At 52.8% G+C, this 55,821-nt stretch carries 46 protein-coding genes (1 of these 46 only partly in view); 18 read left to right on the top strand and 28 right to left on the bottom strand.

Annotated elements, in window-relative coordinates; genetic code table 11:
• Nucleotides 1-127 precede the first annotated feature (127 nt).
• The 7 genes from E0765_RS10950 to mqnE all read right to left on the bottom strand — a co-directional run bounded on the left by E0765_RS10950 (nt 128) and on the right by mqnE (nt 10,707).
• Complete coding sequence (locus E0765_RS10950) at nt 128-754, bottom strand: Tfp pilus assembly protein FimT/FimU (protein WP_132813254.1); 627 nt, start codon at nt 752-754, stop codon at nt 128-130.
• A gap of 109 nt (nt 755-863) precedes the next feature.
• A complete protein-coding gene (locus tag E0765_RS10945) occupies nt 864-2,681 on the bottom strand; it encodes a citrate/2-methylcitrate synthase (protein WP_132813253.1) in 1,818 nt (605 codons plus the stop codon).
• Nucleotides 2,682-2,691: 10 nt separating this feature from the next.
• Nucleotides 2,692-4,008: an ATP citrate lyase citrate-binding domain-containing protein gene (locus E0765_RS10940; RefSeq protein WP_132813252.1), complete on the bottom strand. Its 1,317-nt coding sequence runs from the start codon at nt 4,006-4,008 to the stop codon at nt 2,692-2,694.
• Between the two features lie 89 nt (nt 4,009-4,097).
• Nucleotides 4,098-5,285, bottom strand: coding sequence for a glycosyltransferase family 39 protein (locus E0765_RS10935; RefSeq protein ID WP_132813251.1), 1,188 nt, complete (start codon nt 5,283-5,285; stop codon nt 4,098-4,100).
• Nucleotides 5,282-5,851: an aminodeoxychorismate/anthranilate synthase component II gene (locus E0765_RS10930; RefSeq protein ID WP_132813250.1), complete on the bottom strand. Its 570-nt coding sequence runs from the start codon at nt 5,849-5,851 to the stop codon at nt 5,282-5,284. The genes E0765_RS10935 and E0765_RS10930 overlap by 4 nt, the downstream gene beginning before the upstream one ends.
• Nucleotides 5,852-5,901: 50 nt before the next feature.
• Nucleotides 5,902-9,579: an ATP-binding protein gene (locus tag E0765_RS10925; protein ID WP_132813249.1), complete on the bottom strand. Its 3,678-nt coding sequence runs from the start codon at nt 9,577-9,579 to the stop codon at nt 5,902-5,904.
• 66 nt (nt 9,580-9,645) lie between these two features.
• Nucleotides 9,646-10,707: an aminofutalosine synthase MqnE gene (mqnE, locus tag E0765_RS10920; protein WP_132813271.1), complete on the bottom strand. Its 1,062-nt coding sequence runs from the start codon at nt 10,705-10,707 to the stop codon at nt 9,646-9,648.
• Nucleotides 10,708-10,805: 98 nt separating this feature from the next.
• Here mqnE and E0765_RS10915 point away from each other — a divergent pair, with 98 nt between their 5' ends.
• The 3 genes from E0765_RS10915 to E0765_RS10905 all read left to right on the top strand — a co-directional run bounded on the left by E0765_RS10915 (nt 10,806) and on the right by E0765_RS10905 (nt 17,083).
• Nucleotides 10,806-13,313: an HD domain-containing protein gene (locus tag E0765_RS10915; protein ID WP_132813248.1), complete on the top strand. Its 2,508-nt coding sequence runs from the start codon at nt 10,806-10,808 to the stop codon at nt 13,311-13,313.
• A gap of 3 nt (nt 13,314-13,316) precedes the next feature.
• Nucleotides 13,317-15,131 (top strand): glutamine--fructose-6-phosphate transaminase (isomerizing), encoded by a 1,815-nt coding sequence (gene glmS, locus E0765_RS10910; RefSeq protein ID WP_132813247.1) that lies wholly within the window; start codon nt 13,317-13,319, stop codon nt 15,129-15,131.
• 113 nt (nt 15,132-15,244) lie between these two features.
• Entirely contained in the window at nt 15,245-17,083 is a 1,839-nt protein-coding gene (locus E0765_RS10905) for a GGDEF domain-containing protein (RefSeq protein WP_132813246.1), read from the top strand.
• Between the two features lie 176 nt (nt 17,084-17,259).
• Here the strand turns inward: E0765_RS10905 and E0765_RS10900 are convergent, their stop codons facing one another.
• The 3 genes from E0765_RS10900 to thiC form a co-directional block, all read right to left on the bottom strand.
• Nucleotides 17,260-19,056 (bottom strand): GGDEF domain-containing protein, encoded by a 1,797-nt coding sequence (locus E0765_RS10900; RefSeq protein WP_132813245.1) that lies wholly within the window; start codon nt 19,054-19,056, stop codon nt 17,260-17,262.
• Nucleotides 19,057-19,219: 163 nt separating this feature from the next.
• Nucleotides 19,220-20,383, bottom strand: coding sequence for an Mrp/NBP35 family ATP-binding protein (locus E0765_RS10895; RefSeq protein ID WP_132813244.1), 1,164 nt, complete (start codon nt 20,381-20,383; stop codon nt 19,220-19,222).
• A 27-nt stretch (nt 20,384-20,410) separates the two neighbouring features.
• Entirely contained in the window at nt 20,411-21,784 is a 1,374-nt protein-coding gene (gene thiC, locus E0765_RS10890) for a phosphomethylpyrimidine synthase ThiC (RefSeq protein WP_132813243.1), read from the bottom strand.
• A 216-nt stretch (nt 21,785-22,000) separates the two neighbouring features.
• Between thiC and E0765_RS10885 the strand changes: the two genes are divergently transcribed.
• From E0765_RS10885 to E0765_RS10870, 4 genes are read left to right on the top strand one after another with little or no spacing between them, the layout of a single operon-like run.
• Complete coding sequence (locus E0765_RS10885) at nt 22,001-23,122, top strand: bifunctional 2-C-methyl-D-erythritol 4-phosphate cytidylyltransferase/2-C-methyl-D-erythritol 2,4-cyclodiphosphate synthase (protein ID WP_132813242.1); 1,122 nt, start codon at nt 22,001-22,003, stop codon at nt 23,120-23,122.
• Nucleotides 23,119-24,006, top strand: coding sequence for a response regulator (locus E0765_RS10880; RefSeq protein WP_132813241.1), 888 nt, complete (start codon nt 23,119-23,121; stop codon nt 24,004-24,006). The genes E0765_RS10885 and E0765_RS10880 overlap by 4 nt, the downstream gene beginning before the upstream one ends.
• Entirely contained in the window at nt 23,984-25,174 is a 1,191-nt protein-coding gene (locus E0765_RS10875; protein WP_132813240.1) for a sulfate adenylyltransferase, read from the top strand. Before E0765_RS10880 ends, E0765_RS10875 begins: the two co-directional genes overlap by 23 nt.
• A 10-nt stretch (nt 25,175-25,184) precedes the next feature.
• Nucleotides 25,185-25,697: a phosphatidylglycerophosphatase A gene (locus tag E0765_RS10870; RefSeq protein ID WP_132813239.1), complete on the top strand. Its 513-nt coding sequence runs from the start codon at nt 25,185-25,187 to the stop codon at nt 25,695-25,697.
• Here the strand turns inward: E0765_RS10870 and E0765_RS10865 are convergent.
• From E0765_RS10865 to E0765_RS10815, 11 genes are all read right to left on the bottom strand, one after another.
• Nucleotides 25,690-27,498 carry a diguanylate cyclase gene (locus tag E0765_RS10865; protein ID WP_132813238.1) on the bottom strand — a complete coding sequence of 603 codons (1,809 nt, stop codon included), beginning with the start codon at nt 27,496-27,498 and terminating at the stop codon, nt 25,690-25,692. The two genes, E0765_RS10870 and E0765_RS10865, sit on opposite strands and share 8 nt — an antisense overlap.
• Before the next feature lie 28 nt (nt 27,499-27,526).
• The gene (locus tag E0765_RS10860; protein WP_132813237.1) at nt 27,527-28,018 is read right to left on the bottom strand and encodes a hypothetical protein; all 492 of its coding nucleotides are present in this window, start codon (nt 28,016-28,018) and stop codon (nt 27,527-27,529) included.
• Nucleotides 28,015-28,455 (bottom strand): hypothetical protein, encoded by a 441-nt coding sequence (locus E0765_RS10855; RefSeq protein WP_165921744.1) that lies wholly within the window; start codon nt 28,453-28,455, stop codon nt 28,015-28,017. The genes E0765_RS10860 and E0765_RS10855 overlap by 4 nt, the downstream gene beginning before the upstream one ends.
• Complete coding sequence (locus E0765_RS10850; RefSeq protein WP_132813235.1) at nt 28,452-29,555, bottom strand: 4Fe-4S binding protein; 1,104 nt, start codon at nt 29,553-29,555, stop codon at nt 28,452-28,454. Before E0765_RS10850 ends, E0765_RS10855 begins: the two co-directional genes overlap by 4 nt.
• 1 nt (nt 29,556) lies before the next feature.
• Entirely contained in the window at nt 29,557-30,174 is a 618-nt protein-coding gene (locus E0765_RS10845; protein WP_132813234.1) for a molecular chaperone, read from the bottom strand.
• Between the two features lie 105 nt (nt 30,175-30,279).
• Nucleotides 30,280-33,669 (bottom strand): molybdopterin-dependent oxidoreductase, encoded by a 3,390-nt coding sequence (locus E0765_RS10840; protein ID WP_132813270.1) that lies wholly within the window; start codon nt 33,667-33,669, stop codon nt 30,280-30,282.
• 16 nt (nt 33,670-33,685) lie between these two features.
• On the bottom strand, nt 33,686-34,585 hold the full coding sequence (nrfD, locus tag E0765_RS10835; RefSeq protein ID WP_132813233.1) for an NrfD/PsrC family molybdoenzyme membrane anchor subunit: 900 nt from the start codon (nt 34,583-34,585) through the stop codon (nt 33,686-33,688).
• Entirely contained in the window at nt 34,585-35,220 is a 636-nt protein-coding gene (locus E0765_RS10830; protein WP_132813232.1) for a 4Fe-4S dicluster domain-containing protein, read from the bottom strand. The genes nrfD and E0765_RS10830 overlap by 1 nt, the downstream gene beginning before the upstream one ends.
• A gap of 243 nt (nt 35,221-35,463) precedes the next feature.
• Nucleotides 35,464-36,756: a histidinol dehydrogenase gene (hisD, locus tag E0765_RS10825; protein WP_132813231.1), complete on the bottom strand. Its 1,293-nt coding sequence runs from the start codon at nt 36,754-36,756 to the stop codon at nt 35,464-35,466.
• Nucleotides 36,757-36,765: 9 nt separating this feature from the next.
• Nucleotides 36,766-37,179, bottom strand: coding sequence for a DUF255 domain-containing protein (locus tag E0765_RS10820; RefSeq protein WP_132813230.1), 414 nt, complete (start codon nt 37,177-37,179; stop codon nt 36,766-36,768).
• Complete coding sequence (locus E0765_RS10815; RefSeq protein ID WP_132813229.1) at nt 37,172-37,687, bottom strand: shikimate kinase; 516 nt, start codon at nt 37,685-37,687, stop codon at nt 37,172-37,174. Before E0765_RS10815 ends, E0765_RS10820 begins: the two co-directional genes overlap by 8 nt.
• Before the next feature lie 65 nt (nt 37,688-37,752).
• Between E0765_RS10815 and E0765_RS10810 the strand changes: the two genes are divergently transcribed.
• Complete coding sequence (locus E0765_RS10810) at nt 37,753-38,061, top strand: cupin domain-containing protein (protein ID WP_132813228.1); 309 nt, start codon at nt 37,753-37,755, stop codon at nt 38,059-38,061.
• Here E0765_RS10810 and E0765_RS10805 read toward each other — a convergent pair.
• Together E0765_RS10805 and E0765_RS10800 are read right to left on the bottom strand one after the other, a co-directional pair.
• Entirely contained in the window at nt 38,051-39,637 is a 1,587-nt protein-coding gene (locus tag E0765_RS10805) for a methyl-accepting chemotaxis protein (RefSeq protein ID WP_132813227.1), read from the bottom strand. The two genes, E0765_RS10810 and E0765_RS10805, sit on opposite strands and share 11 nt — an antisense overlap.
• Before the next feature lie 29 nt (nt 39,638-39,666).
• Nucleotides 39,667-41,037, bottom strand: coding sequence for a M23 family metallopeptidase (locus E0765_RS10800; protein WP_132813226.1), 1,371 nt, complete (start codon nt 41,035-41,037; stop codon nt 39,667-39,669).
• Nucleotides 41,038-41,126: 89 nt separating this feature from the next.
• Here E0765_RS10800 and fbaA point away from each other — a divergent pair, with 89 nt between their 5' ends.
• Nucleotides 41,127-42,209, top strand: a complete 1,083-nt coding sequence (gene fbaA, locus E0765_RS10795; RefSeq protein ID WP_132813225.1) for a class II fructose-bisphosphate aldolase — start codon at nt 41,127-41,129, stop codon at nt 42,207-42,209.
• Nucleotides 42,210-42,332: 123 nt separating this feature from the next.
• Here fbaA and E0765_RS10790 read toward each other — a convergent pair whose 3' ends face one another.
• From E0765_RS10790 to E0765_RS10780, 3 genes are all read right to left on the bottom strand, one after another.
• The gene (locus tag E0765_RS10790; RefSeq protein ID WP_132813224.1) at nt 42,333-43,175 is read right to left on the bottom strand and encodes a peptidyl-prolyl cis-trans isomerase; all 843 of its coding nucleotides are present in this window, start codon (nt 43,173-43,175) and stop codon (nt 42,333-42,335) included.
• An 89-nt stretch (nt 43,176-43,264) separates the two neighbouring features.
• Nucleotides 43,265-45,181, bottom strand: a complete 1,917-nt coding sequence (locus E0765_RS10785; RefSeq protein ID WP_132813223.1) for a response regulator — start codon at nt 45,179-45,181, stop codon at nt 43,265-43,267.
• 9 nt (nt 45,182-45,190) lie between these two features.
• Nucleotides 45,191-47,128 carry a response regulator gene (locus E0765_RS10780; RefSeq protein ID WP_132813222.1) on the bottom strand — a complete coding sequence of 646 codons (1,938 nt, stop codon included), beginning with the start codon at nt 47,126-47,128 and terminating at the stop codon, nt 45,191-45,193.
• A 135-nt stretch (nt 47,129-47,263) separates the two neighbouring features.
• Here E0765_RS10780 and nth point away from each other — a divergent pair, with 135 nt between their 5' ends.
• The gene (gene nth, locus E0765_RS10775) at nt 47,264-47,911 is read left to right on the top strand and encodes an endonuclease III (RefSeq protein WP_132813221.1); all 648 of its coding nucleotides are present in this window, start codon (nt 47,264-47,266) and stop codon (nt 47,909-47,911) included.
• 14 nt (nt 47,912-47,925) lie between these two features.
• Nucleotides 47,926-48,132 (top strand): hypothetical protein, encoded by a 207-nt coding sequence (locus E0765_RS10770; protein ID WP_132813269.1) that lies wholly within the window; start codon nt 47,926-47,928, stop codon nt 48,130-48,132.
• A 9-nt stretch (nt 48,133-48,141) separates the two neighbouring features.
• On the opposite strand, the gene cmoA is transcribed toward E0765_RS10770, so the two are convergent.
• Complete coding sequence (gene cmoA, locus E0765_RS10765; RefSeq protein ID WP_132813220.1) at nt 48,142-48,858, bottom strand: carboxy-S-adenosyl-L-methionine synthase CmoA; 717 nt, start codon at nt 48,856-48,858, stop codon at nt 48,142-48,144.
• 108 nt (nt 48,859-48,966) lie between these two features.
• Nucleotides 48,967-50,463, bottom strand: a complete 1,497-nt coding sequence (pyk, locus tag E0765_RS10760; protein ID WP_132813219.1) for a pyruvate kinase — start codon at nt 50,461-50,463, stop codon at nt 48,967-48,969.
• 136 nt (nt 50,464-50,599) lie between these two features.
• Here pyk and E0765_RS10755 point away from each other — a divergent pair, with 136 nt between their 5' ends.
• The 7 genes from E0765_RS10755 to E0765_RS10725 all read left to right on the top strand — a co-directional run.
• Nucleotides 50,600-51,256: a hypothetical protein gene (locus tag E0765_RS10755; RefSeq protein ID WP_132813218.1), complete on the top strand. Its 657-nt coding sequence runs from the start codon at nt 50,600-50,602 to the stop codon at nt 51,254-51,256.
• 56 nt (nt 51,257-51,312) lie between these two features.
• Nucleotides 51,313-51,963 carry a hypothetical protein gene (locus E0765_RS10750; protein WP_132813217.1) on the top strand — a complete coding sequence of 217 codons (651 nt, stop codon included), beginning with the start codon at nt 51,313-51,315 and terminating at the stop codon, nt 51,961-51,963.
• A 354-nt stretch (nt 51,964-52,317) separates the two neighbouring features.
• Entirely contained in the window at nt 52,318-52,563 is a 246-nt protein-coding gene (locus tag E0765_RS10745; protein ID WP_037949791.1) for a helix-turn-helix transcriptional regulator, read from the top strand.
• A 346-nt stretch (nt 52,564-52,909) separates the two neighbouring features.
• Nucleotides 52,910-53,194 (top strand): HU family DNA-binding protein, encoded by a 285-nt coding sequence (locus E0765_RS10740; protein ID WP_132813216.1) that lies wholly within the window; start codon nt 52,910-52,912, stop codon nt 53,192-53,194.
• A gap of 160 nt (nt 53,195-53,354) precedes the next feature.
• The gene (locus E0765_RS10735) at nt 53,355-54,800 is read left to right on the top strand and encodes an ATP-binding protein (protein ID WP_132813215.1); all 1,446 of its coding nucleotides are present in this window, start codon (nt 53,355-53,357) and stop codon (nt 54,798-54,800) included.
• A gap of 49 nt (nt 54,801-54,849) precedes the next feature.
• Entirely contained in the window at nt 54,850-55,383 is a 534-nt protein-coding gene (locus E0765_RS10730) for a peptidylprolyl isomerase (RefSeq protein ID WP_255417905.1), read from the top strand.
• A 115-nt stretch (nt 55,384-55,498) separates the two neighbouring features.
• On the top strand, nt 55,499-55,821 hold the 5' portion of the coding sequence (locus tag E0765_RS10725; RefSeq protein WP_132813214.1) for an inorganic phosphate transporter. 1,159 nt of this gene lie beyond the right edge of the window; 323 of the gene's 1,482 nt are visible here — the first part of the coding sequence; the start codon lies at nt 55,499-55,501; its stop codon lies beyond the right edge, outside the window.

Raw genomic sequence — 55,821 nt, 5'->3', positions numbered from 1 at the left:
CCTTAACTCAAGGCCTCTCAGCGTTTGTGGACGGGAATTATAGGAAAAATATCCAAAGAAGTCAAGTGATTTCCAAAAGAATTTTCAAAAATAGGACGAATTTGGGAAAAATAGGCTTTTCCCTTTATTATGGATAGGTGACTGAAACCGATCCCGTTTCCGCACGCACCGTGATGATCGCACGATTGCCGTTCACGTCGGTCAGCGTCAGGTTGCAGTCCGCCGCCAAACGGTACTGGTCGTCTGAACCCGCATTGCTCACGCCGCTGTAAGGACGGCCGAGATGATCGAACGCAAAGACCCCCTCGTTTGCCGTAACAAGCGTGTTGTCCGCAGTGAAGCAGCTTTGCTCGACTCCCAGGTTTGTCCCCAAAATTCCGTATGATGCCGTCAGGTTGCCGGCTTCAAAGCGATCGAATCCGTTCATCCTTTCTCCACTTAAGGGATCGATTGCAATCTCGGCCGTATCCGTATTTCTATTCTGGTCCGCATCGGAAAAAACGACGTAACCGTTTTCATTCATCAGTCTTCGAAAACGGATCTGCCATTTTTCACGGTACCAGGTCTCATCGTTCGGATCGTATTTATCATCACTCATCGCCAGATGCTGCGTGTAGCGGATATGGGACGCAACCTGTTCTCCCAGCTGTTGAATCGGGGAATAGTTCATGTTGGGAATTGACAGTGCGGCCAATATGCCGATTACGACAATGACAAAAATGAGTTCCAACAGTGAAAAAGCGGATCGTTTCATACGAATTACCTTGAAAAAACAAAAATTGCTGATAAACGATTATAGCCTAAGTATGAAAGAAGGAAGAAAAAAGGATAAAAATTCCCCCCGGGAGGGGGAGAGAAACGGTTTAAATTTCGTCAGCGAGTTCGACGTTGTAGAGAATGTCATCCGTCGGATGGCGATACATCGGCATTCCGAGGCGTTTTTCATCAAGAATGTGACCGATAAATCCGATCGAACGTCCCACGACGAAGAAGGCGTTAAGGGCACCGGCTTCGATGAAACCGTCGATCTCATCCTCGCTATACCCGAGGGCACGCCACATGTCGACCATCAAAATACCGATGGTGCCGTCGACGTTGAGGATCAGGTTGTCTTTTTTCGACGTCGTCAGTTTTTCGACTTCGAGCGCAAAATCGAGCAACGGCGTTGCAGGGAAGTGCTCCGCCGCGTATTTTTTCAGACCCGATACACGCAGGTCAGGGTTACGAACCGATTTGATACGGTGACCGATACCGGAGATCGTTTTCCCCTCTTTTTTCATGTAATCGATGAATTCGGCCGGGCTCATGCCGCGGTCGTTGGCGTATTTGAAATATTTCGCCGCATCGTCGATCGCGCCGCCGAAGCGGGGTCCGATCGTCAACAGACCCGTTACGAGCGAGCTGATAACGTCTTTACCGGCACGGGCGGTAACTTTGGCATTGTGCGCGCCCGAAACCGCAGGACCGTGATCGGCAACGGTTTTGAGAACCGTTTCAAGATAATCGGTAGCCCATTTCGGATACCGTTTTTTGAACCAGAGGAGCGAAATGACATCCCCGATTCCGAATCCCGTTTCCGGAGTCGCTACCGAGCTGATCGGATAGCCGGCATAGGTCGCTTCGTCACCGCGGTCATCCGAAATCGTACAGATGAACTCTTTTTTACGGCGTACTTTGGGAACCGTGCGGAGTTCTGGCTCTTCGATTTCGCCGATCACGCCCTCTGCGCGGAGTTTGCCGTAAACCTCGGCAATTTTTGCCGGAAGGTCGTTGAAGCTCGCAGGGACGTAAATGCCCGCTTCGGCCATTGCCGCGTTTTTCGCCGCCGCCGTTTCGGCATCCGCGTTCGCCGAAGCACCCGCGTGACCGAACTGTACGCCCGAGCTGAAATGTTTGGCAATCGTACCGATACACCATGCGATGATCGGTTTTTTGATTTTGCCCGATTTGACCGCCTCGATCACTTTGTACTCTTCGGTACCGCCGACTTCCCCGAGCAGAACCATATATTTGACCTGCGGGTTGTTCTCCATGCGAAGGAGGTTATCGATAAAAACCGATCCGACGAAACGGTCACCGCCGATCGCTACCCCTTCGGCAATACCGTCAGCGTTGATGCTGATGATGTTGGAAAGCTCGTTGAAAAGACCGCCTGAACGGGTAACGAGTCCACACGAACCGGCACGGTGGAGTTTCGAGTTGATAATGTTCTCGATCGTTCCGCCGACGTTTGCGATTTTGAATGCACCCGGAGCAATACCGCCGACCGTTGCAGGGCCGATAACGATAACGCCCGCTTCGCGCGCCGCTACGTTCATTTTACGCGCCATACGCTCTGGGATCCCTTCCGCGGTAACCATGATCGTTTTGAACTGCCCATTGAGTTCGAGCGCTTCCATCGTAACGTCGTATGCCGTACGGAATGACGCGAAGTTCAGCAGAACGTCCGCATTGGGGAATGCCGCCGCCGCATCTTTGGTGTTGCGGAATACGGGGACCATGATCTCTTCGGGACCGTAGAAAAATTTCTCGAATTTATTCCCTGACGTAGGAGCGACGATTGCGGCTACGGAAGGTTTCGCACGGTTGATGACATAGTCATAATCGAGCATACGCTGGATCGCGCTTGCGTTGTTGTTCCAAAAAATCGCCTGTGTATCTTTGGTAAATAGAGCACCCATCTTTTTCTCCTTACTTCTCAAGCGCCATGCGCACGATGTCGGTTACGTGTGTTTCCGGTCCGTATACTTCGATATACAGTCCGAGGCGGTCTGCCGCTTCTTTAATGTCTTTGAGACCTTTTTCGTAGTTCGGTCCGCCGCGGCGAACGTAGATACGCGTGTTGTGTTCTTTCATCCGATCAGCATACGTTTCGAACGACTGGATAATCCCCGTGAACGTTTTGGCAACGTCGGTGAAGTTCGCGATCGCCCCGCCGATGATAAGAATTTTGTCACGCCCTTTGGGGTCTTTGTGACGGGTCATCAGATCAAGGACCGTATCGGCGTAGAATTTGGTCTCGCCCGTTGTCGGTCCTCCGGAGTATTCACCGTAGTTGGCCAGATCGGCAACGTTTCCGGAAAGGTCGGCGATGGTGTCGGCGTAAACGACCGATGCACCCCCACCTGCAACCATCGTCCAGATGCGCCCCATCGGGTTAAGAACGGTCAGTTTCAGTGACGCACCCGATTTCGAGTCTGCCTCGGCAATCGCTTTTTCTTCGGGAGACTGATCTTCCATTCCGAACGCAGTGGGGTATTCGGCATCACACCATGCATCGCCCATCATGAATCCCGCAGTGTCGTCCAGACGGGCAACCAGATCGAGGATCGCCATTTCGTTGTTGGCGAGCATAACGATCGGATTGATTTCGAGGTAGGCAAAGTTCAGGTCGCGATAGAATTTGAAAAACTGAATCGCGAACGAAGCGAACGCTTCTTTGTTGTTCGCCGGGATATCAGAGGGGATGTTCGCACGAACGGCATGTTCCATATCGGCATCGCACATGGTAATGGGGATTTTTACCTCCACTACTTTATCCCAGTTCTCTTCGACCTCCATACCGCCTTCTGCAGACATGTACAGAACATCGTCTTCACCGACCGTGGTAGCGGAGATGTAATATTCCTGTTCCTGAGTGTGCGGAGTGAACGGCTCTACGATAAAATGGGTCAGACGGCCATGCTGTCCCGAAAGCAACGTAACGTCGTGAGACATTTTCTCATCGATCCACTTCGCGGCATCGTCGAGAGTAACGTCGCCCGGTTTGGCAGTTTTGAAAAGAACCAGGTTATTTTTACCGCGTTTACCGAACAGCATATCGGGTTTCGCGACAAGCGGCTCTTGCTTGAGCCATTCAAAACCGTGTTCCTGTGCTTTTGCACGCAGTTCATCACCGCTGGTTACCATTACCGATTTAAAACCGTAGTGAAAACCGCTGAAGTATTTCTCCCAATGTTTAGAGAAAATTGCTTTACCGTCGTATTCACGAATCGCTCTTTGAGCCATTGCAACTCCTTCGAAAATCTATTTAGGAGCATTATATCACCCAGGAGTCTATTTCATCGGCAGAAAACAGCTCTTTTCGTACGACAAAGCTAATTTTTGTTTACTTTAGTAACATATCCAACAAACACTGGCGTATTTTTGTAACTTATCGTAACTTTATCCGATTCGCTTTGCGAACTCTCCGTCAGACGATACGTATCGCACTGAGTTATTCCGTAAAAACGCAGACGCAGCTGTAACTTCTCGTCACTTGTCTCAATGCACGTAATGCCGCGGTGTTTCAGGCTTGCGGCGAGTTCTTTGGCCACGTGCATGGGATAGGCGAAATGGCGGCTCGGTTTGTCGAGCATCGGGTATGCCCACTGATTGAAAAAAACGACGAGGGCATTGAGAACCAGCAACGAAAAAGCGGTATAAAACAAAAGGCGGTAGCGTCCGCGAAATTCACGCAGCCGGACACGGTAGGTCTTGAAAAACGTCTGTGCCGCCATCGGAAGCGCCAGTAACAGGAACGGGGCGAAACTCTGCACGTCTACTTTTTGGCGGAAGGAGAGGAGAAGCGATATTACAAACGCGCTCATGGCGATCATCCAGATCAGATCCCGCTCTTTGGCGATCAAACGCCGATAGAGAACGTAAAAGAGGTAGATAAAGACGATGGGTGAAAAAATGGCTGAATAGACCCCCAGCATGTCCAGGAAACGGCTTTCGGGCGTTCCGCCGATCCCCGTCCCGTACAAGTAGAGTGAAATGCCCAAAGCGACGATTCCCGACAGACTCCAGCGCACATCCCGACGATAGATACCGAAAAGCGCGATCGCAACAAACAAATAAGCGAATGCGGGGTCGATCCACACCAACAGCGGTAACATGGCCAATGCGTACAAACCGTACCGAAGGTACAGATACCCGAACATGAAAAGCGTCACGATCACCAATCCCGCATTGTCAACGATGAGTGCGGAGCTGATCACCCCCGGCAGCAACACGTAGATCAAAACGATCCATAACCGGTCGGAGTCGCGGTTGACGTAGTATCGGGCTATCTGGTAGAGCAATACGACCGACATGAGATGCAGTGCGATCATGGGGAGCCGTAACGCCCAGTCGTTGTAACCCGCAAGTGCAAAAGAAAGATGCAGCCAATACTGCAAAGGAGAAGGAGCCCCGTAGACGATTTTGGCTTCGTGATAGCCGATCGAAAGCCCCGGTATCTGCGCCAGGAGCAAGATCAGGTCGACCCCGATCAGCACGGCAAAAAGGGCTTTGGTTTTCATAGTTTCAAAAAGTTGTCGATGATCTCGTGCCCGTATTCGCTCATGATCGATTCGGGATGGAACTGGACTCCGTAAATGGGTTTGTCTTTGATCTGCAACGCCATGATTTCATGGTCGTCTTCGCTGTACGCCGTCGGAACGATCGTTTCGGGAAGCGTCTCTTTTTTGACGATCAGCGAGTGGTAGCGGGTTGCGGTGAACATTTCGGGTAGTTTGTTGAAAATAGGGGTCTCCCCTTCCCGCACCACCTTGGACGTTTTGCCGTGCATCATCCGCTCGGCACGAACGACCTCTCCCCCGAACGCCTGGGCAATGCTCTGGTGCCCAAGGCAGATACCGAGGATGGGAACCTTATCGGCGAAATGGCGGATCACGTCGAGCGTCACCCCCGCATCGTCGGGTGTAGCGGGGCCGGGAGAAATGATGATTTTCTCCGGTTTAAGCGCTTCGATCTCCTCGACGCTGAATTCGTCGTTGCGGATGATTTTCAGATCCGCACCCAGTTCCAGACAGTACTGGACGATGTTGTAGGTAAAGCTGTCGTAATTATCAATCATTAAAATCATCGGGTCATCCTCTAGGGGCAATCGTAACGGCCATTGTACCTTGTCGTGGCTTATACGCCCTTTTTGGTTTGTTCCTCCGCGTGAAGGTTGCACACCCTCTCGAAATCGGCACGCATTTGTCCGATAATCATAGCGTATTCAAGGGGGGTGTCATCGTGCGCGCTTTTTTCGAGCTGTGACGCAAGGTCGCGCATGGTCCCAAGATGGAGATTCGCAGCCGCCCCTTTGATCGCGTGGGCCTGTGCTTCAATCTCTTTGAGATCGTTGCGCGCGGCCGCTTGTTCCAGCGAATCGAGTCTTCCCGGCACACTGGAACAAAACGCATCGAAAAGTTTTACAACGATCTCTTTGGGGAGTTTGAGAAACTCCAGCGCACCGGCATAAATGTTCTCTTTCGGCTCCGCCGGGGCAAGCCGGGGCGTACCCGAGTCACCCTCTCCCAAAAACCGTTCAAGCGCCGACGCGAGGTCGTCCGCGTCGATCGGCTTGGTCAGATGTTCGTTCATCCCCGCTTCCAAGAAGCGTTCACGGTCGCCGCCCAGAGCGTTGGCGGTGAGTGCAACGATGGGAACGTCGCGATTTAGCCGACGGATGAGACGGGTCGCTTCCATCCCGTCCATTTCGGGCATGTTGACGTCCATGAGCACCAGATCGTACGAAACGGCGCCGACTTTCTCGACCGCATCTTTGCCGTTGTCGACGAAATCGGGGGCGATCCCGTGAAGTTTAAGCAACGCCTCGATCAGCATCCGGTTGACATCGTAGTCTTCGGCTACCAAAACCCGTTTATTCGGCCACTGTTTGTGGAGGGTGTCGGCGGCGGCACCGCGGGAGATCCCTTCTACGCCGGCGGAGAGGAGCGTATTGTAGAGCTTTGAAGGGCAGCTCTCGTAATCGGAGATGACGTGGACGGTTTCGGGATAAGTGCCCTTAGCCGTTCCGATCAGCACGATCCGGCCGACCTGCTGCGGTAAATCGCGCAGTACGCTATGCACGATCTCTTCGTCAAACGCTATCAGCACATCGCATCGGCGATCCATCCGGGCCACCGCTTCCAAGACTTTGCGGTCGCATCGGGTATAGTCGATTCCGAACGACTCGAGCTGGCTGATCACGTGGGGATGGCTCGGCGAATCGGAATCCATCACCCCGATTTTCGTGTTTTCAAGGTTCAGCGCCAGTACCGATCCTCGGTCACATTCCATCACGTCGATTTCGAACCAGAAACGGCTTCCTTTCCCTTTTTCGCTTTGGACTTTCAACTCCCCGCCGAAAAGGGAAACGAGTTTCGAACTGATACTGAGGCCAAGCCCGGTTCCGCCGAACTGCCGGGTGGTAGAACTGTCTTCTTGAATGAACGGCGAAAAGATACTGGCCACTTTTTCGGGCGCGATTCCGATTCCCGTATCGGTAACGCTGAAACGGAGGCGATCGGGACTTTCGCCTTTGCCGATCCGTTCGATTTCGACCCTGATGCTTCCTCCCGAAGGGGTAAACTTCAGCGCATTGGAAATCAGATTGCCCATCACCTGTTTAATCCGAAGGCTGTCTAGGCCGATGCATTCGCTGATACGGCTATCGAGCGCAACGCTGTAATCGATCCCTTTTTCCTGTGCCACGGGGGCGAACAGGGAAAAAGCCATCTCGAATTCGACGAACGGGTTGATCAGTACTTTTTCAAGCTCGAGATGCCCGCTTTCGATCTTGGAAAGGTCCAGAATATCGTTGATGATCCCCAGAAGGGTTTTGCTCTGTTCAGAGATGATTCTGGCCTGACGGTGTTGTTCTTCGGCAAGAGGGGCGTTTTCGAGCAATTTTGCAAACCCCATGATTCCGTTGAGCGGAGTCCGGATCTCATGGCTCATGTTGGCCAGGAACTCCATCTTGGCCGCTTCGCTGCGCTGGGCCTGGAAGCGGAGCTGTTCTTCGCGCTGAAGCGTCTCGTCGAGTTCGGTAATGTCGTGATAGGAAAAAATGATGTATTCCTTTTCCGTCAGGGAAATCGGTGCGAATTCAACCGCGAGAATCCGTTCTTCCCCGCGTTTGTCCCGCACCAGCACTTTTCGAAACTCTTCGGAACTCTTGACAAGACGTTCGAAGAATTCTCCGAACGAAGGAGCCGATATGTACCCTTTGCGTTCCAGGAACATTTCACAGACGCATTGGTGCCGCGTCAGGAAATCGTTCAGATCGGGAAAATCGAAATAGTCGAAAAAGCGGCGGTTGACCATTTCGATTCCCCCCTCTTTCCCGGTAAAAACGACGATGCTTTTCTGGTGCTGGAAAATAGTGTCGAAACGCCGTTTTTCATCTTCGAGTTTTTTGGCCGCTTCGACCAGTTCGGTAACATCTTCGCGCAAGCCGATGTATTCGACAATCTGGCCGTTTTCGTCGACAAGGGGGTAGATGGTACTTTTGACGTAATAGGCATCCCCCGCTTTGGTCCGGTTTTTGATCTCCCCTTTCCAGATTTTTCCCGCTTTGATCGTTGTCCAGAGCTCTTTGAACAACGCCGAAGGGGTATCGGGATGGCGGATGATGTTATGGGAGCGGTTCATCAGCTCGCTTTCACGGTATCCGCTCACCTCGGCGAAGCGGTCGTTGACGTACGTAATGATCCCCCTGGGATCGGTGCGCGAAACGATCATCGTTTTTTCAATCGCGTCGCGATACTGCTCGAGAAAAACGGTGGAACGGTGATATCGAAATACATACCACATCAACAGGGCCGACAATACGGCGATTCCAAGCCACATCAAAACGAACTCGCGGATACGGTCTTCGAAAAACGGATGATTCCCGGTGAGTTCAACCATATACGCGGCATGTTTTCCGTTGAATTCGTAGATCGGTTTGAGGATCAGGAGCGAATATTCTCCCTGATGATACAGTTTGATCCCCTGCAACACCTCCCGTGCCAGCGCTTTGCGTATGAGTTCCCCATTGGAACGAATCAGCGCTTCGATCTCCCCTTTCTCAAACCCTTCGGCGCCTATCAATAAAGTATCTGTACGGTCTTCGAGATACTCTTCGCCAAAAAGGGAAGAAACGTAATGGCGCTTCAGATCGCTTTGTTTTGCTTTCGTTTCCTGGATGTCCCTCTTGATCAAAAACGTATACGCGCCCCGTTTTTGATGAATGGCCTGTGCTTTGAGGGCCGAAAACGGATAGGCTATTTCAACCGTTCCGACAAACTTTCGATCATTGAAAAGGGGGTAAACGGTGCGGAAGCCGTCGAAAAGCTTGCCCGTTTCAAAAGCGGAAATTTTTTTCTTTGTCTCTTGCGCATGAACGATCAGGGGGCGACTTTTTGCCAGGGGGTCTCCGAATTTATGCGGCTCGTGCACCCGTAAAAAAGAGATAGCCCCGGGAAGGTGGAAAAACATCAGCCGAACGTCGTATTCAGAAAGGGTCTTAAAGGGTTTGGCGGAGAGTTCCAATAATTGACGCCGTAAAGCCGCCTGTTCCACAGAATCTGCCGCCACCGACCGTTCCATGATGCTACCGATTTGCGGAGAGTTGAGAAACAGCTGTTGATAATTATCGATCATCTTCTGCTGCATCGTTTGGTAACTTTCGATCCGCTGGTCGAATTCCCGGACATTGGCGCTGATGTAATTGCCCGTCAACGTCTGATGACGGCTCACAAGTACAAGCGTCACCACCCCCATAATCAGGATGTAAATCGCAATGTAAGCATATAATCGACGCTTGAACAGAGTGAACATGGTTTGTCCTTGATTAGGATCGCTTATGATTATTCTACTATGCCGCGGCTAAATCCGCGCCCCGGCTCACCATTCTTTGATCACGTTATAGACGCTGTCGCGCTCAAGCGGAATGAAGCCGCTGTTTTTGATCAGCCCGACGAACTCTGCTAGATCGATGCCGTTGGCACTTTTGGCACCCGCGGCGGAATTGATCGATTCACGCTCGATCGTACCGTCAAGATCGTTGGCCCCGAACTCCTGCGCGACGAGGGCGAGATTCACCGTCGAGGTGACCCAATAGGCTTTGAGATTCGGGACGTTGTCAAGAAGAATACGGCTGATTGCGTACGTTTTGAGAATCTCATGCGCCGTAATGAACTCTTTGACGTTGAGATAATTGTTCTCGCTCTGATAGACCAGCGGGATAAAACAGTTGAATCCTCCCGTCGTATCCTGAAGATCGCGGATCCGGAGCATGTGGTCGATCCGGTGGGCGCGTGTTTCGACGTGTCCGAAGAGCATGGTGACGTTGCTTTTCATCCCTCGTTCATGCCATTTGCGGTGGATCTCAAGCCATTGCGCGGAATTGACTTTCCCTTTGCAAATGTAATCGCGTACCCCTTCATCGAAAATTTCGGCTCCGCCTCCGGGCATCGAATCGACTCCGTTTTGGATCATCAGGTCCAGAATCTCATCGTAGCTTTTGCCGTACTCTTCCGCAAGAAAATGGACTTCCGCGGCCGTCAGGGCTTTGACGTGGAGCTGCGGATGGCGCTCCTTGATCTTGCGGAAAACGTCCAGATACCATTCCAGCCCCGTATCGGGATTATGCGCCGATACGATGTGGACTTCGCGGATCCCGCGCCCTACGATATCGTCGGTGATAGCGAGGATCTCTTCGTGGCTCATCGTGTAGGGATTAGGATTTTTGCGGCTCGCGCTGTAGGCGCAGAATTTGCAAACGTCTTTGCAGATGTTCGTGGGGTTGATGTGGCGGTTGATGTTGAAAAACGTACGGCGGCCGTGGAGCGCTTTACGCCGCTCGTCGGCAAGTTTGCCCAGTGTAAAGAGATCCAGGTCATACAATGCCGTCCCTTCTTCGAGAGTGAGCCGTTCGTGCCGTTTTACTTTTTCAATCAGTTCCATCATCGCCGTATTCTTTATTATTGTATATTTTTCGCGCATTATACCGAAAGAAAAACGACAATAATCGGTTACAATATTTTCAAAAAAGCGTAACGACCATGAGCATCACCGTCCAGATCGAAGACCTCATCGAAAAAAAGGCCAGTGACTTCGAGATTTCGAAGCTCTTCAAAGCCCATATACAGAACTACAAAAATTCGCTGGGCGAACTTTTCGAACGCAACCAGGGGAAAGATTTCCTCGTCACCCACACCAAAACCCTCGATTCGATTATCGCTTTGATGTACAAAACCGTCCTGCGCCGGCTGTTTGGAAACTATCTTCCCATGCGCAGCAACATCCCGATCGTTTTCGTCGCGTTGGGGAGCTACGGGCGCGAACAGCTCTGTGTCCACAGCGACATCGACCTGATGATCGTGTACGAAAAAAACGACGGTTACAACACCGCCGCCATCATTGAAAAGTTTCTCTACCTTGCCTGGGACGCCGGGCTCAAACTGGGGCACCGTGTTCATGAAGTCGGCGATCTTCTCGGAGCGTCGCGTGAAGACATAACGATCAAAACGGCGATGATGGAATCGCGGCTCATCATCGGCTCACCCTTTACATGGAGTGCCGTCCAGAGCCGACTTACCGCGATCCGCTACGATAACCCCAAAGCCTTCATCCTCGCCAAGATCGAAGAAGCAGAGCTGCGCCGGAAAAAATTTCCCTCCTCGATGCAGCCGCACATCAAAGAGGGGGTCGGCGGACTGCGCGATTCGCAGCTTCTGTTCTGGATCGCCAAAACCCTCTACGGCGTCACGACGCTCAAAGAACTCTCCGGCACCCTTTTTAGCGAAGAGCAATACCGTGAATACCGCATCGCGCTCGAACTGCTGTTCCGCGTCCGCAGCGCCCTGCACCTTCTCAGCGGCAAACAGCAAGACCAGCTCGTCCTCGATTACATGCCGCGCATCGCCGAAATGCTCGGTTTTGCGGATGAACGGCGTTTGGTGACGAAACTCCTCGAAGCACAGTGGCGAATCAACAACTTCACCCGCATCTACGTCAAAAAAATGGCACGCCCCTATCAGCACGATGCGATCTCTATTTCAAAACTGCGGCAGGGACGGGTCCAAAAAGGATTTTATGCCCTTGATGAGGTCCTCTACGCCTCCTACCGGATGCAACCCCCCTCGATCCATTCGCTGCTCGAGATGCTCTGCGGGCTCGAAGACCGTTCCTGGACGTTCGATGCGAGCGTACTGTTCCATTTTACGTACGTATCGATTTCCCATCCGCTGCGGGCCAAAACGTACGCACTGCTGCGCAAACTCTTCGAGCGGGAACATCTTTACGTTGTTTTGCAGCTCTTCTACGATGCCGGGATACTCCACCAGCTGATCGGGGCGTTTAAGAAAGTGCTCCATCTCCCTCAGTTCGACGGCTATCACCACTATCCGGTCGATCTGCATTCGATCAAATGCATCGAAGCGCTCGAAAACATCGCCGACCCGCACGTCAAACTTCTCTACGCACAACTGCCCGCGGCGGACAAGGTGTTGCTCAAAGCGATCATCCTGCTCCACGACACAGGCAAGGGACGCAAACAAGACCACAGCGAAGTGGGAGCGAAACTGATCGTCCCCTTTATCAAAAACCTCAAACTCCCCTCCCAGCAGTTCGAGAGGGCTGCCCTGCTCGTACGCCACCACGTCCTGATGAGCCACGTCGCCTATCGCGAAAACCTGTATCACGAAAAGACGCTGTATCAGTTCATGTCGAAAATCAAAACTCCCGACAACCTGACGCTCCTCTACATCCTCACCTATGCCGATATCAACGGGGTAGGGCCCGGAACCTATACCAGCTTCGGCGCCAATTTGCTGCACGAGCTCTACGAAGCCTCACTGGAAATAGCGTCCCAGAACGACCGGATCGGCGATGCGCTCAAACGGCGCAACAAAGAAAAAAAGCTGGTCAACGACCCCGAATTCGGAAGTTTTTCGAAAATCGAGCAAAAAAAGATTCTCTCCATCGAATCGGATCTCTTCTTCCTCAAACACGCTCCCCACGAAATCCTTTCGGTCTCGAAACAGGCGTTCGGATGCGGCAACTTTACCTACCGGCTCGAGCAAAACGGTGGGCTGGTAATCCATATTTTCCGAAAAATTCCGCTGAATCTTGGATACCTGCTGGGCAAACTGAGCTATCTCGACGTCGCGTCGATGGATATTTTCACCCTGTTCGACGGGATCAAATATTTCAAAATCGAATTCTTGCAGCGTCCGAGAGAAGGGACACTTGAAGAGGTCGAACGGATCGTCCACGAGGCATTCGATATGTCCAAAACGATCGAGCTGCCCAAACCCGTTATCAAACCGGGTGAAATCACACTCGACTGCGACCATTCGATCCATTACGCCCAGCTCAACCTGACCACCGCGAATCAGCGCGGGCTGCTGGCCTATTTCGTCCGGCTTTTCGACGAAGCCGACATCAACATCGCCACCGCAAAGATTCATACGAACAAAAACGTCGCCCGCGACCATTTCTTAATAGAAAAACAAAACAGGATGTGCGATAATGCGCGCGAAATAATTGCCAAATTGGTAGGAGAGTAGTGAATGTGCGGTATCGTAGGATATATCGGGGCCAAACCGGTTAAAAAAATACTGATCGACGGGCTACGGGAACTGGAATACCGTGGATACGACTCCGCCGGTATCGCCGTACTGCAACAGGGAGGCTTTTCCCTCTTCAAAGCGGTGGGCAAACTGATCAACCTCGAAGAAAAGGCAAAAGAGTTCGAGAGTAACGGTTTCTCGGTCGGAATCGGACATACCCGCTGGGCTACCCACGGCAAACCGACCGAACTCAACGCCCACCCCCACCTGGGACAAAACTCCTACGTCGTCCACAACGGCATCATCGAAAACTACCAGGAACTCAAAGCGATGCTCACCGCGCAGGGGGCACAATTCCTCAGCCAGACCGATACCGAAGTGATCGTCCATTTGTTCGAACACCATCTCAAAACGGCCGCGTCTGCGTTTGAGGCGTTTCGCCAGACCCTCGCACGGCTCGAGGGAGCCTATGCCGTACTGCTCGTCAACGGTTCGGTACCCGATACGATCTTTTTCGCCAAACACGGCTCTCCGATGATTATCGGGCGAAACACGGACAATGACGTACTGTTCGGCTCCTCCGACGCCGCACTTATCGGAAAATGCAACGAAGTGATCTACCTCGAAGACGGCCATTACGGCTACGCGTCAAGCGACGAAGTGGCCCTTTTCGACGCACAAGACCGTGAAGTCGTTTTGCGCTACGTCCCCTTGAGCGACAACAAGCTCTCCGCCCAGAAAGAAGGGTACCGCTTTTTCATGGAAAAAGAGATCTACGAGCAAAGCACCGTTCTGGCCGATACCCTGATGGGGCGTCTGCGGGATCGGAGTATCTATTTCGAAGAGATCGATCCCTCATTGTTCGAAGGGATCAACGAAATCAAGCTCTGCGCCTGCGGAACGAGCTACCATGCCGCCCTGGTGGCCAGTTACCTCTTCGAACGTCACGCGCACATCCGTACTTCGGTGGAAATCGCGAGCGAATTCCGCTACCGGGATCCTTTCCTCACATCCGACACCCTCTTCGTCGTCATCAGTCAAAGCGGCGAGACGGCCGACACCCTGGAAAGCCTGAAAATGGCCAAAAAGTCGGGGCTTAAAACCATGGTCATCTGCAACGTCGACAACTCCTCCATGGTACGCCTTGCCGACGCAAGCATCCTGACCCGTGCGGGAATCGAAAAAGGGGTCGCTTCGACCAAGGCGTTCGCAACGCAGGTAAGCGTTTTGTGGATGCTGAGCCTCTATCTTGGCGAAACGCGCAAAACACTCCCCGCCACCGAGATCGAGCGGCAGATCCAGCTTTTGCGGACCCTCCCCTCCACCGTTGCCGTCGACCCCGCCACCCATGAGCAGCTCCGCCGCCTCAGCAAACGGTATCTCCACGGCCACGGTTTCTTCTTTATCGGGCGCGACGTCTTTTATCCCCTCGCACTCGAAGGGGCCCTGAAGCTCAAGGAGATCAGCTATCTGCATGCCGAGGGATACCCCAGCGGTGAGATGAAACACGGTCCGATCGCGCTCGCCGATCCGGAGCTTTTTACCATCGCCCTTTTGCCGCAGCACAAACTCTACGACAAAACCAAAAGCAACATCGAAGAGCTGAGCGCCCGCGATTCAACGATCTGTTCGATCAGCCCGCTCGATTTCGACAAAGCCGACGATCATATCCGTACCCGCGCTCAGGATGATTACATGCTCGAATTTTTCGAGATGATGGTCGTTCTGCAACTGCTTTCGATGGAGATCGCGATCCGCCTGGGTAACGACGTCGATATGCCGCGCAACCTTGCCAAAAGCGTTACGGTCGAATAGACCGCAACCTTCCTCAACCTCTTCCGTTTCAAAATAATTTAAAATAATTTTAGATACTCTCATTACATATAATTTTTTCGAAAATGTCACTCTCCCTCAAGGCAACGGACCGAATGAATACAAACCGCAAAATTTTATTGATCGTCGCACTCATGCTCATGGGGCTCGCCCTCGCCACCATCACCAACGTCGCCTTGAATTTCAGGGAATACGGCTACAACAACGCCGTCGAAAAATCGAAAATGACGGCCGAAATCGTCCGTGACGGCCTTACCGCGCACATGGTGAACGGTATAATGGACAAACGTGATTTTTTCCTCGCCAACATCGCCAACATCAAAGACGTCCAGGCGCTGTGGATCGTACGGGCCGACAAAGTCGTCAAACAGTACGGCGAGGGGATGCAGAATGAACGCCCCCGCGATGCGATCGACAACAAGGTCCTCAGAGAGGGGGTCATTGTCCGTGAAATCCGGGAAGATGCCAAAAATGCAGTTCTGCGCGTTACGATTCCCTACATCGCTACCGCCTACGGAAATCCCAACTGTCTGACCTGTCACAACGTGCAGGAAGGGGACGTGCTGGGGGCGATCAGTATGGAGTTCAACATCAACGAGATCCGCCAGACCGGAGCGATGACGATCGCCAAGATTTTTGCGATCAACGTTGTCTTCATCATTATCGCGCTGTGGGTAACGAACCACTATTTCAAACCCTATATGCAGCTCTTCGAAAATCTACAGCAGGGAATCAAGCGGGCACGGACGGGCGATTTCTCCTTCCGTTTCAAAACGACCCTAAAAGACGCAGGGAGCGAAGTCGCCGAACAGATGAACACCCTCTTCGAAAAAATCGAAGAGACCTTCGAGGGGATCAAGCACAACCTCAACACGTTCGTCGCCCGCTCGAGCATCGCATGCTCCGATCCGCTCAACACGACCGGAACCATTATCCAGGAACTCTCCGACGTTTACAAATTCAAAAAAACGATTGAACTGGACAAAGACAAAGAGGCGATTTACGAACGTTTTGTCTATGTATTGAAAGAGAAGTTCCATTTCGACCATTTCGCCCTCTACGAAGTCGACAAAATGTCCAAAGAGCGCAAACTGATCTACATCAGCGATTCGAAAAGCTTCTGCCTGCCGGTATCGGATATCAATGCCCTCGAATGCCGTGCTTACCGGACGGCCAGCGACGTGTATTCGACCGAATTCCCGAACATCTGCAACAACTGCGCCGACGGAAAAGAGTACTCGTGCATCCCGTTCAACGTCAATGACGACCTTGCACTGATCCTCTCGTATTCGGCCAAGGACGCCGAGGCGATCGAAGTGATGAACCTTTCGATCCCGAGCATCAAAAACTATTTCGAAGCGGCCAAAGCGGTCATCGAAAGCCGTACCCTGATGGACAAACTCCGCGATTCTTCGCTACGCGACGGTGCGACCGGGCTTTACAACCGCAGATTCCTCGAAGAGTTCATCGACAAAAGTGCCGAGCAGGCACTCCGAGCGAACATATCGTATTCGATTTTGATGATCGACGTCGACTATTTTAAAATGGTGAACGACACCTACGGCCATGACGCCGGTGACAACGTCATCAAAACCCTTTCGGGTATTTTGCAGGAGAACATCCGTAAATCGGATCTGGCGATCCGTTACGGGGGAGAGGAATTTCTCGTCTTGCTGCACAACGCTACCGATGAGGGGACCATGGGGATCGCCGAAAAAATCCGTACCCGCTTCAACGAACAGAAATTCTTTTTCGGGAACGATACGGTACAAAAAACGCTCAGTATCGGAATCTCGTACTTTCCGTCCCACGCCGATTCGATCTGGAAAGCGATTAAATTTGCCGATCTTGCGTTGTACGAAGCCAAAAATACCGGTCGTAACCGCATCATTACCTTCGAAGAGCACATGTTCAGCGGCGGGGATAAATACTGATCCGCCCCTCGCTCCTACTCGTATAAATCATACCGCAGCATAGTAGGCTGGAACGCAAGAGGCTGTCCGGACGTTACATACATTGATAAAGCATCTAAAGAGAAAAAGAAGGGAGTGGTATGCGCCCTCTTCTCTAGAAGAGAGCGCATTGCCCTACACGGGGGGAAAAGCCGCTCCTAGAGCGGCATCGATTTGGGATCAAACGACACTACGCAGTTGCCGCCGCGGTGTTTTGCTTCGAGAAGCGCCCGCTTTGCGAACTCGATCGCCTCTTTCATGTTGCCGGTCTGAGCCGGGAAAACGGCCATGCCGATACTCACGGTTTTGAGAATCGCGTAGGTGTTGACGCGAATTTTCTTTTTGAACGAAGCGCGGATCGCTTCGGCTACCTGTTCGGTTTCATCATGTTCGTAATCGTACAAAACGACGGCGAACGTGTCGATCCCGTACCGGATCACCATATCCCCAGGCCGCGTCAAATCCTGGATGTTCCGCCCGATCGCCTTGATCACTTCGTTACCGACCTGCACGTCGTATGCCTGGTTGATGGAGTGGAATCCGTCCATGTCGACGATCAACACCCCATAAGGTATAGCGGTGCGTTTAGACTGTGCGACGATCAGGGCCGCAAACTCTTCGAGGAATTTGCGGTTGTAGAGTCCTGTCAGCGAATCGATACGAACGCTCTCTTCTAGCTTTCGGTTAATGATCTGCAATCGTGAAGCGCTGATGTAGTTCCCCAGTTGCTCGAGAACCGAACGGATTTTCGGAAGCTCGCGCGCATCCTGCGTGACAATTGAAATCACGATGTCCAGATCGTCGGCCACCGGGTAGCTTCGGCATGCGTACTGCGCGGCCGGATCGATCATTTTAGGGCATGCTGCTTCACATTCGGTCGAATCGATGATTCCCGACGTCCGGTCCGCACGGCACCCGCTGTTTACCGCATCGCACAGCAGCGTTTTTTCGCTGTGCACCAGTCGGGTGAATTTGGTCATCGGGTTCATCTCGAACAGATTGAAATCATTGAGTCCCCACCGCATCCGGATCAGGGCCACAAGGCGCTCGTACACCTCAGCCAGGTTACCGTCTTTTTCAATGGAAGCGCGGAAACGGTCGATTTCGTAGAGCTGGCTTATCCCGACGTGCAACGTGTACATCGGATCGTTTTTAGGCTGATCGATCCGGATCATCGCACCGATTTTTTCGCCGCTTTCGTTCAACGTGGTGTCTAGCTTTTCGAGAATCGCGTTCGTCCACATGACCGCGCTGTAACCGTCCTTGCCCTCAGGGGCTTCGATACGATGGCCGTAATCTCCCCCCTCGGCTTTTTCCATCGCTTCGGCAATCCGGTCAAGCGGTTCTTTGTACGATGCAACGAAACGGCGGACATTGCGCAGCGTCAGGACACCCAGCAGCACCAGCATCGTCGATGCGGCGGCAGCCGCGAGAATCCCCGAGCCTTTGATGTCGTTCATCTCCATCTCGATCGAGACAACACCCAGTATTTCCCCGTTTTTGGCTTCATGACAGCTCATGCAATCGATTTTGCCGTTTTCCTGGGCGACGTAGGGGATGCTCAATCGGTAAAGGGTGTCGGAGAAAATCGTTCCGGTAATGTCATGGTAGGATTTCCCCTCACGCAAAACCATCCGGTCAATTTCGTCTTTGGGTTCCTGCGGATGCAACCCTTTGCCGTACTGGCGAACGATGCTCTCACCGCGGACGACCCACGCCGAACGGACCCCTTCAATGGATGCAATCTGTTCGAGCAACTCGTTCTGATAATCGGCACTTCCCGCCTTCATATGCGATGTGAGCGATTCCCTGACCAGTTCGGCGCTCATCTGTGCCCGTGTATCGGCCCCCTGGTATCCCACGTAACGGAATAAAAAGAGTATCGCGGCGCCGATCAGGACAATCATCCCCCCCGTACTCAACGCCAACGTCCAAAATGTCTTCGTGTTTTTCATTCTTCCCCGCAAGCTCAAGCGTATCGCGCGAACCGTCTTAAACGGGTAGGTACGCGAATCGTCGTCAGGACATTAAATAGTTTTGATTATACTAAAAAAAAAGATTAAGAGGAAGGAAAGGTTGAAAGAAGCGGCTCTTTCAACCCTAAATCGGGAAAATTCGTTAATGGCAACCGCATCCGGTGCCGCAACCGCCGCCCGAACTCTGCTGCGGAGCCGCAGCGGTCGAACAGGCGGATACGCCCGGAGGGGTATTGGGCTGAATCGCCTGGTTGTCGACCCCCCCCTCTTCGTTGATCTTCTCGATCGTCGCCCACAGCTGCTCGGCCGCTTTCATGTAGCGTTTGGCCGTCTCGGATGTCGGAGCGTAATAGGTGACGGGTTTCCCCTCGTCGCCGCCGCTGCGGATGGATGGTTCGATCGGGATTTCGGCAAGAATACACGTTTCGAACTGATCCGCCATAGCCTTGGAGGTCCCTTTTCCGAAGATATCGTACTCGACACCGGTATCGGGGGCAATGAAACCGCTCATGTTTTCCACTACGCCCGCAATCGGAATATGGAGTTTTTTGAACATATCGAGGCTTCGGCGCGAATCATCAAGTGATACCATTTGCGGCGTGGTCACGGTGACACCGACGGTGACCGGAACACTTTGCGCCAATGTCAATTGGGCATCGCCCGTCCCCGGAGGCATATCGATAACGAGACAATCGAGATCCGACCACATGATGTCGCGCAGGAACTGCTCGATCGCTTTCATGATCATCGCACCGCGCCAGATGAGCGATTGCCCCTCTTCCATCAAGGAGCCCATCGACATCATCTCGATGCCGTACGCTTTGATGGGGAGGACTTTATTGCCGACCACTTCGGGTTTTACCCCATCAACGCCGAGCATCCGGGGAATGTTCGGACCGTAGATGTCCGCATCGAGAAGACCCACTTTTTTCCCCTGCATCGCAAGCGCTACGGCGAGGTTGACCGAGGTGGTCGATTTACCCACCCCCCCTTTTCCGGAGCTCACCATGATAAAGTTTTTCACCTGCGGAGCGATATTTTTCCCCTTCGACGAGCTTTCGCGCGGCATTTTCGGAGCGGTGATGTTCACAACGACTTCACCCGCACCGGCACGTTTAAGCTCATCGGTTGCTTCCGTGGTGATCTGGTGCGCCACTTCGGGAGCACTTGAGGTGATATCGACGGTAACACTGACGTTGTTCCCCTCGCATTTGATCTCTTTGACGAACCCGAAGGTTACGATGTCTTTCGTAAACCCCGGATAGGTGACTTTGCTTAACGCTGATTTTACAATTTCTTCGGTCATAAAATTTCTCCTTAGTGAATTTCGTGTTTAGCTTGCGTTTGCTTTGGCTTCGGCTGCGATCTGTGCGATCGCATCGGCATTTTCCATGATGTTCTGCGTGATCTTGTACGAACAAAACTTCGGTCCGCACATCGAGCAGAACTCCGCTTCCTTGAATACGTCCTGAGGAAGCGTTTCGTCGTGATACTCCCGCGCACGTTCCGGGTCAAGGGCGAGTTCGAACTGTCGGTTCCAGTCAAACGCATAACGCGCATCGCTCATCGCGTCGTCGATGTCGCGCGCCCCTTTGCGTCCCCGGGCGATATCGGCGGCGTGAGCCGCGATTTTGTAGGCGATGATCCCCGCGCGGACGTCTTCGGCATTCGGCAATCCCAAATGTTCTTTCGGGGTGACGTAACAGAGCATAGATGCTCCGTGCCATCCGCCGACCGCCGCCCCGATCGCCGAGCTGATGTGGTCGTATCCCGCCGCGATGTCGGTGACCAAAGGTCCCAGGATGTAAAAGGGCGCCTCATGGCAGTACTCGCGCTGGATCTTCATGTTCCGCTCGATCTGGTTGAGGGGGACATGCCCCGGCCCCTCGATCATCACCTGGACGTTTTTCTCCCACGCCCGCAGCGTCAGTTCGCCCAGAACCTTCAGCTCACCCAGCTGCGCTTCGTCCGATGCGTCGGCCAGACAACCCGGGCGGAGCGAATCCCCCAGCGAGAGGGAGACGTCATAGCGGGCGCAGATGTCGAGGATCTCATCGTATGCCGTATAAAACGGGTTTTCGCGGTGATAGTGCATCATCCACGCCGCCATCAGCGATCCGCCGCGGCTGACGATCCCCATTTTCCGTTTGGCGACTTTGGGCATCGTTTCGAGCAAAAAGCCCGCGTGGATCGTGAAGTAGCTGACCCCTTGCTGCGCCTGGCGTTCGAGGACTTCGAGCATTTTTTCGATGGTCAGGTCTTCAATCTTGTTGTTCACGTCGTGCAGAATCTGATAGATGGGAACCGTTCCGATAGGGATTTTGGAATTGGCGATAACCGCTTTGCGGATTTCGTCCAAATCGCCCCCCGTCGAGAGGTCCATCGCGGTATCGGCTTTGTAATGCTGGGAAACCTGGATTTTCTCGATCTCCCCCTGCACGTCGCTGGCGATCGCGGACGAACCGATGTTGGCATTGATCTTGCACCGTGCGGCGATCCCGATCGCCATCGGCTCGAGGTTGGTGTGGTTGACGTTTGCGGGGATGATCATCCGGCCGCGGGCCACTTCGGAGCGGACCAGCTCGGGGTCTAAATCTTCTACTTTGGCAACGTACGCCATCTCTTCGGTAATGATGCCCTGTTTGGCATAATACATCTGAGTACGGACGGCATCGTTTTCTCTTTTAGCGACCCATGCGCTTCTCATCGTGTGCTCCTTGCGTTTCTCAAAGCTGTTTCGGACTTATAAATAAGACCCCCTAAAAGGGGCGTATCAGTTTGAATGTATGTTAAAAATTTCAAGATGGTTTAGGAAAAGAGGCTCTCTTCACACCCTTGTTTCTTCTAGAATTTAACACAAACAAGATAAAAAAAAGCTTTTTAAGTGTATAATTTCGTAACAGTTTTTCAAATAGGATACAATTTGTCTGATTTGACCCTGATTTTTCTTGCCGCCGGTAACTCGAGCCGTTTCAAAATTGCCGTAAAAAAACAGTGGCTTCGAATCGGGCACGATCCGCTGTGGCTACATGTTACCAACCGTATCAAAGAGTCCCTCCCCGGCGTCAGGATCCTCATCGCCGCCCATCCCGACGAGATCCCTTTCATGCGCCCGATGTGCGATTACACGATCATACAAGGCGGTGCGACCCGCCAGCAATCGCTCAAAAACGCCCTCGAACACGTTGATACCCCTTACGTCATGGTCAGCGATATCGCCCGCTCCTGCATCGATCCTTCCCTCATCGGACGGCTGATCGAGGCCAAAGGAGAAGCCGACTGCGTCGTGCCGGCACTCGACGTCGTCGATACGGTGGTCTACGGAGGCGAAACGATCGAAAGAGAGCGGGTCAAACGGCTCCAGACTCCCCAGCTCTCGCGAACCGATGTATTGCGTCGCGCGTTGCAAAGCGATATCGAATATACCGATGACAGCAGCGCGATCGTCGCGGCCGGCGGTACGCGCCGGTTTGTCTTGGGCGACGAAGCGGCGGCCAAAATCACCCACGTCAGCGATCTCGCAGCCGGCGAATGTCTTCCACCCCCCTCCCCCGCCGTCTTTACGGGGAACGGGTTCGACGTCCACGGCTTCGAAGAGGGCAAGCCGATGATGCTCGGCGGGGTCCGCATCGACTCTCCTTTCGGTTTCAAAGCCCACAGCGACGGAGACGTCGCGATCCATGCCCTCATCGACGCCCTCCTGGGAGCGGCTTGCCTGGGGGACATCGGGATGCTTTTCCCTGATACCGACAACACTTATAAAAACATCGATTCCAAAGAGCTCTTGCGTGAATGTGTCGCAAAACTCCACCGTTTCGGGTTCGTCATTCTGCACGCCGATGTGACGATCATCGCCCAGACACCGAAACTTTCACCCTACAAAGAGGCAATGCGCCAAACTTTGGCATCATTAATGCTTCTCTCTCCCGCACGGGTCAATGTCAAAGCGACGACGACGGAGCATCTGGGGTTTGTCGGGCGCGAAGAAGGCGTCGCCGTCATGGCCACAGCATCGGTACACTATTTTGATTGGAAAAACGGATGAACGTATTAATTATCGAGAACGAGATCTATCTCGCCCAAAGTATCGCTTCGAAACTGAGCGATCTGAACCACAACTGCGACATCACCAGTTCGGTCAAAGAAGGGCTTCGCGGCATCCCCTACGACGTCGTCCTTTTGTCGACCAACATCAGCGGACAGGACATCTACCCCGTCATCGAGACGTACAAAAATTCGGTCGTCATTCTGATGGTAAGCTACATCAGTAATGATACGGTATCCAAACCGCTCGCGGCAGGGGCCAAAGACTACATCCTCAAGCCGTTCATGATCGAAGAGCTGATCCGCAAAATCCAGCATTTCCAGCAGCACGAACGGCTCAAACGCCAAAACCAGACGTACGAACGCTATCTCACCCATACGTTCAACGCCATCAACGTCCACGAAGACCTCGATAAAATCGAACTTCCCCTATTCATCTGCAGCAGTTACCAAAAATACGCCGACGCGTTCGCATTCCGTTACGCCGCCCATCACGACAAACCGATCCAGTTCATCTCTCTCTCTTCGGCCAAAGCGTTCAGCGATATCGCCGCCATCGGGGATGATTCGGTCCTCTACATCACCGATTTTCAAAACCTCAAAAAAAGTGAGCACAAAGCGTTCTACGAGCTGATACAGGAACGTTCATGCATCATCGCCAGCACCGATCCGATCGACCATCCCCCTTTCCGCGTCATCGAGATCGAAAGCGACAACCACCTGTTCGACCAGGGTGAGATCCTCCCGATCGAAGAGTACGTCAAATACATCATGATCCATTTCCAAAACCGGTTCCCCGACACCGAGCTGTCGAAGAAACTGGGAATTTCGCGTAAAAGCCTATGGGAAAAGAGAAAGAAATATGGCATCGTCAAGAAAAAATAGATCTCTCTACATCGATCAGGAAGCGGTCTCGGCCCTGACACTGCTCAAGGCGGGAAAACTCGATCCCGTCAACCGTCTCATGAACGAAGATCAAAGCAAAGAGGTTCTCAGCAGCGGCATGTTCAAAGGGAAAACCTTCCCTTTTCCCCTTATCCTTTCCCCCAGCGGGCGGGTGAATGAAACGGTTCTTACCAGTGCCAAAAAAGGGGAACTCCTTGAACTCGTGTGCGACGGGACGGTCGTCGGCGAACTGTGTGTCGACGAAGTGTTCCAGATCGATCCCAAAGAGCGTCTACGCCAGATTTACGGTACCGACGATCTCTCCCATCCCGGGGTCAGCGCCACGTACAAACGCCTTGGAAAATATGCCATTTGCGGCGATTACACGATCGATCTCTCCCCCGTAGAAGCGCTGCAATCGATGATTGACGACGCCAAGCGCGAAATCGGCGCACAGCATGCGACGGCGATGTTCATGGCGGCCAATCCGCTTCACCGCGCCCATGAGCGGCTGATCCGCCAGACACTGGAGGGGACGGACATGATTATCATTTTCCTCCTCAAGCCCTACAACAACGCAAACCTCACTTACGACCTGCGTTACGAAACGCTGAAGTTTTTTGTCGACAATTACCTCCCCCGGGGCCGTGTGGTCGTCATTCCGCTTGAGAGCAGCTACATCTTCGCGGGGTGTAACGAAGTGATTCTCGATGCGATCGTCGCCAAAAACTACGGATGCGACCGCCTCATGATCGGCCAGAACCATGCGGGGATCGGCATGTATTACGACCACAACGCCAACAAATCGGTGGTTGACCGGCTGGTGGGGATCGATATTGAAGTGGGGGTTTCGAGCGAATACGTCTACTGCAACCAGTGTAAAACGCTCGTCAGCGTCCAGACCTGCCCCCATGGCCACCATCACCATATTTCATACCATTCCGAGTCGATTCTCGAATTGATGCAGCAGGGACTATTGCCTCCCGCCGTACTCGTACGCAAAGAGATATCGTCGATGATCGTCGCATCACTCTATCCGGGACGGTTCAAAAACCTGGCCAAGCTTTATTACGACATCATGCCCGTCAACGGATTGCTCGAAGAACATACCGAAAAAGATTTTTACGTCGAACTGATGCGGCTCTACCAGACGACGTCGCTGAACTAAAAGGAGTGGCATGAATTTTCGATGGTTTTTTCTGACCGGCGGCTACAGCGGTCTTTTTCCCAAAGCACCCGGGACTGCGGGTACCCTCGCGGCGTTGCCCGCCGGTGTCGCGATACTCGCCTATTTCGGCTCCCAGACCCTTTTTCTCGCGTCCCTTTTGCTCACCCTGATCGCGCTCAAGGCGATCAACGCTTATGAAGCCCAAAGCGGCATCCACGACGACAAACGGATTGTCATCGACGAAGTCGTCGGAATGTGGCTTGCGCTTTCGATCGCTCCGGGAACGGCGTTTGCGTGGCCCGAACTTACCGTGTGGGAAAACGGCCTGAGCGTTCAGATCATCCTCGCATTTCTCTTTTTCCGTCTGTACGACATCAAAAAGCCCTCAATTATCGGCCGCATCGACCGTGAAGCCAAAGGGGGATGGGGCGTGATGGGAGATGACATTCTCGCCGGTTTCGCAGCGGGAATCAGCTCGGCACTCGTTTGGCAGCTGCTGCTTAAAACGCCCCTCTTTAGCTGACAACCCGGTTTCTTCCCCCCTCTTTCGCCGCATAGAGTTTTTCGTCGACGCGGTGCAGGAGACTGTCCGACGTCTCTCCGATATGCCATTGCACGACACCGAACGAACAAGTCAGCCGCTCGAGCGGCGCGAAACGGTGTGTTTCGATCCGTGCGCGAAGCGACTCTGCCAGTTTTGAAGCGGATGAAAGTTCGTTATCGGGCAGCAGCACGACCAGTTCCTCCCCTCCCCATCGCGCGACGATATCACTCTTCCGAACGCTCTGCGAGAGCAGACGGGAGAGCTCTTTGAGCACTTCGTCGCCGACAAGGTGGCCGTAACGGTCGTTAACCTCTTTGAAATGGTCCACATCGACCAGGATCAGCGAAAATACCCTTCCGTAACGGCTTGACATGTGGATCGAATGCTGCAGCGCCTTGTCGAACTGAAAACGGTTGGCAAGCCCTGTGAGGATATCCTGCGTTGCCAGTTCGTTCAAACGGGTGATGTCGGTGAACACGACGACGTGGCGGACGTTCCCTTTGTACTCCATTTTTTTCGAGTTGACGCGGAAAATTGTCGTTTCGCCGTTGATCGTCATTTTGACCTGATTCTCTTTGTTTTCGTTCGCCAGCAGATAATCGGTCCAGACCATCCCCTCCATTTCCGGCATCAGGTATTGTTCGGTATCTTCCGATTCGAAAAAATTACAGATGCACTGGTAGGTCTTTTTGAATTCGGCAAGGGTTTTAAAGCGGAAATAGTCGAAAAATGCCCGGTTGGCATAAATAATCTCTTTTCCGTCGGTGACGATGACGATGTTTTGCTGTGAATCAAGAATCGTGTTGATGTAGCGTTCCTGCAAATCGACTTTACCGATGAGGGCGCCGAACGTATATTCGATGACGCCCCACAACAGCGCCACCATCGTCAGAGTAACCAGCAGGCTCCCTATCAGTGCGTCCGAAATTGACTGATTGGCCCCCGTCACGTCGTTGATCGTGACGATCATTCCGAATGTACGGCGTTTTGTATCTTTAAGGAACAGCGGGGTAACTTCGTATTCCCGATGCTTGTAGCGGACGGTCCGGGGGAGTAGTCCAGGATTTTTCTGTGCAAAGAGCTGCATGATCTCTTTTTTCTCCGGGAGAATGCTGCTGTAATAAAAACTGTCGATCCCTTGAGAATAGAGTTTGCGGTCCGCAGCCCCCAGCCATTCGCGGTGCAGCAGTACGATGCTCTCCGACCCGGTCGAATCTTTGATTTTTTTGACAAAATAACCGCTGTCGACGCCGTATTCGACCGCTCCGATGTATTTTCCCCGTTCAAAAATCGGCATGATTACCCGAAAAGCGATCCCCCCGAGCCCCCCTTCGAATCCCGTCACCATTTTGTGTTCGCGGTGGATCTCCTGGAGCATCGGGCGGCGTGACGCGATGTCATCGCCGTACTTCTCTTTCAGATGGACCCGCAGGATCGAACGCCCGTCCGCAGCATGAAACTGCATGATGTGCAAATAGGGGTTCTCTTCTTGCAGGGCTTTGTAACGGGGGAGAATGAGGCGGTAAAGCGTTTGTGTGTCCCGCGCTGCGACCGCTTTCATAACGCCGGGTGTTTCCAGGGTGGCACGGGTACGGAAGCGGTACAACTGTTCGGTGTCATGCACGATCGAATCAAACGAGAGCCGAATGTTCTCGGATGAGCGTTCGCTGCGTTCTTTCGCGAACTGCTTCTCCTGCGAGATATGGTAGAAGGTCAGTGTAGCCGAAACGACGATAACGATCAGCGCGATGATCAGTTGTGCGCGTAACTTGAAATTCATCGCCTCCCTTTCCGTAACGGTATATGAATCAGATCAGCATCGGTTCATCAGTCGGTTCGATCTCTTCGAAATCCTGAACGATCTGTTCCAGCATTGCCTGTGTCTTTTTTATTTTACTGATATTTTCATCAAAAATAGACTTGGATGCGGGAAAAGCCTCTGAAAGTTCCTGATAAATCAGTATCCGTCCCCCGAAATGGCGGTTAAACTCGTCAAAGGCTCTTCGCAGATACTCTTTGGAGGTCGTATGACGGAAGAGCGCCTTGATCATTTTTTTGCGCTCTTTGATCGGCAGCGACTCGTCGATCGCTTCGGCAACACGCTTGATGTCCAGACGCGAAAAATAGACTCCGCTGTGGTAGGGGGCCAACAGTTTGTCGGCAAGCTCATCGACGAACCCGGGAACCGGTTCTTCCACTTCTTCGTGTTCTTTGGTCGTGTCGCAGCTCTCAGTGTCGCACTTCCCGCGTATAAACTGGTCGAATTCGGCTCTCAAATCGCTCAGATCGTGTTGATTCATTGTCGTTTCTCCTCTGTGATTAGGTCGTAAAAATAACGGGTTGCCGCCATCAGGGCGACATCTTCGTCGAATGCGTCGGCGTATCGTTCCAGCGCCGAGGGGGTGATCAGGTCGCCGATCAGCTTCCCCTCTTCGATACGGATCAGGTCGCAATACCCCTGCACCTTTGCCGCATCGGTCGCACCGTCAAGCAGCGTGTACGCCTCCTCCTGGTACTCGTTGGCGATCACCGCGCCGCTGAGCTTGGAGGAACGCATCTGCGAAATAGTAAACGCGACGTCATCAGGACGGATATTCATCGGGATGATCATCGCGTTTACGCCGCTCTCTTTGAACAGTTTGTTGCTCACGGCCGAAAAACGGCTGCTATGGGCGTTTTCGGCAATATAGCCGTATAAGAGCGTCTCGACCGTAATCGAATTATCGTTGTTCATCATGAATTCAACCCCCATAATTCCATCGCTTCTTCTTCTTCGAGCCGGCAGCGGCGGCAGATTTTTTCCCCTCCTACCGAGCTGAACAGGCCGTTGCATTCGTCGCATCTGCGAACCGAAAATGTCACCAGGTTCTGCAACGAAGGTTCGTACCACTCTTTGAGGTTGTAGGACGTCGATAGGCTGATCGCACCGCTCTCGCATACGTCGTGGCACAGATGGCATTTGACGCACAAAAACGGGTCGAAATCAATTTTGCTGTTCCGCATATCCGAAGTGAGCGCGCCCGTAGGACAAACGCGGTAGCACATTTCGCAGGCGGTGCATTTGGCTTCGTCAAGCAGTTTCTGCGACGTGAAACTGACCGCATCGGCGGAAACGACATGATACGTCTCAGGCTTTTCAGTCCGCTTGAGCGCGGTGAAAAAAAGCTTGCGCCGATCGGTAATTTTCTTGGTTCTCAATCCCTGCGTATCGAAACTGCCGATCGTGCATTCAACAAATTCATCTGTCGCTTTCTGAACCTCTTTTTCAAAATCAACTTTGGCTTTGGCGATCCCTTTGAGATGAAAATGTCTGAAAAAATCACGCCGGTGCGCCTCATCCTTGTTCGTATCCGCTTCATCGACGTAGCCGAGCGGAACAAGGGAGAGAGCGTTTTCCGATCCGACCGCCTCGAGAAGATAGGTGATGTTTTCAATGCGCTGCTCAAGCCGCTGCAAGATCGCCTCGCCGATTTCGCATGATCCGCAATGTCCCGTGTCGAGGATGATATTTTTTTTGAGCTTGGCCAACGCGATGAGATGTTCGTCGCTGAGAGCTCCCAGGCAGGGGACGTTCTTTTGGCACGAAACGGTATTCTCAGCCTCCGCGGCAAACGAAAAGAAAAACTCGGTCGCGTTGAAATCTTCCAGCACAAGCGCTTCGGTCGGGCAAACCGCGGCGCACGCGTTGCATCCGACGCAGTGCGAATGGTTGATGGCGGGCAAGCGTCCTTCCAGCGATATGGCATTCGTCGGGCATGCAACCGCACAGTCGTTACAGGCCGAATTGACGCTGAGGGCGCGAACGCATCGCGCAGGGGTCAGATGTAAAAGGCCCATATCATTCCGAAACGGTTTTGCTCAGCATCTCGTTGTCCGAGAGGATGAATTCGAGCGCCATCTCCGCCGCGTCGTAATAGAGCGGCGTACGCGCTTCGTATTTCATGTTAATCAGGTACATAGGCGCCCATTTGAGCAGATGGGTATTCAAAAAACGGTGCTGGATTTTCATCAGTTCCGAGGCCGCTTCCTCATCGCCTTCTTCCAGGGCTTTTTTCTGCGCTTCGCACAGGTGGTGCATGAACTCAAGCTCGATCCCGATGTGGTCGGCCGAAACGACGCGGGCGATCTCGTAGTCGACGATAAAGCCGTATGCGCTGTACATGTCGGTAACAGGGTTCGCACCGCCCGTTTCGATCATCTGATCAGGGCGGGTATAAAACGTCTCGTAGGGGACGAGGTGCAAAATGGATAGATTGACGAAATCGGGATTGAGATACTCATCCAAAAGCTGCTGGTTCGGCAGGCTCAGACGCTGCTCCCATTCTTTCCAGTGGGGGAGAAAATCCAAAACCGTTTCGTCGGTTTTAAACGTCTGGAGCGTCTGCGCGTCCAACTCTTGGAGAAGTACCCGTGACAACAGTCCGTAAATATTGCTTCGTGCGATGATTTCATCCATACGGTATTACCTTTAAATATACTGGTGGGATTTTAGCTTATCGGGCTGAAAAGCTTATAAGAAGAGGCGTTTACCCCCCGGAGAGAGCCTCCGGGGAAGGTTGGCTTAGCCTTTGATGGACACGTCATACGCACTCGGGTCGAGGCGGACCCAAGGACGCTTGACGTGGCGCGGACGACGGATGGTCGATCCCGCATCCAGACCGCGGCTGAGCTGGTCACGCCACGCCTGGTAGACTTTGAGGTTGTTTTCGTAATTGACGAAAATATCCCCGATTTTATCTCCCGCCTGCGCCGGCTCGAGGAGAACCTTGTGGTGCCAGCAGTGCATACCCGACACCGGGTCGGGATGGGCCGCGGCGACGGCATTTTGCCATGAGCCCGAAAGGCCGTCCCACCATACGTTGACGGAGTCTGCGTTATACTGAGCAAAACGTTTTGTTTCGAACGGTTTGATCCCCTCGACGTATTTGAGTTTACCGACTTTTCCATCCATCTGGACTTCGGCAACCGGTACACCGAAGCTGTTGAGCCCGGTAGTTCCCTCGTAATCGTCGATGATCGTCTGAGCGCCTGCACGACCGGCGTTATCCGGTGATTCTTTGAGGAACTCTTTGTTGTTCAGATCGCGCGGAGCGGCGCCCGTTGCCACTTTACCGTCGCTGACGCCGTTAGGAACCGCAACCGCATTGGTGAGTTTCCAGCGCCCGCCGTGGTGCGAACATGCCAGCGTTCCGGGGAGTACCCCCTCGGTCGGAACCGCCATCGCGACGAAGAAACCGCTCTCAAGACCCGAAACGGTATCGACGATTTTGACGCGGATCGCATCGCCGCGTTTGAATCCGAGGCGTTTCGCATCGACCGTATTGATCCAGATAGGATCGTGGTTCTGGCTGATTTCCATCAGGTGCTTGGAGTTCGCCGAACGGGTGTGAATGTTGTACGGCAGACGGAAAACGGTGTTCAGTGCGAACGAGTTCTCCTCTTTCATGTACATGTGGTTGACGTGCGATACGATGTGCTCCATTTCCGCTTTTTCTTTGTCGTTACGCGGATAGAACGGTACGGCGTATTCGGCCCATTTCCACTCGGCGAACCACTGCGAGTAGAACTCGAGTTTTTTCGACAGCGTCGCGAAACCTTCGACTTTTTTACCGTCGACCTCGACCCCGATCGCCGAACGGTGCCCGTGATGGTCGGCAGCGGTGATGACGCCGCCCGCACCCACGCTCATAGACGCCGCGTCGAATTTATGGCCGTGAGAACTCACTTCGCCGTTTTCGATTTTCAGTTCACGTTCCATAGCATGGTAGATTTTGTCCTCTTCCATCCAGACGCCGTGGTCACGCAGATAGGCGTAGACCGGGAATTCCTCGTTCATGTAGCGAGGATCGTTCGTTGCCGTCTCTTTGAGTTTGGGGAGGTTGTCACCGAACGCCGCATCGTACCATTCGGCGATCGTAACCGGTTTGCCCGGATGACGTTTGGATTCCCACATTTTTCTGACGCCGAGGCTTCCGTCGGGATCGACGTAGTTGACACACAGATCAAACCAGAACTCGTTCTCTTCCCAGACTTCGCCCAGACCGGCTTTGATGTGCGCTTCGAGGGTCGCACGAACCGGATTTTTGGGTTTCCAGCCCGATTTTTCCAGCGCTACGCGCAGTACCGGCTGACGGAAACTCGTCCAGCGGGCCGGCATGGTCGCTTCGGAGTGCTGGTCGTGGCGTTCGCCCGCCAGACCGACGGGGAGAACATAGTCCATGTACCAGTTTGTTTCCGACCATACCGGAGAGAGGTTCATGGTGAGTTCCATGATCTCTTCGTTTTTCAGCACTTCGATCCAGCGGAAACCGTCCGGGTTGATCCAGACCGGGTTGTACATACGCGGGATATAAACGGCGAGCTTACTCGGGACGTTCAATCCGCGGTCGTTCCATTTTTTCTGCCACTCTTTATCACTCAAAAGGTGCGGCAGCAGGTAAGAGAGCTCGTAGGTCGAGAGAGGCCATTCCGGCGGCCACGTCAGTTCGTTCCACACTTTGACTTTCGGTACGTCCGCACCGGCGACGCCCTGACCGACGGTAGCGCTTCCGCCTTTACCGGAGACAGAGATAACGTGCCAGTGGTGGAAGAAAGTTCCCCCTTCCGTTCCGATGCCGCCGCGAAGGGCGATCGCAAGGTACGCCGCACGCCCGCTCATCCATCCGCCGCGGTTACCCGCAGCGGTCGCACGCCAGATGTACGTCGAAATAGCGTCACCGGCCCAGATGAACATCTCGTAGAGCTTTTCGAGTTTGTACGCCGGTACGTGCGTCTCTTTGACCGCGAACTCGAGCGTATACGGGGCGTAAAGCTCTTTCATCAGCTCCATGTAGCTTTCGAAGCTTTTGTCAGCAGGCAGCTTGGAAATATAGCCCTTTTCGACCATCAGGTTCAGCTGACGGTCGTCATTCATCAAAACGTCCCAGTTGAACCATTTTTTGACGAATTTTTTATCGGCTTTGCCTTCCTGAAGGATGCGGTTGACCAGATAGAGGTACACCACGGGCTCGGTTCCCGGCCATGCGGCGATCCAAAGATCCGCCATCCCCGCCGAGTTCGACATACGGGGGTCCATAACGACCATTTTCGCACCCTTCTTGCGGGCATCGGCGATAAAAGCGGCCGACTGCGCGAAATAGTGTCCCGCATCCGCCGCATGCGACGAGTTGAGGAAAATCAGTTTGGCGTTTGCCCAGTCCGGGCTGGTACGGTCGTCGTTCGCCCACTGGATCGTAGGCGTACGGCCGTTGGACGAACAGATGTTCGTGTGCGAGTTGTACGAATCAACCCCCAGCGTTTCCCAAACCTGGGGAACGAAACCGTTTTCGTTCGGACGTCCGACGTGGTACATGACCGATTTGCGTGAGAGATCGTCCCCTTTACGGAGAGTGTCGCCCATTTTTTTACCGATCGTGGTCATCGCTTCGTCCCACGTCGTACGGATCCATTTACCTTCGCCGCGTTTGGAACCCGGAGCCCGTTTCAGAGGGAACGGGATACGGTCCGGATCGTACATCTGCGACTGAACCGCGTACCCTTTACCGCAGTTACGTCCGCGTGACGCAGGGTGAAGGGGGTTACCCATGTATTTTTTGACGACAAACGTTTTCTTGTCGATCCATGCCGTCAGACCGCATGATGCCTCACAGTTCGAACACGCCGTCGGAACGATCATGTAGTCATTGACGTAAATACCTTCGGGATTTTCTTCGCTCTGAACGCCGTGACGGTCGATACCGCCCCGTTTCCAGTCCACGCCGTCAAGCTCCTGGAAATGGTTCCACTGATCCAGCGGCGGATAAAACGAGAGGCTGTCCGGCGTATTGGTAAATTTGCTTTTTTCGACCGATTCGGCGACCGCGTCGGCGGTAAACACCCCTTTGGCGATTGCGGCGCCCGTCACGGTCAACGCGGCACCTTTTAAAAATGTTCTTCTACTTTCCAAATACATCATAATTTGACCCTCTTTAGCTCATTGGTAACAATTGGGGGATGACCAGCCAAACGTGTTTGCTGACCCACAATCCGATCAATGCCGATACGGCAGCGATTTTCAACAGATAATACGACTGGTTTTTAATGCTCAGGCACACGAGTACCATAGGAACGATAAACGCAAGCACCTGTCCGATCCAGAACATTACGGTGTACTCACCGCCTTTGACGTAATGGAGCACTGCAGCAACCTCTTCGGCTTTCATCGGTCCGAAAATCAGTTCCGCCATATAGAGGATAAACGCTGCCGCAGCACTCAGCCCCAGCACGAGGGCGAGATCTTTTTTGATCGCGTCGGAAAACTTGTTTCCACCCAGCAGCAGCATCGTTGCCGAACCTGCCAGCAGCGCGGCAAGGATCATCTGCGCCGACTCGGTCGGCATCTGCCAGATTTCACGTGCCGTCGACTGCGCCATCAGACCCGCGGTATAAAGCGTAACGGGGACGGCGAGAATCGTCGTCCATCCGAGCAGTTTGTCGTAAAGCGCTTCGTCTTTTTTCAGATAAATCGCATACGCCATACCGAAAAGCAGCCCGACGAACCCTGTGGCCATCCATGCGCCGATCGTAATCGCCGACGTCAGGTGCGGGTAGAAAAAGATGTGCCAGAAACGGAACATCTGATGCAGGTCGATCACCGTAAAGAAGAGGAAAATATGGATGAAGACGATCGAAATCGCCACTACCGGGAAACGGATAAACCCTGTCTGCTCCGGATGTTTTTTCAACAGATAAAACGCGAGGAAGATGATACCGGTACCGATACTTTTCGCCCACATGTTCATCGTAATGATCCAGCCCCAGACGATGCCGGGAAGGGCCACGTCAAGAACTACGACCGCATTGGTCGCTGCAATTGTTTCATGTACCATTAGTGCCCTCCGACGGGAAGATGTGTGATATTGTTGAAGAGGTTATGCCCCTCTTCGCGTACCGACGCCAGAGGATTGAGCGTCACATTGCCGCCGCCGACGTAATAGTGGTGCGGGAACGTTCCGCGCTCAGGCTTACGTACCTGGACGTTACCCTGATGCGACTGGATGTATTTGCTGATGTTCGAGGTCGGATCGTCGAGGTCTCCGAAGATGTTCGCTTCAACCGGGCACGCAACGACACACGCCGGCATCATCGCACTGGCGATACGGTGGGCACAGTAGGTACATTTGTCGGCAGTTTGGGTTTGCGGATCGATGTAGATCGCGCCGTACGGACACGCCATAACACATCCGGCACACCCGATACAACGCTCTTTGTCGATGTTTACGATGCCGTTTTCAAGGTAGTGCAGCGCACTGACCGGGCAGATCCGCTCACACGGTGCGTTGGCACAGTGGTTACAGCGAAGCGGCGTAAACGTCCGTTTCGTTTCGGGGAAGGTCCCTACGTCGACATATTTAACACGGAGGCGCCATGTAGAAAGGGGAACTTCGTTTTCCACTTTACAGGCGATCTCACAGCCCTTACAGCCCATACAGAGGCGAAGGTCTACCAAGAAACCCAATTGCATATATTCTCCTTATTCCTGATTCACGTCGTGTTGTCCGCTCTATTACCTGAGCGAATAACATTTATAATATGCCGTGATTACAGGCATTTGACGGCATTACTGCTGGGTTGATGGTAGCCAAAGTTGCTTTAACCGAAACTAAATGGGTCGGGGATTTTGCTATAACTTTTTGATATGTGTAACCAAACGGGATTTCCCCGCGTGAAGGGAAATTTTATTGAAGATTATATGCAGTTTTTTTGATCAATCGCCCAGACGGACGCGGACCGACGCTTCATGCGCACCGAGCCCTTCGGTATGGGCGATAAGGGCGCACGCACCGCCGATTTCGTTGATCGCGGCGCGCGAAAAGGCGATGATGGACGATTTTTTCATAAAGTTCTCGACTCCAAGCGGAGAGTAGAATTTCGCCGTTCCCCCCGTCGGAAGGGTATGGTTGGGACCCGCAACGTAATCGCCGATCGCCTCGGGGGTATAATGTCCGAGGAAAATGGCGCCGGCGTGCTTGATGGAGGGCAAAAGGGCAAAAGGATTGTCCGTCGCCACCTCAAGGTGCTCGGGAGCGATTTCGTTCATCAGCTTGACCGCTTCTTCCATCGTCTCGGTCACGATGATCGCGGCCCGTTCCTCGATGGATTTGCGGGCGATTGCCTCGCGGGGAAGTTTTTTCAGCCACTTCTCGATCTCAACGGCGCACGCATCGGCCAGTTTTTGCGAAGGGGTAATGAGGATCGAGCTGGCCATCTCGTCGTGCTCGGCCTGTGAGAGCAGATCGATCGCGATGTGGTTGGGATTGGCCGAATCGTCCGCGAGTACCCCGATCTCGCTGGGACCGGCAATCATATCGATGTTGACTTCGCCGAAAACCATTTTTTTCGCGGTGGCGACGAAAATGTTCCCGGGTCCCGTGATGACGTCGACTTTGGGAATCATCGGGGTGCCGTACGCCATTGCGGCGATCGCGCTGGCACCTCCGACTTTAAATACCTGGTCCACGCCGCACAGGTGGCAGGCGGCAAGCAGCAGCTCGTTGGGCTCGTTGTCCGGCGTCGGCGTCGCAACGACGATCTGTTCCACTCCCGCAACCTGGGCGGGAATAACGTTCATAAGCAGCGAGCTCGGATAAGCCGCTTTGCCGCCGGGAATATACAGCCCCGCACGATCGACCGGTGTCACCTTCTGTCCCAGTATCGTTCCGTTGGCTTCGGTATCGAACCAACTCTTGGGCAGCTGTTTTTCGTGGTAGGCCCGGATACGGTCGTACGCGAGATGGAGCGATGCTTTGAGCTCCGCATCCAGCGCGTCGTACGCTTTTTTCATATCGGCAGGATCGATCCGCAGTTCCTGCCCCTCCTTTGGGGTCCATCGGTCGAATTTTGCAATGTGGCGAATCAGGGCATCGTCCTTGTCCGAGCGGATCTCGTCGATGAGTCCCTTGACGATCGATGAGACGTGCTCCATATCCATTTTTCCCCGTCCCAAAAGTTCGTCGAAGACGGCGGGGAACGTCGAATCGTTTGCGTTGATAAGGGTCATTGCTATCCTTTATTTTTTTGATGCCGGAGCGGCATACTCTTTTTTGACGGTGTCAAGCGCATACAAAAAGTCTTCGACGCCCACCGCCCCCATAATCGGTTCGAACATCGGGGTTTTTCCTTTGATAAACCATGTCGCCGGCGTCCCGGGGGTCATCAGAGACTGGGGGACCCCCCCCTCTTCGAGCACCCCTTCGTACGACACGAAATCACGGTTCAAAATTGCCGAAACCTTCGGATTTTTGAGGGTCTCTTTTTTCAAAACGTCGCACCATTTGCACCCGTACTTGGTCACTACGACCATCAGGGGCTTTTTCTCTTTTGCGGCGCGTTCGATCGCGCTTGAGAGATCTTTTTCCCATTTTACCTCACCGCCGAACAATACCGCCGAACCCAGCAAAAGCGCCGCTACGATCTTAATCATCTTTCTTCACCTTTTTGAGAATTTCCTTCGCGATCTGGGGAATATCTTTGTCACTGACATCGATCACGATATCGGCCGCTTTTTTATACAGCGGCGAACGTTCTTCGTACAATTTTCTGGCTTTCTCGATATCCTGGAACAACGGACGCTTGCGCAGTTTCTTTTCGGCGTTGGGATGCTCGAGAATACGGCCGTAGATTGTTTCAAACGGAGCGTACAGATAGACGACCGTACCGATTTTGGAGAGGTTCGGAACTTTAAAAAAACCCCCACCCGTCGAAATAAGGGTACTGCGCACCTCTTTTTGGAGCCAAAGGGCGACTTTGCGCTCGAGAGCGCGAAAATACTCCTCCCCTTCCTCGGCAAAAATTTTTTTGATCTTCCGGTTTTCCATGCTTTCGATAATATCGTCCGTATCGAGGGCGATCATATCCGACTGTTTGACGATCTCGCGCGCGACCGAGCCTTTGCCCACACCCATAAAACCGATCAGTACAATATTTTTCATTTTTTGTCTTTACTCTATGGCTTATAATAACGAAATCATATCACGCATTAACTTAGGAGTGTTTCTTGATCCGTCCGTCCAACCTATTTGAAGGTCCCCCCCCGCCCGAAAACGGCGAACGCTTCACCCCTCTTTTCGAAAGTCCGGGAGTCCGTATCGAAGGGATACGCTCATGCCTCAAAACGCCGGGAGAATGGTACGACCAGGAAGAAAACGAATGGGTCATGCTGATTCGGGGAGAAGCGATGCTCGAGATTGCGGGCGAGGTGCTGGAACTGCATGCGGGGGATCATCTCCTGATCCCCGCGCATATGCCGCATCGGGTCCTTTCGACGGCCCAGGACACCTACTGGATCGGTGTCTTCAGCTCTTGAATTCGTTGATGCGTGCTGAGAGCGACTGTGCTACTTCGAGAAGCTGACGGGAGTCGTTTTCGATCTGTTCAACGCTGTGGCGGTTGTTTTCGGAAACGACGTTGATCTGCGAAATTTTCTCGATGATCCATTCGATGTGACCGACCACCTCGATCGAATCGTTGTACGAACGCTGCGCCACGGCGACGGAACGTTCCATCTCGCCCGATGTCGCCGAAATTTTCTCTTCGACTTCGTTGGAAATGGCGGTGAGCTCGTTCATGTTTTTGGCGTTTTCACCCATTTTATCGCTGACGTCGTTGATCGCCTGCACAATCGTCCCGACGCTGATTTCGATCTCCGTCAGACTTTTCTGGGTCCGTTCGGCCAGTTTGCGCACTTCATCGGCAACCACGGCGAAACCGCGTCCGTGCTCGCCCGCCCGTGCCGCTTCGATCGCGGCATTGAGGGCAAGAAGGTTCGTCTGGTCGGCGATGTCTTTGATAACCCCCAGAACGTTTTTAACCTGATCGGCGTCCTGACGCAGCGAGATGAGCTGGGATGCCATGTCGTGTTCGGTTTCGATATAGCCGTCCACTTCGCTGACAAGCTTATAGAGGGCGTCTTTGGCGGTCACCAGTTCTTCGTTGGCGTTGGCAACGTTTTTCTGCGTCTGCTCGGAGATTGCGATGGCCCCGGAGAGGATCTCTTTGATGGAATGGCTTTTTTGGGTCGTCGCTTCGACGATCTGGCGCTCTTGTTCCACCCCGGCCGAAATCTTGCGGGTCGCATCGGTAATGGTCGTGGCGATCGTCGAATTCTGACGGCCGAGTTCTTTGACCTCGTTCACCGTCTCCTGAACCATCCCCACAAAACGGTTGACCGCAAGGGCCGCTTCGGAAAACTCGTCCTCTTTGGTCACTTCGAGCCGTTTGGTGAGGTCTTTGTCGCCGCTGACCAGCGATCCGATCCGGTTGCGCAACCCTTCGAGCGGATTGAGGACCTCTTTTCCGAAAAAGATGTTCAGCACCGAGACGAACGTAATGACGACGATTCCCAGCGCGATCAGCAGAATCGTTTCGGTCTTGCTGATCTCCGCGTCGTTTTTCTCGAGTGAAATGACCAGGTCCATGACTCCCAGTACATCCCCGCTTTGAATGTTGGTATGGCATGCCAGACACCGATCTTCGGCGACAAGCGGCTGAAGAAGGCGAATGGTATGCGAACCGTTCGTGTTTTCGGTCACGACGGGCTGTTTGTTTTTGAAGATCTCCTTGACCATCGGTTCATCGGAGAATTTGGCATCCAGTCCGAAAAGATCGATAACGGCCTGGGATTTCTCGACTTTGAGTTTTTCGATCCCTTCGATCGTCTGGGCATTTTTGATCGCCTCTTCAACGACTTTGGGATCACCCGCGAGCATGCTTTGCGAGAGGGTCTGGAAAATCGACTGGCTCAACATGTTCAGTGAACGTTTTGCGGTTTCGTTTGAAAAATCGTGAAACGTCGTGGTCAGATACCAATAAATGGCGCCCAATCCCATAAAACTGAAAAGAAGCGTCGAAAAGATGATTTTGGACTTGACGGTTTTAAGCATACGTACCCCATAGTGTGATTCTCATGCGTCTATTGTACCGTATATCTGTCCCCTTTTTGTGGCAAAGTCACAATTCCTTCCCGTGTTTGGATTTTCACCGGAAGATTCATCGGGCGGCGCATCGTTACCGGATCGACTTTGCTGATGCTGAAATGCAGATGGGGACCGCTGCTGTAGCCGGTATTACCCGAGTAACCGATCAGCTCACCCTGCGCCACTTTCTGCCCGATGCGCACCGCGGCTCCGCCCCGCATCAGATGGTAATAATTACCCATCGTCCCGTCGCTATGCTCGATGATGACGTAATTGGCGAACTGGCGGAAATCAGGGCTCAATCCTCCCCTGTCGTGCGATCCTTCGGCACCTACGACGATTCCCTCCCGGGCGGCATGGATCGGCGTCCCGACCGGAACGGGAAAATCGATCGCGTAGGCCGAAAGCCCCCTGTGGGTGATCCCGCCGTGATACCCTTGCGACACCACGATGTTCGATCCTTTCGAAAAGGGAAGGCCATAACGGTAATTATCGTCATGGACCGCAAATGCCGACCCCCGTACCCATCCGTACGCGGCGCGATAATTGACCCCTTCGGTGGGGGAAACGCGCGAAAGGCCGAGCACTTTTTTCCGGCTGTTTCCGGGAATTTCGATGAAAAAAGGGATCTTCCCCGAGGGCCTGAGGTTCTGAATCGACGCGAAATCGATGTTCAGGGTGACCGTGTAGGGATTTAGATTTTCGGCTTCGAATTCGTATCCCCCCTTCCCGTCCGACTCGGCACTGAGGATGACACTGTTGCGCGACCCGATCTGGGCCGTTTTTTTGACCGCCGCCGCCTCGGAGCGTTTGAGGATTTTCAGATGCTCTTCGTACGCCTGTTCCTGTACCAGGGCCGTCTGGATGCTGCGGTTTTCCAGCGCCTCTTCCTCTTTGAGCTTTTCGAGGAAGGGGAGCGATTTTTTCGGATAGTTCCGATCGTAAAAGGCTATCGCTTCGGAGCGGACGCGGGGATGATTCAACGGCTCGAGAGGGATTGACACCAGCTGTTCGAAACTGTTTTTATCGTCACTCTCGATCGCCCTCAAGAGAGATTTTCGGTAGAGGGCTTCAATCGATTGCCTGCTGCGCTCGAGTTCTCTCAATTCACTCAGATAAGCGGCCAGAAGGCTGTTTTCGGGTTTGGGGAGGCGGGCGATTCGGGAGCCTTCGGCCAGTGTCACGCGGATTTTTTCGACAAACTGACGCATTCCTGCGCTTTGCGCTTCCATCACGGGCTTCTTGCTTAACCGTTCAAATGATTCTGCGTTTTTTTCCAGCGGCCCGGCAAGGGTGTAATAAGGGAGAGTCTCACCGTTTCCGGCAGCCAGGGCGAACGCAAACAATACCACGAAAACCGTCCGCACGCCTCTACCGCTCCTTTGCTCTTTTGATTAATTGTATCATTATTGCTCTGAGGCTATAATATCGACTATTTTAACTGTGAGGTCAAGGCATGTCCAAACGTATTTTAGAAGTGATCAAGCCGGGCGTCGTGTTCGGCGACGATGTCCAAAAGCTCTTTGAAATCGCCAAAGAAGAAGGGTTCGCCCTCCCGGCGGTCAACGTCGTCGGTACCGATTCGATCAACGGCGTCCTCGAAGCGGCCAAACTGGTCAACTCTCCCGTCATCGTCCAGTTTTCCAACGGAGGAGCGAGCTATTACGCGGGCAAGGGCTTAAGCAACGAGAACGAAAAAGCGGCGATCGCAGGAGCGATCAGCGGTGCGATGCACGTGCACATGATGGCCGAAGCATACGGTATCCCGGTCATTTTGCATACCGACCACGCGGCACGCGAACTGCTCCCGTGGATCGATGCCCTGCTCGACGCGGGCGAAAAACATTTTGCCCAGTACGGCAAACCGCTTTTCAGCTCCCACATGCTCGATCTTTCCGAAGAAAGTCTCGAAGAGAACGTTGCAACGTGTGTCGAATACCTCAAGCGGATGGATAAAATCGGTATGACCCTCGAAATCGAACTGGGTGTTACCGGCGGCGAAGAAGACGGCGTCGACAACACGAACATCGACAACGCCCTTCTCTACACCCAGCCCGAAGACGTCGCGTACGCGTACGAAAAACTGAGTGCGGTGAGCAAACGCTTTACCGTTGCCGCATCGTTCGGAAACGTCCACGGCGTCTACAAACCGGGCAACGTCGTCCTCACTCCGATTATCCTCGACAACTCGCAAAAATACATCAAGGAAAAATTCGGCACGGCATCGGACAAACCGGTCGATTTCGTCTTCCACGGCGGCTCAGGTTCAACGCTCGAAGAGATCCGTGAAGCGATCAGCTACGGGGTCATCAAAATGAACATCGATACCGACACCCAGTGGGCGACCTGGGAAGGGGTCAAAAATTACTACGAAAAGTACAAAGATTACCTGCAGGGGCAAATCGGAAACCCTGAGGGTGAAGACAAACCGAATAAAAAATACTACGACCCGCGCAAATGGCTCCGCGACGGGCAGAAAACCCTCGTCGAACGTGTCAAACAGGCGTTCAGCGACCTCAACGCGATCGACCGAAACTAAAATTCTCCGTTTTCCCCTTCTTAGGAGGGGGAAGTCTACTTTCTGACACTTCCTAATAATAATGGACACCGGTATTGTTGATAATGGAATTCTTCCCTGAGGGGGAAGAGAAGAAAAGAAGATTTATTTGGTGTAGGTGATTTTGGCTTTTTCACGCAGGGAGTTCATTTTTTTCTCCATGTGTGCTTTGAATTTGTCCATTTTGAGCCGCTGCTCGATAAAGTTTTTCACTTCGTCAAAGCCGAGTTTTTTCGCCGCTTTTTTGTCTTCGATGTAGATGACGTGATATCCGAACTGGCTTTGGACCGGACTCGCCGACATCGTCCCCTCTTTCATCGCGAACGCCGCGTCATTGAACGAAGGAACCATCTGCCCGCGCGGGAAATATCCGAGATCTCCGCCCTTTGCGGCGCTGGGGCCCGTCGATTTCGACTTGGCCTGGGCGATGAACTCGTTACGCAGTTTTTCGCCGCTGAGCCCTTTCATGCTTTTGATCACCGCTTCGGCTTCGGCTTTCGTTTTCACCAGGATATGGCGGGCGCGGATTTTTTCTTTGTCGACGAACTCGTCGGCATTCGCATCGTAATAGGCTTTTACCTCTTTCGCGTCGATGTTGATCGAATCGAACTGCTCTTTTTCCCAGATCTTCGCAGCCAGCTGCACTTTGAGACGGCTGACCAGCGCTTCGAGCTCCTGCTTGTACTCTTTGGATTCGAGGACGCCGGTGCGTTTGGCATCGTCGTAGACCAGTTCCTGTGCGATCATCCCTTCGATGATCCGCTGGCGCAATTCGTTTTGTTTGTCTGCGGGGAGTGAGTCGAACCGTCCCTGTGTCCCTTCCATCAATACCTTGTTGACTTCCTCGGAGGTGATTTCGTCACCGTTGACCGTTGCCAGAACACCCGCGGACGCCATCGGGGCACCCAACAACAAACCCAAAACCCAAGCGGTATAAAAACGCTTCATTGCTTTCCTTGTATTCCCTGTCTGCACAGGGATTTTGATTTCGGCATTATAATACATTTGAGAGTATAGTACGCAAAAAATAACCGAAATTAAACGGCGTTCTCCAGCCGTTGCGATTGGGCCGTTTTGAGATAGCGTTCTATCGTCTGGAGAAGGAAATGTTTGTCGATCGGTTTGGCAAGGTGCGCATCGAGTCCCGCCGCCACGATCCGTTCACGGTCTCCGATGAGGGCATGCGCGGTAAGGGCGATGACAGGGACGAATCCCCGCTGGTCGCGTTTGTCGATCTCTTTGATCAGCCTCGTCGCCGTCAGACCGTCCATGACCGGCATGTCGATGTCCATCACGACGAGATCGAACGGCTCTTTGAGATAAGCGTCGACCGCTTTTTGGCCGTTGTCGACCGCCACCACCTGGAAGCGCTCCTGCCGCAGAATCGTTTCGAGCAGTTTCAGGTTGATCAGGTTATCCTCGGCGATCAGGATCTTGATCTCTTCCTGACGCGGAATGCTCTGCACTTCAGGGCTGCGGGAGATGTATTCTTTGGGCATTTTGTTCCACACGACCGCGAGCGTTTTATGCAGTGCACCGGGCAAAATGGGAAGCGTCACGATCGATTCTACCGATTCGACGATCGCATCGGCCTCTTCGCCGTATTCGAACTTCATGATCGGGACGACCTGAAGGTTCGGATAGGTTGATTTGATCGCGTTCACCTGCGAGGGAGAGAGGTGGGGAACGTCCAGGAACAGAACGTCGCTTTCGTGCAACGCCGTGTTCACCAGATCGTGTATCCCTTTGACCCGCACCTTGAAAAGCTCAAGATATTTGTAGAGCAGCGCTCCCTGGGTTGAAAAATGACGGTCGTGCGTGTAAATGAGAGAGCGCGTCCCCTCGACAAAATCAAACGTCCCCGCTTCGGTGATCTCGTGGACGATACGAAACGAAAAACGCGACCCTTTTCCCGGCTCGGAAGCGAGCATCAGATGCGAATCCATCATATCGACGTATTTGTGGCTGAGACTCAGCCCGATCCCCATGCCGTCTTTTCCGCGCCGCTGGTTCTCCCACGCCGACGCGAACGGGCGCAGCAGGGTTTTGATTTTTTCGGGTTCGATCCCGATCCCCGTATCGCTGACCGCGTATTCGACCTCAATGCGGCCGGCTTCTTCCTGTACGATCAGGATTTCAACGAGGACCTGTCCCCCCTCTTCGGTAAACTTGATCCCGTTTTGAATCAGGTTACGCATGACGGTCAGAATTTTGTCCTGGTCTCCCACCATCTTTTTGGGAAGGTGGGGATCGATCAGAAACATCAGGTGTATGTCTTTGGCCGATGCGAGGTCTTCGAACTGCATCGAAAAGTTCTCATAGACCTCCAGGGGATTGAACGGCGAAAGGTTCATGTAAACGCTTCCGCTCTCCACCTGCATCAGTTCGAGGAGATTTTCGATATTGCGCATCATCGAAAGCGCACTTCGGCTCGTCATATCGACGTATTCCTGCTGCCACGATCCCAGAGGGCTGTTTTTGAGCAGATCGGTAAAACCGATAATAGCATTCATGGGAGTGCGGAATTCATGGGAGATATTGGTAAGAAATTTCTTTTTGAAATGCTCGAAATAACGTTCCGCGGCTTTCGCCCGCTCGAGAACCGTGGTGTCTTGAAATACGACCCCGATGATCGGAGTGCGGCCGATCATGATCACCTCGGATTTGACCGCCACGCTGTATTCCGCCCCTCCGGCCCTCATTTTTCCCCGATATCGCCCCGGTTGCGACAGTAAAAACGATATTTCGACCCCGAAGGGTTCAAACCATGCCAACAAAGAGGGGAGCGAAGCGACATCCTCTCCCCCCAGCAAATCGAGCAGTTGAGCGTTGCATCCTACAACTCCGCCGGACATATCGGCATACACCATCGGATCGGTGTGGAGTCTGGCGCAGGAAGTTAACAGCTCGATGGTCTCCGGATAGGCTTGAAGAAAACTCTCGATGTAGTGCATGTTCGCTCCTTACAACGGATCGTGCAGATATTTCCGGAGAACGTACTCCAGTTTTTCGCGCGTGAGAGGTTTGGAGAGGTAATCGTCCAGCCCCCGCTCGAGGATATACTCCCGGTCCCCTTCCATCGCCAGCGCCGTCAGGGCGATAATCGGCATACGGTGCAAGGGCCCCTCTTGGGCTTTGATCTCCTGAGTCGCCAGAATCCCGTCTTTGATCGGCATATCGATATCCATGAATACGATATCGTAACGGTGGCTACGGCACACTTCGACCGCTTCGTCACCGTTGGACACGGCGGTCACCCCGATACCGTATTCGCGAAGCAGCAATTTGATCAGTCGCTGGTTGATCAGGTTGTCCTCGACGACCAGTGCACTGACCCCGCGTTGAAGTTGCGTCGGTGCGACGGCGGCAGCAGGGCGCGGAAGATTCAGAATTTCCGAAAGATGGGAGTACAGCGTGCGCGGAAGCAACGGCTTGTGCAACGCCTTGTCCACCACATGAAGCATTTTGGCCTGGAGACGTTCGTTTGCGTCCAGCAGCAAGACGGTTTTACAGGTACGGTTCAGCCGCTCGAGCTTCATCACCCAATCCCCTTTTTCCTGCGACGCGATCAGGTAAACTACTTCGGCGTTGTCGAAGAGTGTTTCGTCGATCATCTGCACTTTGGTGACGCTGACGCCGAAACTGCGAAGATAGTTGGTGAGGTGGTTGGCGTCGTCAAGCCGTTTCTCGTCGATCAGTACCACTTTGACGCTGTGGGCATTGATCATGTTCAAGGCGTGATCGGACGAGCCTTCCATCGTCAGGGCGAAACTGAAAGTCGATCCTTTCCCCTCCTCACTGGCGATTTTAAGTTCGCCACCCATCAGGGAAATCAAACCGTGTGAAAGGCTGAGTCCCACTCCCAGCCGATTATCCGCGTGATCCCCCGAAACGAAAGGGCGGGTGATGTTGCCCAATTCGGACTTGCTGATCCCTTTGCCGGTATCTTTGACGCTGAAACCGACGTTAAAGCTTCCTGAAGTGTTGCGCTTGAGAAGCTTGACCTCAACCGTAATCCGTCCTCCCGAAGGGGTGAATTTTAGGGCGTTGGCATAGAGGTTGTTTAGCACCTGCCGGATTTTGCGGATATCGCCGATCAGGCGGCTCGGGAGCTTAGGATCGATGAAAAACGATACGTTGATCCCCTTGTCGCTCCCCGTTGAAACGCAGTTTTTCCCGAGTTCTTCCATCTCGGCGATAACCTCGAACTCGCTGTCGTTGAGGCTGAGACGGCCGTTTTGCATCTGGGCCAGATCCAGAAGGTTTTCGATGTTCGCCATCAGGTTGCGGGCCGAGCTCTGAACCGAACGGATGTATTCGGCCTGCGTCTCGGTCGGCGACGTTTTGGAGAGGAGCTCGACAAATCCCAAGATGCCGTTCATGGGGGTGCGGAATTCATGCCCGATGTTCGAGAGAAACTTGCTTTTGAGCTGTTCGGTCCGTCTTACCTCTTCTTGGAGATCGGTCTCCGCGGTACGGTCCTGAAGCCGCAGAAGATAGAGTTCGACCCCTTCTCCCTCCATCAGCGTCGCAGTCGCCGAGAACGAACGGAGTTTTCCGGAACGGTCGGTGATCCCGACACCGTATCCCGAAGGGCAATGGGTACGGATGTAATCGAGCCAGCTTTTGTCGTATTCGGTAAAAACTTCTTCGTCTTCATGGTCGAAAAGTTCGCGAATACTTTCGTACCCCGAACGGAGCTGTTCGATGTTTTGCAGAGGGACCAGATTGAAAAAGGTTTTGTTCGCCCCGATCCATCCCCCCTCTTTCGTGAAAAAAAGGACAGCGGAAGGGTCAGCGTCGAGGATTTTGTAAAACAGCGACTTGTTGATGATCTGTTCATTCTCTTGCGCGAACCGACCCTTACCCGCGCCTCTTAGTTTTTGAAACCAGCCCGTCAATCCCAAAACTTGCTCCCTTTCCCGAATACACCGCGTACGGATTGCATGAAAAGCAGCTATTGTAACACAAAAACACCGTGGTTCATGTTTTTTTTTCGATCATGCTACAATACGCCCCAAAAACGGAATCGGATGATGAAAAAAGCGACAAAAAAAGAGATAGAAGCGATCAAATCGGCTCTTTTGGAACGCTATCCCGAAGCGGTCACGGAACTCTCCTACACGAACCTCTATGAACTCGTCGTCGCCGTCGCCCTCTCGGCCCAGTGCACCGACAAACGGGTCAACCTCATCACACCCGCCCTGTTCGACGCCTATCCTACCCCCGCACACCTCGCCCGCGCCGATATCGAAGAGGTCAAACGGCTGATCCAGAGCTGTTCGTTTTTCAACAACAAGGCGATCAACCTGGTCAAGATGGCTCAACGGGTCGTCGACGTATACGGCGGAGAGATCCCGCTGGATGAAAAAGAGCTGACGACCCTGGCCGGCGTCGGCCAGAAAACGGCCCATGTCGTCCTTATCGAATACACCGAAGCCAATCTGATGGCCGTGGATACACATGTATTCCGCGTCAGCCACCGGCTCGGTCTCAGCGACGACGCCACGGCCGTCGCCACCGAAGCGACACTGGTCAAAAAGTTCAAAACCGATCTGCACCGCCTCCATCAGGGGCTGGTGCTCTTCGGCCGCTATATCTGCACCGCCAAAAATCCAAAATGCGATACCGAGTGCTTTTTGAAAGCCTACTGCAAAAGTACGGAGGGATTTAAACCCAGATGAGCTACAATGCCCTCATGAAGAAAAAACTGCTCCTTTTTTTGCTGCCCTTCGTCGCGGGCGGATGCTTCAACGAACGGGGTGTGAGCCTGCGCTACTACAGCGAGTGTGAAGAATACTACGACGTACAGGGTTATTATCACAAAGAGTGCGATAAAAATATCGTCGACTACTCCGACGTCAAAGAGGCGTTCCGAAACCCGATACGCGGAAGCGTCCAGTAACGTCCGCGGTTAGCGAATCGCGATAAAAGTCGCGAAATTGGCCCAGCGGAACAGGACGTCGCACGTTTTGAACCCGCTGTTTTTCGCCATCGATACGTTTTCGTTCATCGTGTAAGGGATCAGGACGTTTTCGAGCGCTTCGCGTTTTTGCATGATTTCATATTCGCTGTACCCCTGCGTCTTTTTAAAATCGTAATAGCAGTCGATGAGTTCCTTGTTAAGCCGCGGATCATCGCTGACGACTTTTTCGCTAAAGAGGAACACTCCCCCTTCTTCGAGAGCATCGGCAATCGTTCGCAAAAGCCCTTCGCGTTGCATCGGGCGGATAAACTGCAGGGTGTAATTGCTGATAACCACCCGCGCTTTTTCGTATGGGTACGTCAAAATATCCCCTTCCACGAGTTCGATCCTCGACCCGAACGCTTCGGTCTTTTTCCGTGCATGCTCGATCATCGCCGCAGAGTTGTCGATCCCGACCAGCCGAACGGTACCGTTTTTGGGCAGCGAGCGTTCGATCTCGAGGAGCATCGACGCCGTCGAGCACCCCAGATCGTATACTATCCCCCCCTCTGAGAGGGCGTTGGCCGCAAACCGGCGCGTCAACGCCTGGGACTCTTTGTAAAACGGGACGGAACGGACCAGCATATCGTCGAAAACGGCGGCGACGTCGGCATCGAATTCAAACTGCTTGGAGATCGGCTTGCTAAAAAGGGTATCGGTATTCATACTGAAATTGTAGCGTAAAGCGAAGCGGTTTCGAGGGGCGACTGATGGGGATGACGAAACAAAACTCTAACGGCCCCTCATCGGAGAAAAAGCATTTTCCGATCCACTTTAAAAGAGGGTCGGAACGTTAGTCTCCTCGTTTTTTTTGCTTTTGGCGGGCAACGGTTTCGTTTCTCCGAAAAACGTCAATTCGTTTTCGCGCAGGATACGGATGACGTTTGTCGTGCCCGGCGTACCGATCGGGTATCCCGCCGTAAATATGTAGGTGTTGTTTTTGTCGATGATGTTGCGTTTGAGCCCGCTGTGAATCACATCGCTGAGCATCTCTTCCAGACGCCCTTTTTTCGTCAGGTAAGCGGGGACGACCCCCCAGACCATCGTCAGCAGCCGTGCGACCCGCTCTTCGTGCGTCGCGGCGTAAATGGTCATTTTCGGGCGGTAACGGGAAAGTTTTTTCGCCGACTGCCCCGACGTCGTCATGGAAATGATCCCCTCGGCATTTAGCGAATCCCCCAACCGAACGGCCGATTCGTTGACAACGTCCATCGCGTCGTCGTACCCGAAGTCGAATTTTCCGTACGGATAAATCTCTTCGATCGAACGGATAGTGTTGACCATCGTCTCGACGGCCAGAACGGGGTTTTTCCCGACGGCGCTCTCCTCGGAGAGCATCACCGCATCGGTTCCGTCGAGAACGGCATTGGCAACGTCGCTGATCTCGGCCCGGGTAGCCGACTCTTTCTCCGTCATCGACAACAGCATCTGCGTCGCGGTAATGACGGGTTTGGAGTGCTCGTTTGCTTTTCGGATCAACATTTTTTGAATCGTCGGAACGCGATGGTAGGGGACTTCGATCCCCAGATCGCCGCGGGCGACCATCAATCCGTCCGAATGGCGCAGGATCTCGTCGATGTTTTCGACCGCGTCGAATTTTTCGATTTTGGCAAACAGCTGCACTTCTCCGCCGCACTCGCGAACCACCTCGCGGGCCTGGATCATGTCGCGGGCGTTTTGGACAAACGAAATCGCCATGAAATCGACACCGTGACGAACCCCCCAGGCCATATCGGCTTTGTCCTTTTCGGTCAAAACGTCAATCCCCAGCGCCGTATTGGGGAAATTCACCCCTTTATTCGAAGAGAGTTTCCCGTGGTTTTCAACGGTTGCGCTGACGTATTGGGGGGTGCACTCGAGTATTTTGGCGCGGATGTTTCCGTCGTACAGGTAAATGGCATCCCCGATTTTGAGCATTTTAAGGATATCGGGCTGGTTGATCGACAGGCGGTAATGTTTCGGGCCGACTTTTTCCCCTTCGATCCGGTCGTAATAAAAATCGATCCGATCGTCGCTTTCGAGCAAAAAATCCTCGCGCAGTCTGCCGACACGGATCTTGGGACCGGAAATGTCCTGAAGCACGCCGACGATGAGCCCCGTTTCGCGCATCGCCGTTCGGATGTTTTCGAGTACTCCCGCGTGGTATTCGTGGCTCCCGTGCGAAAAGTTCAGACGAAAGACGTTGACTCCCGCACGGATCATTGCCGATAGTGTCTCGACCGTATCGGACGACGGTCCGACGGTAGCTAAAATTTTGGTTCGTTTTTGCATACTGCCCTCACTTGGGGGATTTTTCGGAAATGGTAACACATTTCGGTAACATTCCCCGCCCCCTCGTGCCGAAGTTTTGAACATCTCAGCCGATTTAGACTACAATGGCGCAAATTCTTCGATCCAAAGACACCGCATGACACAGCATCCCATCGAGACCGATATCGTTCTGATCGACATCATCGATTTTTCCCGTTTGCCGATGACGCGGCAGCTGGAGATCATCTCCTATCTTTCGCATACCTATCGCAAAATGCTCAAGATGATGCTCAAGTCTTCCGGAATCCCCATGAAACGGATGCTGCTGGGGCTCATTCCCACCGGAGACGGGTTTTACTGCGTACTGCACCCCGATCTCAAAGGGTTCGGCCCGATACTGGGGCTCTCTTTGCTCCATTTTTCCGATTATATCGCCAAAGAATACCCTTATTTTCAGGGGATACGGGTCGCCGTCCACACCGGCAAAATTTTCCGTTTCGAAGATATCCTGGGCCAGGACAACTACGTCGGAGACGGTCTGAACGAATGCGCCCGCTACATCGAAATCAAAAACCTTCTCGTCAATACCGTGATCATCTCGGACGCTGCCTACCGATCGCTGGAAGCATTTTTACAGCACAACCCCGATTTCCACACCCTTTTAAGACAATGTGAATTCCGCCACAGCTCGCTGCATACCTTTTCGGACAAACACAAAATCGAACGCCACGCCTATCTCATCTGGATGCGCCAGGGTGCCATCATTCCCCCTCCCAAGCTCCACGCCGCCCCCTCACGCAGTACAAAAGAATAGAGGGAAAAAGAATTTTTCGCTAAGATAACGGATACGATACCCGCAAGGAGCACGGCATGCGTTTTACGATCGACGAATACGCCAAAACATTCAAAATGTCCAAAGAGATGATTCACAACAAACTTCGGACAAAACGTCTCAACTATATCATCGAAGGGGGCATCACCTACATCATCGTTCCCAAAAGTTCTCTCGACGACGAGAAAACAGCCCCATCGTCCAAACCGGCCGCCACAGCTCCCCAGGCGCCGAAAACGACGGTCGGCATGATTATCTCCCTTTATCAAAAAGAGAATCAGCAGCTCAAACTCAAGATCAAAGAGCTCGAGGCCAAGATCGACCGCCTCGTGAACGACAAAGAGCAGATGCTGATCGCGGAACGTCAGCGGATCGAAGAGATCTACACCGCCAAAGACGAGCAGCTCAAAAGCATCCTGGAAGTGATCAATACCAAACTCCTCCTTTCCCACGACGCAAACATTCACGACGTCGATGTCACCTCCTCTTCCCCCCAGCCCGCTCCGATCGCTAACGGCCTCATCGAACTCAAACGCTATCTGAAATTCATCGGCATGGATTCCGAAGAACGCAAACAGGTCCGACGCCGTTTCGAAGCCGCATTCGGCAGTGACCCGCGTATCATCCAGAAAGAGGGGGATTTCTACGTCGACCTTTCCCGATACGACTACACCGATTTCCTCTCCTGATCGTTCCTCTTCCGACCCCGTTTTTCCCTTCTTTGCTTTTGCGTAGCAGGCTCCCCTAAGCCCCTTCGCCGTTTCCCAAGCCCTCCCCTCCCGCGATAAAAGTACCCTGGCTCATTGTGCCCTCCGGCGCAACCGCCCCGATTTCCTTCGTCCTCAGCATTCCATCTTTAGTAATCTTTTTTATACGGTTTTCTGTGTATTTGATACTGTTTTATTAATATTAAATATGGAATAATAAATGCTTTGTTTTATTAATTGTGTATTAACTACATAAATAATCATATTTAGTATATTTTTTTACATTTTTTATACGGTTTTATGTTTTATTTAAGAAAAGGATATTACAATGGAGCGATGGAAATGAGTGATCTTTTTAATCTTCTACACAACGCCGTAGAAGCACAGCGCAACGGCAAGAAGATTTCCCAAAAGGAGATGGCTCAGGAACTGGGTATTTCGATGCGTACCTATCAGGACTGGAGGCTTGGGAATGCGAAACCCCAGGCTGCCAAAGCGGTGATCGAAATGCTGGGGATGCTTGAAGACGATGAAATCATCCGTGTCGTACGGAAAATAAATAAACTTGGGGAGAAATCATGAGCAGCTTGACGGAACAAGAACGGATCGGTCTGGAAGAGGTCTTTTTGTCAATCTCGGCTTCGCCTAACGTGTTTCAGCGTTGTTCGCTCTGGAGCAAAAATTTATCTCTTCTTATAAAGGGTAAACACCCGGTCCTCCCCGCAATCCTCAGCGGCAGCACCGTTTTCGGGCAAAAAAACAATCGAAAACCAAACAAAATCACAAAACTTCTCAATAAAATACAAAAAAGAAGAAAATTTTAAGCCAAGAGATATTAAAGTATTCGCGGCTGAAACGCTCACCCTTCCGTTTCCTCGTAAGCGCTGGGGTTTGAGTAGGATTCACAGATCTATATTAAGGGCAATAAATGAATAAAGCGCAATTCGTAGAATTGGTTCAAAAAAGCGGCGGCTACAAAACAAAAGTTGAAGCGGAAACAGCGATCAAAGCTTTCACTGAAGCGGTAACAGCTGCTCTCGTAGCAAAAGAAGAAGTCGCGCTCGTCGGTTTCGGCAGCTTCAGCTCATCTTTGCAAAAAGGTAAAAGCGGTAAAGTACCGGGAACGTCTAAAACGTACAGCACAAAAGACAAAATGGTTCCAAAATTCAAACCGGGCAAAAGTCTTAAAGACAGCGTAGCTGCCGGCAAATAATCACCCCTTAATGCCTGGAAGGTTCCCCCTTCCGGCTTTCTTCTTTTCCCATTAATAATCTTGCACTATACTTTCCGCACTCAAGATTGGTTATAATCGTTTATTATTATGTGTCTGCCATTGCGATGGCGCCGTCTTAACAATCAGGGAAAGGGTTCGAGTGTTCGTAAAATTATTACAGCGTATTTTCTCCCCCAAACCTTCTTCGGACTCTACGCCAAAGTCCTCCAAGCCTTCTGATGTCTTCGTTTTTTCGGATGTCGTACGTGCGGGTGAAGGTCATTTTTTTGCCGACTACACCCTTTATCTGCACGAACGCGCGGTTCCCGTCGACATCCTCTTTTTTCTGCCCCGCCGCGGCCTGTATTACGGAGAGAAAATTTCATGGAACCTCGATGACGTGAGGGAAGCTACTCTGTCTAAGGCTTCAACACGGCGTAAGCAAGAAGCCTCGACCCGTTTTGATACAGTCGAATCGGCAATCCGCCGCAAAATAGCCGACGTCGTCTCGTTCGATTCCACCCCCCTTACCCGTTTTATCTGGATGGAAAATCTACGCAAAGAAGAGTACGAAACGCTCGATTCCTCTTTTCACGACCTCCTTCCCCCATCACGCGTCGTCTTTGCCGACGATTCACCCGCCGAGGCTCTCTCAAAACTCGAGGCGCTCGCCGAATATGCCGACGAGCCTTATTCGGCTCTCAGAACAATTGGTTCGCTTAACGCGCATCGCCTCCTTCTCCCGACGCCGAAGGAGCCGTTCGGTTCTTTTCTCTCGGATGAGCAGTATCTTTTTTTGGATACTCCTTTCAGCGACGCGTGCACCACCCTCTATGGAGCCTCGGGAAGCGGCAAAAGTACATTGCTGCTGCGAAGAGCCGTCGCCGAAGTTTTACGCGACCGCACCTGCGTCGTTCTGATCGTGACGCCCACATCCCTGGCGGGGGAACTTTTACGGGACAAATGGATATCTCTGATGGAGTACGGAGCCTTCAGTATTCCGCTGGATTCCATCCGTTTTTGCACTCCCGAAGAGTTCGATGCGGCAGGCGAAATCACCGAAGATATCAGGATCATCATGTGCGACGACACCGACCGTATGGAAGGACCGTTTCTTGAAAAACTCAAAGCGATGCGGGGGGAGCGATGGCTTCTTTTATCGACGATGAGCGAGCCCGATACGCTGGAAAACACCTTTTTCCTTCTCAACCGCTATCGATATTCGGACAACGTCGCGATTCTCAACGCCACTGCCGCCCAGGCGCTGTTTATCCTTTTGAGTGAATTACGCCGCCGTCTTCAGGAGAGTGCCGCACATGAAGTGATGGTCGTTCTGCCGGAGCCGGCGATGCTGGTCGAATACAAAAAAGCGATCGATGAATACCTGGGGCTCAACTGCCGCATCCTGCAGCCCGGGTTCAGCCTCCAATACCAGAATCTCGACAACCTCCTTCTCGCAACCCCGGACATGATCAGCGGCATCCGTATTCCCCATCTTTACCTCCTTGATTTCTCCGAAACACCCGATTGTACCTTCGAACTAAGCCGTGCATCAGATACGGCGACTATAATCTTGGTTTCAAATTCGGACGTTCCCGTTACGTAAACGGAGAACCGTTTCCCGGAACATCTTATCCAAACCGCAGGAGTCTTCAGTGCGTATTTTAGTTGCCTTTTTCATTGCCGCCGTCACGGTTTTCGCCGCAGCCAATCCCCGCGTTATGCTGCAAACGACACAGGGGGAGATCACCCTCGAGCTCTACTCCTCGGTCGCCCCTTTGGCGGTAGAAAATTTCACCACCCACGTCAAAAACGGCTATTACAACGGCCTAAGCTTCCACCGTATCATCAAAAACTTTATGATCCAGGGGGGAGATCCTACCGGCACGGGTACCGGCGGCGAATCAATCTGGAAAAAACCTTTTAAAGACGAATTCAAATCGGGAGTCGTTTTCGACAAACCCGGCATCCTTGCAATGGCAAACGCCGGACCGCGTACCAACGGAAGCCAGTTTTTCATCACGACTGCCCCTACCCCGTGGCTTAACGGCTATCATACAATCTTCGGCCGGGTCGTATCGGGCATGGATACCCTGGCCAAACTCAATAACGTTCCGACCAACGGTCAGCGGGGCGGAGACCGTCCCCTTCAGGCCCAAAAAATCCTCAAAGCAACCCTTCTTCCCTGATCCTCTACACGGCGTCCCCTTTGTCGGGACGGCGTAACCGTTTTGTAACATGAACGTAACCGTTCTGTAATATAATAACGTTTTCCATCACTATACCTAAACCAACGGAGCTTTAATGTTCTCTCGCGACAACCTCTTTTTCGGCGGTATTTTCGTCCTTGCCACCGCCTTGTTCATGGTCTGGGGTTTGGATTACCTCCAAAACCACCACACCCTCTTTATCCTCGCGACGCTGTTCGGAATTTTCATGGCATTCAACATCGGCGGAAACGACGTGGCCAACTCATTCGGAACAAGCGTCGGTGCCAAGACGTTGACCGTCAAACAAGCGCTTATCATCGCCGCGATCTTCGAACTAAGCGGTGCTATGCTCGCGGGGGCCGAAGTCACCAACACCATCCGTAAAGGGATCGTTGATCTTTCGGCAATGGATTTCGA

Origin of the sequence: Sulfuricurvum sp. IAE1, assembly GCF_004347735.1 — a bacterium.
Lineage (GTDB): Bacteria > Campylobacterota > Campylobacteria > Campylobacterales > Sulfurimonadaceae > Sulfuricurvum.
The sequence above is the reverse complement of the archived record's forward strand: the minus strand, read 5'-3'. Positions and strand labels throughout refer to the sequence as shown.

Bases quoted from the DNA above. Each gene is read 5' to 3' on its own strand.
- pyk (WP_132813219.1), bottom strand. From the start codon at position 50,463: ATGCAAAAACGAACCAAAATTTTAGCTACCGTCGGACCGTCGTCCGAT.
- E0765_RS10935 (WP_132813251.1), bottom strand. From the start codon at position 5,285: ATGAAAACCAAAGCCCTTTTTGCCGTGCTGATCGGGGTCGACCTGATC.
- E0765_RS10830 (WP_132813232.1), bottom strand. From the start codon at position 35,220: ATGCAATTGGGTTTCTTGGTAGACCTTCGCCTCTGTATGGGCTGTAAG.
- E0765_RS10840 (WP_132813270.1), bottom strand. From the start codon at position 33,669: ATGTATTTGGAAAGTAGAAGAACATTTTTAAAAGGTGCCGCGTTGACC.
- cmoA (WP_132813220.1), bottom strand. From the start codon at position 48,858: ATGAATACCGATACCCTTTTTAGCAAGCCGATCTCCAAGCAGTTTGAA.
- glmS (WP_132813247.1), top strand. From the start codon at position 13,317: ATGTGCGGTATCGTAGGATATATCGGGGCCAAACCGGTTAAAAAAATA.
- E0765_RS10805 (WP_132813227.1), bottom strand. From the start codon at position 39,637: ATGCTTAAAACCGTCAAGTCCAAAATCATCTTTTCGACGCTTCTTTTC.
- E0765_RS10915 (WP_132813248.1), top strand. From the start codon at position 10,806: ATGAGCATCACCGTCCAGATCGAAGACCTCATCGAAAAAAAGGCCAGT.
- E0765_RS10820 (WP_132813230.1), bottom strand. From the start codon at position 37,179: ATGATTAAGATCGTAGCGGCGCTTTTGCTGGGTTCGGCGGTATTGTTC.
- E0765_RS10785 (WP_132813223.1), bottom strand. From the start codon at position 45,181: ATGCACTACATCGAGAGTTTTCTTCAAGCCTATCCGGAGACCATCGAG.
- E0765_RS10905 (WP_132813246.1), top strand. From the start codon at position 15,245: ATGAATACAAACCGCAAAATTTTATTGATCGTCGCACTCATGCTCATG.
- E0765_RS10845 (WP_132813234.1), bottom strand. From the start codon at position 30,174: ATGGATGAAATCATCGCACGAAGCAATATTTACGGACTGTTGTCACGG.
- E0765_RS10850 (WP_132813235.1), bottom strand. From the start codon at position 29,555: ATGGGCCTTTTACATCTGACCCCTGCGCGATGCGTTCGCGCCCTCAGC.
- E0765_RS10770 (WP_132813269.1), top strand. From the start codon at position 47,926: ATGAAGAAAAAACTGCTCCTTTTTTTGCTGCCCTTCGTCGCGGGCGGA.
- E0765_RS10895 (WP_132813244.1), bottom strand. From the start codon at position 20,383: ATGACCGAAGAAATTGTAAAATCAGCGTTAAGCAAAGTCACCTATCCG.
- E0765_RS10940 (WP_132813252.1), bottom strand. From the start codon at position 4,008: ATGGCTCAAAGAGCGATTCGTGAATACGACGGTAAAGCAATTTTCTCT.
- E0765_RS10900 (WP_132813245.1), bottom strand. From the start codon at position 19,056: ATGAAAAACACGAAGACATTTTGGACGTTGGCGTTGAGTACGGGGGGG.
- nrfD (WP_132813233.1), bottom strand. From the start codon at position 34,585: ATGGTACATGAAACAATTGCAGCGACCAATGCGGTCGTAGTTCTTGAC.
- E0765_RS10930 (WP_132813250.1), bottom strand. From the start codon at position 5,851: ATGATTTTAATGATTGATAATTACGACAGCTTTACCTACAACATCGTC.
- E0765_RS10745 (WP_037949791.1), top strand. From the start codon at position 52,318: ATGGAAATGAGTGATCTTTTTAATCTTCTACACAACGCCGTAGAAGCA.
- nth (WP_132813221.1), top strand. From the start codon at position 47,264: ATGAAAAAAGCGACAAAAAAAGAGATAGAAGCGATCAAATCGGCTCTT.
- hisD (WP_132813231.1), bottom strand. From the start codon at position 36,756: ATGACCCTTATCAACGCAAACGATTCGACGTTCCCCGCCGTCTTCGAC.
- E0765_RS10945 (WP_132813253.1), bottom strand. From the start codon at position 2,681: ATGGGTGCTCTATTTACCAAAGATACACAGGCGATTTTTTGGAACAAC.
- E0765_RS10750 (WP_132813217.1), top strand. From the start codon at position 51,313: ATGCGTTTTACGATCGACGAATACGCCAAAACATTCAAAATGTCCAAA.
- E0765_RS10815 (WP_132813229.1), bottom strand. From the start codon at position 37,687: ATGAAAAATATTGTACTGATCGGTTTTATGGGTGTGGGCAAAGGCTCG.
- E0765_RS10855 (WP_165921744.1), bottom strand. From the start codon at position 28,455: ATGATGAACAACGATAATTCGATTACGGTCGAGACGCTCTTATACGGC.
- E0765_RS10925 (WP_132813249.1), bottom strand. From the start codon at position 9,579: ATGTTCACTCTGTTCAAGCGTCGATTATATGCTTACATTGCGATTTAC.
- E0765_RS10870 (WP_132813239.1), top strand. From the start codon at position 25,185: ATGAATTTTCGATGGTTTTTTCTGACCGGCGGCTACAGCGGTCTTTTT.
- fbaA (WP_132813225.1), top strand. From the start codon at position 41,127: ATGTCCAAACGTATTTTAGAAGTGATCAAGCCGGGCGTCGTGTTCGGC.
- E0765_RS10875 (WP_132813240.1), top strand. From the start codon at position 23,984: ATGGCATCGTCAAGAAAAAATAGATCTCTCTACATCGATCAGGAAGCG.
- E0765_RS10790 (WP_132813224.1), bottom strand. From the start codon at position 43,175: ATGAAGCGTTTTTATACCGCTTGGGTTTTGGGTTTGTTGTTGGGTGCC.
- mqnE (WP_132813271.1), bottom strand. From the start codon at position 10,707: ATGGAACTGATTGAAAAAGTAAAACGGCACGAACGGCTCACTCTCGAA.
- E0765_RS10880 (WP_132813241.1), top strand. From the start codon at position 23,119: ATGAACGTATTAATTATCGAGAACGAGATCTATCTCGCCCAAAGTATC.
- E0765_RS10740 (WP_132813216.1), top strand. From the start codon at position 52,910: ATGAATAAAGCGCAATTCGTAGAATTGGTTCAAAAAAGCGGCGGCTAC.
- E0765_RS10860 (WP_132813237.1), bottom strand. From the start codon at position 28,018: ATGAATCAACACGATCTGAGCGATTTGAGAGCCGAATTCGACCAGTTT.
- thiC (WP_132813243.1), bottom strand. From the start codon at position 21,784: ATGAGAAGCGCATGGGTCGCTAAAAGAGAAAACGATGCCGTCCGTACT.
- E0765_RS10950 (WP_132813254.1), bottom strand. From the start codon at position 754: ATGAAACGATCCGCTTTTTCACTGTTGGAACTCATTTTTGTCATTGTC.
- E0765_RS10755 (WP_132813218.1), top strand. From the start codon at position 50,600: ATGACACAGCATCCCATCGAGACCGATATCGTTCTGATCGACATCATC.
- E0765_RS10865 (WP_132813238.1), bottom strand. From the start codon at position 27,498: ATGAATTTCAAGTTACGCGCACAACTGATCATCGCGCTGATCGTTATC.